Annotated in this window: 61 protein-coding genes and 2 pseudogenes (1 of these 63 cut by a window edge); 45 read left to right on the forward strand and 18 right to left on the reverse strand. The window is 51.7% G+C overall.

Annotation, left to right across the window (positions count from 1 at the left end; genetic code table 11):
• From H9644_RS18630 to H9644_RS18675, 10 genes and pseudogenes are all read left to right on the forward strand, one after another.
• On the forward strand, positions 1-636 hold a 636-nt coding region (locus tag H9644_RS18630), incomplete at its 5' end, for an HNH/endonuclease VII fold toxin-2 domain-containing protein (RefSeq protein ID WP_318240975.1).
• A gap of 21 nt (positions 637-657) precedes the next feature.
• Positions 658-1,668 (forward strand): beta propeller repeat protein, encoded by a 1,011-nt coding sequence (locus H9644_RS18635; protein WP_225221460.1) that lies wholly within the window; start codon positions 658-660, stop codon positions 1,666-1,668.
• A gap of 137 nt (positions 1,669-1,805) precedes the next feature.
• The gene (locus H9644_RS18640) at positions 1,806-2,081 is read left to right on the forward strand and encodes a hypothetical protein (protein ID WP_225221461.1); all 276 of its coding nucleotides are present in this window, start codon (positions 1,806-1,808) and stop codon (positions 2,079-2,081) included.
• A 21-nt stretch (positions 2,082-2,102) separates the two neighbouring features.
• A complete protein-coding gene (locus tag H9644_RS18645; protein WP_191775899.1) occupies positions 2,103-2,417 on the forward strand; it encodes a hypothetical protein in 315 nt (104 codons plus the stop codon).
• Positions 2,418-2,463: 46 nt separating this feature from the next.
• Entirely contained in the window at positions 2,464-3,708 is a 1,245-nt protein-coding gene (locus tag H9644_RS18650) for a hypothetical protein (protein WP_191775901.1), read from the forward strand.
• Between the two features lie 11 nt (positions 3,709-3,719).
• A complete protein-coding gene (locus H9644_RS18655) occupies positions 3,720-4,139 on the forward strand; it encodes a thioredoxin domain-containing protein (RefSeq protein ID WP_191775906.1) in 420 nt (139 codons plus the stop codon).
• Between the two features lie 382 nt (positions 4,140-4,521).
• A pseudogene (locus H9644_RS18660) lies at positions 4,522-5,595 on the forward strand (ISAs1 family transposase); the annotation flags it as partial.
• 231 nt (positions 5,596-5,826) lie between these two features.
• Entirely contained in the window at positions 5,827-6,330 is a 504-nt protein-coding gene (locus H9644_RS18665; RefSeq protein ID WP_064530430.1) for a hypothetical protein, read from the forward strand.
• Between the two features lie 117 nt (positions 6,331-6,447).
• On the forward strand, positions 6,448-6,936 hold the full coding sequence (locus H9644_RS18670) for an integrating conjugative element protein (protein ID WP_064530431.1): 489 nt from the start codon (positions 6,448-6,450) through the stop codon (positions 6,934-6,936).
• A 25-nt stretch (positions 6,937-6,961) separates the two neighbouring features.
• Positions 6,962-7,156, forward strand: a pseudogene (locus H9644_RS18675) (ISAs1 family transposase); the annotation flags it as partial.
• A 50-nt stretch (positions 7,157-7,206) separates the two neighbouring features.
• On the opposite strand, the gene yafV reads toward H9644_RS18675, so the two are convergent.
• Complete coding sequence (gene yafV, locus H9644_RS18680) at positions 7,207-7,977, reverse strand: 2-oxoglutaramate amidase (protein WP_064530432.1); 771 nt, start codon at positions 7,975-7,977, stop codon at positions 7,207-7,209.
• 180 nt (positions 7,978-8,157) lie between these two features.
• Here yafV and ivy point away from each other — a divergent pair, with 180 nt between their 5' ends.
• A complete protein-coding gene (ivy, locus tag H9644_RS18685) occupies positions 8,158-8,604 on the forward strand; it encodes an Ivy family C-type lysozyme inhibitor (RefSeq protein ID WP_016159303.1) in 447 nt (148 codons plus the stop codon).
• A gap of 42 nt (positions 8,605-8,646) precedes the next feature.
• Here the strand turns inward: ivy and fadE are convergent, their stop codons facing one another.
• Entirely contained in the window at positions 8,647-11,091 is a 2,445-nt protein-coding gene (gene fadE / locus H9644_RS18690) for an acyl-CoA dehydrogenase FadE (protein ID WP_191775909.1), read from the reverse strand.
• A gap of 239 nt (positions 11,092-11,330) precedes the next feature.
• Between fadE and lpcA the strand changes: the two genes are divergently transcribed.
• A complete protein-coding gene (gene lpcA / locus H9644_RS18695) occupies positions 11,331-11,909 on the forward strand; it encodes a D-sedoheptulose 7-phosphate isomerase (RefSeq protein WP_016159301.1) in 579 nt (192 codons plus the stop codon).
• 104 nt (positions 11,910-12,013) lie between these two features.
• Positions 12,014-12,781 carry a class II glutamine amidotransferase gene (locus H9644_RS18700; protein ID WP_064530434.1) on the forward strand — a complete coding sequence of 256 codons (768 nt, stop codon included), beginning with the start codon at positions 12,014-12,016 and terminating at the stop codon, positions 12,779-12,781.
• On the opposite strand, the gene dpaA is transcribed toward H9644_RS18700, so the two are convergent.
• Entirely contained in the window at positions 12,752-13,492 is a 741-nt protein-coding gene (gene dpaA, locus H9644_RS18705; protein WP_064530435.1) for a peptidoglycan meso-diaminopimelic acid protein amidase, read from the reverse strand. The genes H9644_RS18700 and dpaA overlap by 30 nt on opposite strands.
• A gap of 312 nt (positions 13,493-13,804) precedes the next feature.
• Between dpaA and H9644_RS18710 the strand changes: the two genes are divergently transcribed.
• The 3 genes from H9644_RS18710 (at position 13,805) to H9644_RS18720 (ending at position 16,441) form a co-directional block, all read left to right on the forward strand.
• Positions 13,805-14,554, forward strand: a complete 750-nt coding sequence (locus H9644_RS18710) for a C40 family peptidase (RefSeq protein WP_064530436.1) — start codon at positions 13,805-13,807, stop codon at positions 14,552-14,554.
• A 175-nt stretch (positions 14,555-14,729) separates the two neighbouring features.
• On the forward strand, positions 14,730-15,227 hold the full coding sequence (locus H9644_RS18715) for an REP-associated tyrosine transposase (RefSeq protein WP_064530437.1): 498 nt from the start codon (positions 14,730-14,732) through the stop codon (positions 15,225-15,227).
• A 233-nt stretch (positions 15,228-15,460) separates the two neighbouring features.
• Positions 15,461-16,441 carry an IS110-like element IS621 family transposase gene (locus H9644_RS18720; protein ID WP_064530438.1) on the forward strand — a complete coding sequence of 327 codons (981 nt, stop codon included), beginning with the start codon at positions 15,461-15,463 and terminating at the stop codon, positions 16,439-16,441.
• A gap of 174 nt (positions 16,442-16,615) precedes the next feature.
• On the opposite strand, the gene flhA is transcribed toward H9644_RS18720, so the two are convergent.
• Genes flhA through H9644_RS18755 form a run of 7 tightly spaced genes read right to left on the reverse strand, consistent with a single transcriptional unit; the run spans position 16,616 to position 22,845 of the window.
• On the reverse strand, positions 16,616-18,709 hold the full coding sequence (gene flhA / locus H9644_RS18725; RefSeq protein ID WP_191775912.1) for a flagellar biosynthesis protein FlhA: 2,094 nt from the start codon (positions 18,707-18,709) through the stop codon (positions 16,616-16,618).
• Positions 18,693-19,832 carry a flagellar type III secretion system protein FlhB gene (gene flhB / locus H9644_RS18730; RefSeq protein ID WP_191775915.1) on the reverse strand — a complete coding sequence of 380 codons (1,140 nt, stop codon included), beginning with the start codon at positions 19,830-19,832 and terminating at the stop codon, positions 18,693-18,695. Before flhB ends, flhA begins: the two co-directional genes overlap by 17 nt.
• The gene (fliR, locus tag H9644_RS18735) at positions 19,822-20,604 is read right to left on the reverse strand and encodes a flagellar biosynthetic protein FliR (protein WP_191775920.1); all 783 of its coding nucleotides are present in this window, start codon (positions 20,602-20,604) and stop codon (positions 19,822-19,824) included. The genes flhB and fliR overlap by 11 nt, the downstream gene beginning before the upstream one ends.
• Before the next feature lies 1 nt (position 20,605).
• A complete protein-coding gene (locus H9644_RS18740) occupies positions 20,606-20,878 on the reverse strand; it encodes a flagellar biosynthetic protein FliQ (protein ID WP_000958542.1) in 273 nt (90 codons plus the stop codon).
• A 2-nt stretch (positions 20,879-20,880) separates the two neighbouring features.
• A complete protein-coding gene (gene fliP, locus H9644_RS18745) occupies positions 20,881-21,633 on the reverse strand; it encodes a flagellar type III secretion system pore protein FliP (protein ID WP_191775923.1) in 753 nt (250 codons plus the stop codon).
• Positions 21,630-22,001 (reverse strand): FliM/FliN family flagellar motor switch protein, encoded by a 372-nt coding sequence (locus H9644_RS18750; protein WP_191775926.1) that lies wholly within the window; start codon positions 21,999-22,001, stop codon positions 21,630-21,632. The genes fliP and H9644_RS18750 overlap by 4 nt, the downstream gene beginning before the upstream one ends.
• Positions 21,994-22,845 (reverse strand): FliM/FliN family flagellar motor C-terminal domain-containing protein, encoded by an 852-nt coding sequence (locus H9644_RS18755; protein WP_191775929.1) that lies wholly within the window; start codon positions 22,843-22,845, stop codon positions 21,994-21,996. The genes H9644_RS18750 and H9644_RS18755 overlap by 8 nt, the downstream gene beginning before the upstream one ends.
• Before the next feature lie 386 nt (positions 22,846-23,231).
• Between H9644_RS18755 and H9644_RS18760 the strand changes: the two genes are divergently transcribed.
• The 8 genes from H9644_RS18760 to H9644_RS18795 are packed head-to-tail and all read left to right on the forward strand — an operon-like array spanning position 23,232 to position 30,098.
• On the forward strand, positions 23,232-24,218 hold the full coding sequence (locus tag H9644_RS18760; RefSeq protein WP_191775932.1) for a sigma-54 interaction domain-containing protein: 987 nt from the start codon (positions 23,232-23,234) through the stop codon (positions 24,216-24,218).
• 14 nt (positions 24,219-24,232) lie between these two features.
• Entirely contained in the window at positions 24,233-24,574 is a 342-nt protein-coding gene (locus H9644_RS18765) for a flagellar hook-basal body complex protein FliE (protein WP_191775935.1), read from the forward strand.
• 4 nt (positions 24,575-24,578) lie between these two features.
• Positions 24,579-26,234 (forward strand): flagellar basal-body MS-ring/collar protein FliF, encoded by a 1,656-nt coding sequence (gene fliF, locus H9644_RS18770; protein ID WP_191775938.1) that lies wholly within the window; start codon positions 24,579-24,581, stop codon positions 26,232-26,234.
• Positions 26,212-27,222 (forward strand): flagellar motor switch protein FliG, encoded by a 1,011-nt coding sequence (locus H9644_RS18775; protein WP_135491965.1) that lies wholly within the window; start codon positions 26,212-26,214, stop codon positions 27,220-27,222. Before fliF ends, H9644_RS18775 begins: the two co-directional genes overlap by 23 nt.
• Before the next feature lie 3 nt (positions 27,223-27,225).
• Positions 27,226-27,936 (forward strand): flagellar assembly protein FliH, encoded by a 711-nt coding sequence (gene fliH, locus H9644_RS18780; RefSeq protein WP_191775941.1) that lies wholly within the window; start codon positions 27,226-27,228, stop codon positions 27,934-27,936.
• Entirely contained in the window at positions 27,929-29,266 is a 1,338-nt protein-coding gene (gene fliI / locus H9644_RS18785) for a flagellar protein export ATPase FliI (protein WP_064530449.1), read from the forward strand. Before fliH ends, fliI begins: the two co-directional genes overlap by 8 nt.
• A gap of 2 nt (positions 29,267-29,268) precedes the next feature.
• On the forward strand, positions 29,269-29,703 hold the full coding sequence (fliJ, locus tag H9644_RS18790; RefSeq protein WP_064530450.1) for a flagellar export protein FliJ: 435 nt from the start codon (positions 29,269-29,271) through the stop codon (positions 29,701-29,703).
• A 2-nt stretch (positions 29,704-29,705) separates the two neighbouring features.
• Entirely contained in the window at positions 29,706-30,098 is a 393-nt protein-coding gene (locus tag H9644_RS18795) for an adenylyltransferase/cytidyltransferase family protein (protein ID WP_191775944.1), read from the forward strand.
• A 1,539-nt stretch (positions 30,099-31,637) separates the two neighbouring features.
• Here H9644_RS18795 and H9644_RS18800 read toward each other — a convergent pair.
• From H9644_RS18800 to flgA, 7 genes are all read right to left on the reverse strand, one after another.
• Positions 31,638-32,111, reverse strand: coding sequence for an adhesin (locus H9644_RS18800; RefSeq protein WP_225221463.1), 474 nt, complete (start codon positions 32,109-32,111; stop codon positions 31,638-31,640).
• A gap of 26 nt (positions 32,112-32,137) precedes the next feature.
• Positions 32,138-32,533, reverse strand: a complete 396-nt coding sequence (locus tag H9644_RS18805; RefSeq protein ID WP_191775947.1) for a lysozyme inhibitor LprI family protein — start codon at positions 32,531-32,533, stop codon at positions 32,138-32,140.
• 444 nt (positions 32,534-32,977) lie between these two features.
• Positions 32,978-35,422, reverse strand: coding sequence for a glycosyltransferase (locus H9644_RS18810; protein ID WP_191775950.1), 2,445 nt, complete (start codon positions 35,420-35,422; stop codon positions 32,978-32,980).
• Between the two features lie 112 nt (positions 35,423-35,534).
• A complete protein-coding gene (locus H9644_RS18815) occupies positions 35,535-36,464 on the reverse strand; it encodes a lysine-N-methylase (protein WP_191775953.1) in 930 nt (309 codons plus the stop codon).
• 127 nt (positions 36,465-36,591) lie between these two features.
• Entirely contained in the window at positions 36,592-37,020 is a 429-nt protein-coding gene (gene flgN, locus H9644_RS18820) for a flagellar protein FlgN (RefSeq protein ID WP_064530456.1), read from the reverse strand.
• Between the two features lie 12 nt (positions 37,021-37,032).
• Entirely contained in the window at positions 37,033-37,311 is a 279-nt protein-coding gene (gene flgM, locus H9644_RS18825) for a flagellar biosynthesis anti-sigma factor FlgM (protein ID WP_064530457.1), read from the reverse strand.
• Between the two features lie 80 nt (positions 37,312-37,391).
• Positions 37,392-38,129, reverse strand: a complete 738-nt coding sequence (gene flgA, locus H9644_RS18830; RefSeq protein WP_191775956.1) for a flagellar basal body P-ring formation chaperone FlgA — start codon at positions 38,127-38,129, stop codon at positions 37,392-37,394.
• A gap of 81 nt (positions 38,130-38,210) precedes the next feature.
• Here flgA and H9644_RS18835 point away from each other — a divergent pair, with 81 nt between their 5' ends.
• The 12 genes from H9644_RS18835 (at position 38,211) to H9644_RS18890 (ending at position 48,325) form a co-directional block, all read left to right on the forward strand.
• On the forward strand, positions 38,211-38,546 hold the full coding sequence (locus tag H9644_RS18835) for a flagellar basal body protein (protein ID WP_000512950.1): 336 nt from the start codon (positions 38,211-38,213) through the stop codon (positions 38,544-38,546).
• A 2-nt stretch (positions 38,547-38,548) separates the two neighbouring features.
• A complete protein-coding gene (gene flgC / locus H9644_RS18840) occupies positions 38,549-38,980 on the forward strand; it encodes a flagellar basal body rod protein FlgC (RefSeq protein ID WP_000010949.1) in 432 nt (143 codons plus the stop codon).
• On the forward strand, positions 38,980-39,693 hold the full coding sequence (locus tag H9644_RS18845) for a flagellar hook capping FlgD N-terminal domain-containing protein (protein WP_001093672.1): 714 nt from the start codon (positions 38,980-38,982) through the stop codon (positions 39,691-39,693). The genes flgC and H9644_RS18845 overlap by 1 nt, the downstream gene beginning before the upstream one ends.
• Positions 39,694-39,837: 144 nt before the next feature.
• A complete protein-coding gene (gene flgE / locus H9644_RS18850) occupies positions 39,838-41,040 on the forward strand; it encodes a flagellar hook protein FlgE (RefSeq protein WP_191775959.1) in 1,203 nt (400 codons plus the stop codon).
• A complete protein-coding gene (locus H9644_RS18855; RefSeq protein WP_191775963.1) occupies positions 41,040-41,777 on the forward strand; it encodes a flagellar basal body rod protein FlgF in 738 nt (245 codons plus the stop codon). Before flgE ends, H9644_RS18855 begins: the two co-directional genes overlap by 1 nt.
• A 78-nt stretch (positions 41,778-41,855) precedes the next feature.
• Positions 41,856-42,641, forward strand: coding sequence for a flagellar basal-body rod protein FlgG (gene flgG, locus H9644_RS18860; protein ID WP_000990541.1), 786 nt, complete (start codon positions 41,856-41,858; stop codon positions 42,639-42,641).
• 204 nt (positions 42,642-42,845) lie between these two features.
• Positions 42,846-43,511, forward strand: a complete 666-nt coding sequence (gene flgH / locus H9644_RS18865; protein ID WP_191775966.1) for a flagellar basal body L-ring protein FlgH — start codon at positions 42,846-42,848, stop codon at positions 43,509-43,511.
• A gap of 14 nt (positions 43,512-43,525) precedes the next feature.
• Entirely contained in the window at positions 43,526-44,626 is a 1,101-nt protein-coding gene (locus H9644_RS18870) for a flagellar basal body P-ring protein FlgI (protein WP_059224973.1), read from the forward strand.
• Positions 44,626-44,925, forward strand: a complete 300-nt coding sequence (locus H9644_RS18875) for a rod-binding protein (RefSeq protein WP_000867178.1) — start codon at positions 44,626-44,628, stop codon at positions 44,923-44,925. Before H9644_RS18870 ends, H9644_RS18875 begins: the two co-directional genes overlap by 1 nt.
• Positions 44,926-45,010: 85 nt before the next feature.
• The gene (flgK, locus tag H9644_RS18880; RefSeq protein ID WP_191775969.1) at positions 45,011-46,387 is read left to right on the forward strand and encodes a flagellar hook-associated protein FlgK; all 1,377 of its coding nucleotides are present in this window, start codon (positions 45,011-45,013) and stop codon (positions 46,385-46,387) included.
• Positions 46,388-46,401: 14 nt separating this feature from the next.
• Positions 46,402-47,331, forward strand: a complete 930-nt coding sequence (gene flgL / locus H9644_RS18885) for a flagellar hook-associated protein FlgL (protein WP_191775972.1) — start codon at positions 46,402-46,404, stop codon at positions 47,329-47,331.
• 16 nt (positions 47,332-47,347) lie between these two features.
• Positions 47,348-48,325 carry a flagellar biosynthesis protein FlhF gene (locus H9644_RS18890; RefSeq protein ID WP_191775975.1) on the forward strand — a complete coding sequence of 326 codons (978 nt, stop codon included), beginning with the start codon at positions 47,348-47,350 and terminating at the stop codon, positions 48,323-48,325.
• Positions 48,326-48,377: 52 nt separating this feature from the next.
• On the opposite strand, the gene H9644_RS18895 is transcribed toward H9644_RS18890, so the two are convergent.
• Positions 48,378-49,220 (reverse strand): transcriptional regulator, encoded by an 843-nt coding sequence (locus H9644_RS18895; RefSeq protein ID WP_191775978.1) that lies wholly within the window; start codon positions 49,218-49,220, stop codon positions 48,378-48,380.
• Between the two features lie 485 nt (positions 49,221-49,705).
• Between H9644_RS18895 and lafA the strand changes: the two genes are divergently transcribed.
• The 9 genes from lafA to lafU form a co-directional block, all read left to right on the forward strand.
• Positions 49,706-50,620, forward strand: coding sequence for a lateral flagellin LafA (gene lafA / locus H9644_RS18900; RefSeq protein ID WP_064530467.1), 915 nt, complete (start codon positions 49,706-49,708; stop codon positions 50,618-50,620).
• A 286-nt stretch (positions 50,621-50,906) separates the two neighbouring features.
• On the forward strand, positions 50,907-52,223 hold the full coding sequence (gene fliD / locus H9644_RS18905; protein WP_191775981.1) for a flagellar filament capping protein FliD: 1,317 nt from the start codon (positions 50,907-50,909) through the stop codon (positions 52,221-52,223).
• Positions 52,224-52,245: 22 nt separating this feature from the next.
• A complete protein-coding gene (fliS, locus tag H9644_RS18910) occupies positions 52,246-52,638 on the forward strand; it encodes a flagellar export chaperone FliS (RefSeq protein ID WP_040100479.1) in 393 nt (130 codons plus the stop codon).
• Positions 52,639-52,642: 4 nt separating this feature from the next.
• Positions 52,643-52,954: a flagellar protein FliT gene (locus H9644_RS18915; RefSeq protein ID WP_191775984.1), complete on the forward strand. Its 312-nt coding sequence runs from the start codon at positions 52,643-52,645 to the stop codon at positions 52,952-52,954.
• Entirely contained in the window at positions 52,951-54,012 is a 1,062-nt protein-coding gene (locus H9644_RS18920; protein ID WP_191775987.1) for a flagellar hook-length control protein FliK, read from the forward strand. Before H9644_RS18915 ends, H9644_RS18920 begins: the two co-directional genes overlap by 4 nt.
• Before the next feature lie 7 nt (positions 54,013-54,019).
• Complete coding sequence (locus H9644_RS18925) at positions 54,020-54,487, forward strand: flagellar basal body-associated FliL family protein (protein ID WP_191775991.1); 468 nt, start codon at positions 54,020-54,022, stop codon at positions 54,485-54,487.
• A 20-nt stretch (positions 54,488-54,507) separates the two neighbouring features.
• Positions 54,508-55,224, forward strand: coding sequence for a FliA/WhiG family RNA polymerase sigma factor (locus H9644_RS18930; RefSeq protein ID WP_191775994.1), 717 nt, complete (start codon positions 54,508-54,510; stop codon positions 55,222-55,224).
• A gap of 12 nt (positions 55,225-55,236) precedes the next feature.
• Entirely contained in the window at positions 55,237-56,100 is an 864-nt protein-coding gene (gene motA / locus H9644_RS18935) for a flagellar motor stator protein MotA (RefSeq protein WP_001169519.1), read from the forward strand.
• 2 nt (positions 56,101-56,102) lie between these two features.
• Positions 56,103-56,869, forward strand: the 5' portion of a protein-coding gene (lafU, locus tag H9644_RS18940; protein ID WP_191775997.1) for a putative lateral flagellar export/assembly protein LafU. The gene runs 157 nt beyond the window's last position; only the first 767 of its 924 coding nucleotides appear in the window; the start codon lies at positions 56,103-56,105; the stop codon falls past the right edge of the window.

Below are 56,869 nucleotides of genomic sequence, written 5' to 3' on the forward strand. Positions count from 1 at the left end.
GATGCGAAAAGCAGCCATGGACAGAGACTACCTCGCGTCAGTCCTTGCGGGGGGCGGGCTTTCGTAATCTTGCCCTGTCCTGTAAAAGCAATAACCGATATGATGTCACTGCTCAGCCGACTCAATCCCTGTACCAGGGCCAAGAAATGCATTTTTGTTCCATATGATATGGCAGAAGACTTACAAGGGCATGGATGCTGCCCTGGACAAACCGGACATCATGTGTTACCCGGCGCTATGTTTTATAACAACACAAATTGTCCGAAGTATCGAGATGGTAAAACTCAATCACATAAAAATGCACCAACAATTTGTGTTGAAGGTACAACAAATAGTCCTGAGTGGGGTAGTCATGGTCAATTGCATGGTAAAATGAGGGATAAAATAAACGAATACAAAAAAACGGGTATTTTTAAGTTCGGTGATCATAATAAGATTGATTATGATGATGCCAGGGATATGGCGATTGATGCTGTCATGGAAACTTTTCCTGAATCTCTATGTAAGCGTAAATGTCTTGAGAAACAATTAGATGAACATTATAAAGAAATGTGCAAGCCTAATATATTAAATGCAAGTAGTGGTATGGGAGGAAAACAATCCCGTCCATACTCTTCCTCCAGTAAAAACAAATAAAAATAACGCGAGATTAAAAATATGCTTATTACTCAAGATGAGTACAATGAAATATTCAACGGGTTTTATATTAATGGTGTTGCAGTAAGAGACACTGGTTATATTTATATAACCATACGAGAAAAGCGAGACGATATAGACCCTGTAATGGAAGAACATCTGGCAAGAAAAAAATTTGTTTCCTTTTTTTTTGATGAACCATTAGGAGAGCAATGGGGATACAGCGGTTATGAAGGAATGGACAAGATATTTTCGGCTACAACCAGTATTCCATTCAGTCAGTACGTGGGCGTTACAATGGAAAATGAGGTTTTTGCTATAGGTAGTGGTTTTGAAGGACTTGAAGAGCCGATCCCATATGAATTTGCCATTAGGAATACCCGAACTATTGGTGGACGAGTGTATGTTGTAGGATGCGCACGTAGTGTTGTTCGCAGGATAGACAGAAATAATTGGGAGAAACTAAATAAAGGTATCAATCTACCTGCGCAAGATGAAATTAAAACAATCCGTGAACAGATGCTATTCCTGGGCGCTGCTGGATTTAGTTGTGTGGATGGCTTCTCTGAAAATGATATCTATGCCGCAGGCGGTAAGGGGGATGTCTGGAATTTCGATGGTGATGAATGGAGGCAAATTCATTTTCCCAGCAACATGCTCATTGAATCTATCTGTTGTGGTCAGGATGGCTATGTCTATATTGGTGCGCAAAGCGGTACTATATTTAAAGGTCGAAAAGATCAATGGAAAATGATTCATCGGGGAGAGTTAACCTTACCGTTCAGGCAAATGGTATGGTATGAAAATTGTGTCTGGGCAACGTCTGATTATGGTGTGTGGCAAATAATTGGGGATGATGTTGTTCAGCCAGATTTACCCAGCGAGGTAAAAATGTGCGCTGGTTATATCAGTTGTACAGAAAAAACCCTAGTTCTGGCCGGGTATTATGGTGTAGCACGCTTAGAAAACGGTCACTGGGATATATTGATTAATTGTGTTCAGGCAGAGAAAGGTGATTTCTGTTCTGAGTAGTGATTGTCGCACTGCCATTACAGTCCAGAGACAGGATGTCAACTTTCATTATTAATCAGAAAATATCATAGATAAAAACGTTTAAGAATGCAGTTGGATATTTATTATGCATAAATTATACGCCCCTAATAAATTGAATGCAAATAGTGGTATTGGTGGGCATCAGTCTTGACTATTCTCTAATAAAGAAAAATCAAAATAAAATACAGATTAAATTTATGCTGATCACTCAAAATGAATACGATGAAGTTTTTAAATATTACCATATAAATGGTGTGGCTGTAAGGGATACTGGTTATATATATTTAACTTTGCGTGAGGCCAGAGATGATATTGTTCCAGTGATGGAAGAGCATAAAGCAAAAAAGAAATTCGTCTCTTTTTATCATAATGAACCATTAGGTGAACAATAGGGATATTGTAGGTATGAATGAATGGATAAGATTTTCTCAGCTACAACCATTACTCCATTTAGTCAATATGTCGGTGTTACAATGGTCGGTGAGGTTTATGCTATTGGCAGCGTATCAGGATCGTGTATGGGGACGTCTGACTATGGTATATGGCAGATTATGGGAGACGAAGTTATTCAACCAGTTTTACCGCCGGAGGTAAAAATGTGCTCTGGTTATATTAGTTGTACAGAATCAATTCTGGTAGTGGCTGGATACTACAGCGCTGCTCGCCTGGAAGACAATAACTGGGATATACTGATTAATCGTCTTCAGGCAGAAGGGGGAAATAGTTAGTAATTGCACAATACTTTCATCACAACTAATTATCATGGAAATTTAAATGGGCATTAATATAATAAAACCACTAATACAACAACATGCCAGAGATGCTGTATTTTACTGGCAACAGATTGTTTCAGGATGTTATTCACCACTTATTACCACACAGAAACGCTATCATTTTCATCGTCAGTTAAACGCGCATCTGGATGGTTTACGGGCAGCAGGTAACCATGGCTGGGACGCAGCATTTAAAAATTACTCACGCTGGAAATCTGAAGGTGAAGCCTTTGTTTGCTGGTTGCTGGCACTGGAACAGAATGACAAATCGTATATTGCGCAGTTGCATAAAATAGCTACTAGAAATATTGAACCATCATTACGAGGTATGACAGAAGCTCTAGCCTGGCTACCTGAGTCGCAAGCCCGATTAATTCTTGCACACTGGCGTCAGGATTCAGCATCAGATGATTTTATGCTTGAGGCCTGGCTACGCGCTTCAGCAATTGCCGGAATAATTCCACTGGAGGATCTGTCTCCATTATTCGCGCATAAAAACCCACGAATACGCGCCAGTTGCTGTTATCTGGCAGGGAAACTGCGTCTGCATAACTGGCAGCAGGCCATAATCAATATTCTGTCAGACTATGAACCCGACGTAAGAGAAGAAGCTATACTGGCACTGGCCTGGCTGTCACCTTGTACTGATATCGTGTATGAACTACATGATCTCCTGCTTTTCCATTTGCAGAACGCGCCTCAACGAGGGCTTGCTGCGGTTATTTTGCTCAGGAAACAGGAATATATTGCACGTATGACAGGACTATGCCTGCCACAGGGTGATCCACGTTTAGACAATATTATCAGTTCCATACCAGAGCGTTTACGTCTGCTGACTCTTGCTTATCACGGTGATCCAGCACAACTTCCCGTTCTTTATGATGCTATTAAAACAGAACATACCGCTCGTCTGGCATTCTGGTCAATTGGGTTCATTTCCGGGCTGGATATGACCACACCAGAACACTGTATACAGGAAACTGCAACAACAAATAATGATGAAGAACCACTGAGTTTTAAATCTGATGACACAGATATCGGACTTGTGAGACCAAATGCTCCCGCAGTAATTGCTGACTCCAGTGCATTAAATATCCCCTCTGGTCCACTTATTTATGGAAAAAAACCATCAATTGAATGGTGTCATGAGTTGTTGTCAACAGCGACTCAGGCAGCACGTTTCGCAGCATCATGGCATCTTGCCACTGGTGATTTGACAGTCCCTAAAGTTGATATCCGTAACTGAAGGATTACATTATGAATAGTAAGAGGAATTACTGGCTTCCAGGTGATAATGCAGTTCAGATAAGCAAGATGCTCCATGAGGGGCGCCGCCTGATTGTATGCCTGTGTGCCAGTTGGTGTTCATCCTGCCAGACATGGGAGAATCATTTCTCCCAATTGGCACAAGAATATACCGCTGATTGCTTCGTATGGCTGGATATTGATAAGCATCCTGACATGGTTGCAGATGTCGATCTTGACACATTGCCCGTTATTTTAATCCAGGATAACAAAACTGTATATTTTCTCGGTACGATAAAGCCAGAAATATCAATATTAAAAAAATTGCTCGGCACAGATAATTTGAAGATGAAAGTGCAAGACCCCGGAATCAGAAGTTTCCTATTAGAAGATGGAGAGGCTGAATACAATACTGGGGAAATATATTATTGATTAGAGCCGATTTTCAACGATGATTATTATACTCAAAAAACATCGATTCGTCTGGGTGACAAATCTTAATTAATTTATTTTTAATGATTTTATAGCAAAAAACTAAGCATTTTGATGTTTATTGGGAACATGTACATTAATTAAGTTGATGGATTTTTTTTTTGCTTGTTAATAAATAAGCCTTCCCAGCCCTGAATGCACGATAAGATTATCGGTTTGCATTTAATTACTTATCAGGCAGGGAAAGATCACGTAACGCTGCTTTTTTGTACTAAATGATTCGCATTTTATGTTCAATAATTGAGATATTCCTTATTACCTAAAACTGTTTTTCATAGCTTATATATGATCAAATACTCCTTACATAAATAAGGAGAGCAAAATGGAACTTAAAAAATTGATGGAACATATTTCTATTATCCCCGATTACAGACAAGCCTGGAAAGTGGAACATAAATTGTCTGATATTCTACTGTTGACTATTTGCGCCGTCATTTCTGGTGCAGAGGGATGGGAAGATATAGAGGATTTTGGGGAAACACATCTCGATTTTTTAAAACAATATGGTGATTTTGAAAATGGTATTCCTGTTCACGATACCATTGCCAGAGTTGTATCCTGTATCAGTCCTGCAAAATTTCACGAGTGCTTTATTAACTGGATGCGTGACTGCCATTCATCAAATGATAAAGACGTCATTGCAATTGATGGAAAAACACTCCGGCATTCTTATGACAAGAGTCGCCGTAAGGGAGCGATTCATGTCATTAGCGCGTTCTCAACTATGCACAGTCTGGTCCTCGGACAGATCAAGACGTATGAGAAATCTAATGAGATTACAGCTATCCCTGAACTTCTTAACATGTTGGATATTAAAGGAAAAATTATCACAACTGATGCGATGGGTTGCCAGAAAGATATTGCAGATAAGATACAAAAACAGGGAGGTGATTATTTATTCGCTGTAAAAGGAAATCAGGGGCGGTTTAATAAAGCCTTTGAGGAAAAATTTCCACTGAAAGAATTAAATAATCCAAAGCATGACAGTTACGCAATTAGTGAAAAGAGTCACGGCAGAGAAGAAATCCGTCTTCACATTGTTTGCGATGTCCCTGATGAACTTATTGATTTCACGTTTGAATGGAAAGGACTGAAGAAATTATGCGTGGCAGCCTCCTTTCGATCAATAATAGCAGAACAAAAGAAAGAACTCGAAATGACGGTCAGATATTATATCAGTTATGCTGATTTAACCGCAGAGAAGTTTGCCACAGCGATCCGAAATCACTGGCACGTGGAGAATAAGCTGCACTGGCGTCTGGACGTGGTAATGAATGAAGACGACTGCAAAATAAGAAGAGGAAACGCAGCAGAATTATTTTCAGGGATATGGAAGATCGCTATTAATATTTTAACGAAAGATAAGATACTCAAGGCAGGGGCAAGATGTAAGGTGTGAAAAGCAGCTGCGGACAGAGACTACCTCGCGTCAGTCCTTGCGGGGGCGGGCTTTCGTAATCTTGCTCTGCAAGGGATGATAAAAAGTGCAACTTTATTCCACGCAGCTATTTAGACAGCGTACAGTAAACAAACGAAAGTTGTTATTTCAATGGTCAGGACAAGAGCATGAAGTGTTTACTACACACTATGCTCTTGTCCTGGAGTCAGGTCTTGTTTGGAGGGATAAATGGTAGATATTGTCGAGGCCGATAAAACGGATATTTATTTCATTCAGGAGAGTGTTTATGGCAAAATCGGGTTGCCAGCTTTTGGTAATACAATAGGACCATCTGCACAGCAGATTGTTAAAAAGGTATTCGTTGTCGTTAAAGAACGAGATAAAACACATGCAAAACAGAGATTATTGTTGGAATATAATGGTAATAAACTCTGGATGAATGCTATAGATGGCAGTGAAGCTATCCTGCCAACAGAATTTTCTAAGCGATACGAACTTTCATTATTCAATACTACTAATTTTGGAGAAGATCCTTTTCCTGATGTTAATTTATATAATAATGTGAAATCGAGTTTTTTTGTAAGGTTTGGTGGAACATCCCATCCCGAGGCTTGGGCTATTTATAATGCAAGGACGAAAGAGGTAAAATATATAGAAACTGCAAGGGAGATTGATAAAATATTCAGTGATTTTAATTTGAATGATATATTGCCAATTCACATTGGTCAATGACTTTTTATATTGTGTGATTAAACGATTAAACGATTAAACGATTAAACGATTAAACATTAATGATGATTTATAATATCATCATTATTCTATAACATGAATAAATGGGTTGAATGTGTTATGTTAAAAATGAGTTTATACGTAATAATATTGTTGTTTTCCTTTCAGATTAGTACAGCCATTGCTGGCAAGGAAAGTGAGGTTGTTTCGCCATTATCCATGGGTGTTAATTCTTCACTAGCAATGGAAAATATTTCTGAATATTCCACATCATCGGAACCACAGCAACAGGGAGTATTTCCTGTAATATGTACTCGACTTCATCCAGGCACTGTAATGAAACGCCAGTTATTTTCAGGCTGGGGGCCTGTTTTTATAATTGGTGATGATCCTTTTTCTCTGCGCTGGATGAGTGAACATCTGGCGATGCTTAAATCGCTAAATGCCCTTGGTTTGGTTGTTAATGTTGAATCAGTAGATCGAATGGATGTATTACAGCAGCGGGCTGATGGGTTATTGTTATTGCCTGTTATCTGCGATAATTTTGTGCAAGCTCTGCAATTAAATGCGTATCCGGTATTAATCACAGAGATGGAAATATCACAATGATTAATAACGTAATTACTGCTAATGATATGGTTATTTTGAAAATGGTATTCCTGTTCACTACACCATTGCCAGAGTTGTATCCTGTATCAGTCCAGTAAAATTTCACGAATGCTTTATTAACTGGATGCGTGACTGCCATTCTTCAGATGGCAAAGACGTCATCGCGATTGATGGAAAAGCACTTCCACACTCCTATGTTAAAAGTGGTCGCAGGAGAGCGGGCTTTCGTAGTCTTCACCGACTCTCCCCGTCCTTAAACACAACGCCCACTCACAGCAACCTAAACTCATCCGCATCCCGCCATGCCGGAAACTTTTCTCTATATTCCCGTAACGCCACCATCGAAAGTTCCGCATCTATGCGCGTGGCCTGGTGCGGTTCGGCGGTGGCGATAATCTCGCCTTGTGGGTTAATTACCCGACTGTCACCGCGATAATGGCAGCCGTTGCCATCGCTGCCGACGCGATTACATCCCACCACATACGCCTGATTCTCAATCGCGCGGGCTGTCAACAACGCCTGCCAGTGCAGAGAGCGTGGAGCAGGCCAGTTGGCAACGTAGATTGCCAGGTCATAATCATTGAGATTGCGTGACCACACCGGAAAACGCAGGTCGTAGCACACCAGCGGCAAAATACGCCAGCCGCGCCATTCCACAATCACTCGCTCATTGCCCGCTTTATAATGCAGATGTTCATCCGCCATTCGAAACAGATGACGCTTGTCATAAAAATGCACCGTGCCGCCCGGCTCAACCAGCAAAAAGCGATTAACCGCACCAGAGTCCGTTTGCAATGCAACACTGCCTGCAATCAGCGCATTGCACTGCTGCGCTTTGGCGGTCATCCAGTTCACCACGTCGTGCTGCGCCAGAGACGTAACCGCCGCTTCCATGGCAAAGCCGCTGGTAAACATCTCCGGCAAAACGATCACATCACGCCCGGTAATACTTTCCAGTTGTCGATCAAAGTGGCGCAGGTTGGCGGGACCATCCATCCACACCAACGGTTGCTGCAAAAGCGTAATCTTCAAACCAGGCACGGTGTACAACTCCTTTATGCGAAGGGTTTTATCACTTTAACACCTTATCAGGCTATTACCTTACTGCGGAATAAATTGATAACAAATGCTGATATTGGAAATATCTGATTTGCAAACTATCGTGTTATCGCCAGGCTTTAGGGTGTTAATAACATGGGCAGGATAAGCTCGGGAGGAATGATGTTTAAGGCAATAACGACGGTCGCCGCTTTGGTCATCGCCACCAGTGCAATGGCGCAGGATGATTTAACCATTAGCAGCCTTGCAAAGGGCGAAGCCACCAAAGCTGCGTTTAATCAGATGGTGCAAGGGCATAAGCTGCCAGTCTGGGTGATGAAAGGCGGTACTTATACCCCCGCACAAACCGTAACGTTGGGAGATGAGACTTATCAGGTAATGAGTGCGTGTAAGCCGCATGACTGCGGCTCGCAACGTATTGCGGTGATGTGGTCCGAGAAATCTAATCAAATGACGGGACTGTTCTCGACCATTGATGAGAAAACTTCCCAGGAGAAACTCACCTGGCTGAATGTGAACGATGCGCTCTCGATTGATGGTAAAACGGTGCTGTTCGCGGCGTTGACAGGCAGCCTGGAAAACCATCCGGATGGCTTTAATTTTAAATAATTAGCAGATAAAGAAACGGAGCCTTTCGGCTCCGTTATTCAATTACGCGGCTTCAACTTTCCGCACTTTCTCTGGCAACTTTACCGACTTCGTCGCCAGCTCTTCCGGCTCAAAGTCATCAACGTTAATACTGCGCAGACGGCTCTCTTCCGCTTTCACCAGAATGGCGGCTTCATCTTTATCAATCAGCCCCTTCGCCAGCGCGTTGTGCGCCAGTTCATCTAGTCGGGTAAACGGCAGGTTTTTACCCAGCTCTTTACAGATCCGCTGATGAATCGGGTCGGCGGTAATCACATCCACCAGCGCTTCTTCCAGCAGGCCAACCGGATTATGCTCGCTCGGCGTCAGGTACTGACCGCGACCAATGCGTGAACGGGTGGCGCTCGGCACTTGTAAAATCTTCGCCACTTTATGATCCAGCTTGTCAGACGGTGCCAGATAGTGACGTCCGGTCGGGAAGATCACCACATTCAGCAACCCGGCAACCACGCGGTTCGGGAAGTTTTGCAGTAAATCATCCATCGCCTGTTCAGCCTGATACAGCGCATCCTGAACGCCCCAGTGTACCAGCGGCAGATCGGCTTCATTACGGCCTTCATCGTCATAACGCTTCAGAACGGCAGAGGCGAGGTAAAGCTGGCTTAAAATATCCCCCAGACGTGCCGAGATGCGCTCGCGACGTTTCAGGCTGCCGCCCAGCACCGCCATTGAGACATCAGAAAGCAGGGCGAGGTTGGCGCTCAGGCGGTTCAGATGCTGATAATAACGTTTAGTGGCATCGCCGGTTGGCGTGCTGCTGGTTAAACCGCGCGTCAGGCCCAGCCAGAAGCTGCGAACCTTGTTGCTACCTACGTGACCGATATGTTTGAACAACAGTTTATCGAACGCGTTGACGTCATTGTTCTTCGCCGCTTCCATCTCTTCCAGCACGTACGGATGGCAACGAATCGCCCCCTGGCCGAAGATCATCATGCTGCGGGTCAGAATATTCGCCCCTTCAACAGTGATGGCAATCGGTGCGCCCTGGTAAGCACGCGCCAGGAAGTTGCTCTGCCCGAGCATAATACCTTTACCGCCAGTGATATCCATCGCATCAATAATCGACTGCTGCCCGCGGTGGGTACAGTGATACTTAACGATAGCCGACAGCACGGCAGGTTTTTCACCGAGCATAATGCCGTAGGTAATCAGCGATGCCGCAGCATCCATCACATAAGCGTTCCCGGCAATACGCGCCAGCGGTTCTTCAATCCCTTCCATCTTGCCGATAGAGATTTTGAACTGACGACGAATGTGAGCATACGCGCCGGTTGCCAGTGCTACCGACTTCACGCCGCCGGTTGAGTTGGAAGGCAGGGTAATGCCGCGGCCCACTGAGAGGCACTCCACCAGCATCCGCCAGCCTTGTCCGGCCATTTTTGGTCCGCCGATAATGTAATCGATCGGTACGAAGACATCTTTACCGCGCGTCGGTCCGTTCTGGAATGGCACGTTCAGCGGGAAGTGGCGACGACCAATCTCCACGCCCGGCGTGGTGGTCGGGATCAGCGCACAGGTAATGCCTAAATCTTCTGCACCACCGAGTAATTTCTCCGGATCGGAGAGTTTAAACGCCAGACCAAGCACGGTCGCAATTGGCGCGAGCGTAATGTAGCGTTTGTTCCAGGTCAGACGCATGCCCAGCACCTGCTGGCCCTGCCATTCACCCATGCAGACAATCCCGGTGTCAGGAATCGCACCCGCATCGGAACCCGCTTCCGGGCTGGTCAGCGCAAAGCAAGGGATCTCCTGACCACGCGCCAGACGCGGCAGATAGTGATCTTTCTGCTCGTCAGTGCCGTAATGTTGTAGCAGTTCGCCCGGGCCTAGTGAGTTCGGCACGCCGACGGTAATCGCCAGGATCCCGCTCACGCCAGAGAGTTTTTGCAGCACGCGAGACTGGGCATAAGCCGAGAACTCCAGCCCGCCGTACTCTTTTTTGATGATCATCGCGAAGAAGCGATGCTCTTTCAGATACGCCCACAGCTCCGGCGGCAGGTCTGCCAGTTCATGGGTGATCTGGAAATCATTCGCCATCCGGCAGGCTTCTTCTACCGGGCCGTCGAGAAACGCTTGCTCTTCAGCGGTCAGGCGCGGCTGCGGATAGTTATGCAGCTTTTTCCAGTCCGGTTTGCCCTGGAACAAGTCGCCTTCCCACCAGGTGGTGCCGGCATCAATCGCTTCTTTCTCGGTGCGCGACATCGGTGGCATCACCTTACGGAATCCACGGAATACCGGCGCAGAAATCATCGACTTACGCATAGGCGCAAAGTTAAACGGTACGAGGATAATGGCCAGAGGCACCAGTACCCACGCCGACCACAGACCAGCAACGCCGAGGGCGGCTGTCCAGGCGAGCAAAATCAGACTGCTGATAAATAAGCTCACGCGGTGATAGAACAGCGCGCCGAGCAGGACAACCGTAGCGAGAATACTCAAAATCATCATAACGAAAAGCCCCTTACTTGTAGGAGGTCCGACCACTTGTGATGATATGGTTGTAGTGGATGTGAAAACATTTAGCAATGTGTTTACAATATAATTACTACAAAGCTCACATTGTTGCTGTTTTTATCCGCACTTCAGGTCAAAAAGTCCTGGTCATTGCACCTGCCTGTACTTCTCGCTTTTGGCGGTATCCGGTACACTGCATTTTGTCTATTACATTTATGCTGAAGGATATCCTCATGTACCAGGATCTTATTCGTAACGAACTGAACGAAGCGGCGGAAACGCTGGCTAACTTTTTAAAAGATGACGCCAATATTCACGCCATTCAGCGCGCGGCGGTCCTGTTAGCAGACAGCTTTAAAGCCGGTGGCAAGGTGCTTTCCTGTGGCAACGGCGGCTCCCATTGCGACGCCATGCACTTTGCTGAAGAACTGACCGGTCGCTACCGTGAAAACCGTCCGGGCTATCCGGCGATTGCCATTTCAGATGTCAGCCACATCACCTGTGTTGGCAATGATTTTGGCTTTAACGATATTTTCTCCCGCTACGTTGAAGCGGTAGGTCGCGAAGGCGATGTGCTGCTGGGGATCTCCACTTCCGGCAACTCAGCGAACGTGATCAAAGCGATTGCGGCGGCGCGTGAGAAGGGCATGAAAGTGATCACCCTGACTGGTAAAGACGGCGGTAAAATGGCAGGCACGGCGGATATCGAAATTCGCGTTCCGCATTTTGGTTATGCCGACCGCATTCAGGAAATTCACATTAAAGTGATCCATATCCTGATCCAGTTAATTGAAAAAGAGATGGTTAAGTAAGTCTGGCGTAGGCCGAATAAGGCGTTCACGCCGCATCCGGCCTGAAAATTCTTAAATCAATCTTCGCCGGGGGCCATGCGCTCCCGCTGTTGTGGAGGTTACCGATGTGCGAATTGCTCGGGATGAGCGCCAACGTCCCTACCGATATCTGCTTTAGTTTCACCGGGCTTGTACAGCGTGGTGGTGGAACCGGGCCACATAAAGATGGTTGGGGCATTACCTTTTACGAAGGTAAAGGCTGTCGCACATTTAAAGATCCACAACCCAGCTTTAATTCCCCCATCGCCAAACTTGTCCAGGACTACCCGATAAAATCCTGTTCGGTTGTGGCTCATATTCGCCAGGCAAATCGGGGCGAGGTGGCGCTGGAAAATACTCACCCGTTTACCCGCGAGTTATGGGGACGCAACTGGACTTATGCCCATAACGGGCAACTGACGGGCTATAAATCACTGGAAACCGGCAACTTTCGCCCGGTCGGTGAAACTGACAGCGAAAAAGCCTTTTGCTGGCTGCTGCATAAATTAACGCAGCGTTACCCGCGCACGCCGGGCAACATGGCTGCGGTGTTTAAATATATCGCTTCACTGGCGGATGAGCTGCGGCAGAAGGGCGTTTTCAACATGCTGCTCTCGGACGGGCGCTATGTAATGGCGTATTGTTCGACCAATCTGCACTGGATCACCCGCCGCGCACCGTTTGGCGTAGCAACGTTGCTGGACAGGGATGTGGAGATCGACTTCAGTTCGCAGACCACACCGGATGATGTGGTCACGGTAATAGCGACACAGCCGCTGACGGGCAATGAAACCTGGCAAAAGATTATGCCAGGCGAATGGCGCTTATTTTGCCTCGGGGAGCGTGTAGTTTGATGCCAGTTGTGGCTGCACAACTTCGTGGCTCAACGGTTTGCTGACCACGTAACGGCCATTGACCACAGAAACGGTCGGTGGCTTACGGGTCTGTTCAAAGTAGTCGTAGCCTGGCTTCAGCTGCTCCCAGAAGTCTTTAAAGTTGGAATACTTATGACGTTGCATGTTGGCGTCGGTCATACGGAACGGGTAAATGCTCACCTGCACACTTGACTGACCAAACACCAGCGCACCAGTAACGAACTGGAAGATCTCATCAATGCCCTGATTGGTCATCGCGTAGCAGCCGATGGAAACACAATCGCCGTGGATCATCAGGTATTTCCCTTCATAACCATGCGCACGGTCATAGGCGTTAGGAAAACCAATATTAATCGCTTTGTAGTAACGGCTATCTGGTTTTAACTGATTACGCTGGACACTATAAAACCCTTCCGGACTTTTGAAATCGCCCTGACGCTGTTTTGGTCCTAACCCGCCGGAATATTTACAGATTTTATAGCTGTCGAGTAGCTGATATTGCTCGCCCATTTTGACGTAGAGATCGAGCGTACGTTCTTCCTTGAAGATTTGGATGTAGACAGGGGATCCCATCAACTGCTGCTTATACTCTTTGCTCACTGGCGTGGTAGAGCTACTGCTGCCCAGCAAACCGGCAAACGAAACGCACGGGACCAACAACATCGCAAGAATTAATGCGATTTTACGCATACTGCTTATTCCTTGATAAAACGGTTACACACGCCAGGACGGCAAAATAGATCCCAAATCGGAATAGTCTGGATTTGGAAGGCTCACATTATCACCAAAAGAGTTTTACGCAAGTCTGTCGGCGCTGGGTTTACAAATTTAGCATAAGTGGTGATTTTCAAAAGTCCGAAAAGCGCATGTAAAACGGATTTATTTCTTATTTCCTAAGATTATGAAACCTCGATAGTAATATGCAAATAAGCAATTAATAATCCCGCTTCTCCTTCCTGTCCTCTAATATTCTCATCTTCATTCAGCCGGTTTATATCCTCCATGTATTTGTTCTCACACGGCAGATTTCTGCATCCAGGCGTGCTTTCGTTATGCGTTTTGCTTCCTTTATTCGCCAGCGCCACCACATCACATATCTCTTTTAGCTACGCCGCCCGCCAGCGGATGCAAAACCGTACGCGGTTGCTAAAACGGTACCAGGCACATCTGAAAACACAGGCCAGCTACATTGTGGAAGGCGATGCACAAAGCAGAAGGGCGCTGCGGCAACATAACCGCGAACAGATAAAACAGCATCCGGAGTGGTTTCCTGCGCCGCTCAAGGCAAGTGACAGACGCTGGCAGTCGCTGGCGGAAAACAACCACTTCTTAAGCAGCGACCACCTGCACAATATTACCGAAGTGGCGATCCACCGTCTGGAGCAGCAGCTTGGCAAGCCTTACGTCTGGGGCGGCACGCGGCCCGACAAAGGCTTCGACTGTAGCGGGTTGGTTTTTTATGCCTACAACAAGATCCTCGAGGCGAAGCTCCCGCGTACGGCGAATGAGATGTATCACTACCATCGGGCGACGATTGTGGCGAACAACGACCTGCGCCGGGGAGATTTGCTGTTTTTCCATATCCACAGCCGCGAAATTGCCGACCATATGGGCGTGTATCTGGGCGATGGGCAATTTATCGAGTCGCCACGTACCGGCGAAACCATTCGGATAAGTCGGTTAGCCGAACCTTTCTGGCAGGATCATTTTTTGGGCGCGCGACGGATTTTGACGGAAGAGACGATTTTGTAGGACGGATAAGGCGTTCACGCCGCATCCGGCAGTTGTGCGCGGATGCCTGATGCGACGCTTTGCGTCTTATCATGCCTACGAGTCTGCGAATTTTTTGCGAGCCGCTTTCCCGATATAAAACAACCTTATTGTCGACTTTTCCTTTTCTTCTTACCGTTGAGAAAAAGGAGTCGCTATGTCTGAATATCGTCGTTATTACATCAAGGGGGGAACCTGGTTTTTCACGGTAAATTTACGGAATCGTCGAAGCCAGCTTTTGACCACCCAGTTTCACGCGCTTCGAAATTCCATTATAAAAGTTAAGCGAGACCGCCCCTTTGAAATCAATGCCTGGGTTGTTTTGCCGGAGCATATGCACTGTATCTGGACATTACCGGAAAATGATGATGATTTTTCTTCTCGCTGGCGGGAAATTAAAAAGCAATTCACCCATGCCTGTGGAATGAAAAATATCTGGCAACCGCGTTTTTGGGAGCACGCCATCCGTAATACCAAAGATTATCGCCATCATGTTGATTATATTTACATAAATCCAGTGAAACATGGCTGGGTAAAGCAAGTGAGTGATTGGCCATTTTCAACGTTTCATCGCGATGTCGCGAAAGGGTTATATCCCATCGATTGGGCGGGTGATGTAACGGATTTGAATGCCGGGGAGCGTATCATTTTATAACTGTGCGCCGGTGCCGGATGCGCTTACGCTTATCCGGCCTTGTATTATCCCTCCTGTGCAGAGAAAATCGGCCAGTTTTCTCTGACCTGCAGTCCGCATGCCGTATCCGGCCTTGGGTTTCTAACCTGCGTTGTAGATTTATGCAGCGGACTGCCTTTCTCCCAGAGTGATAAACCGGACAGTATCATGGACCGGTTTTCCCGGTAATCCGTATTTGCAAGGTTGGTTTCACTATGGAACATGAACTTCATTATATTGGTATCGACACTGCTAAAGAGAAACTGGATGTCGATGTGTTGCGCCCTGATGGCCGTCATCGCACCAAAAAATTCGCTAACACCACTAAAGGGCACGATGAGCTGGTGAGCTGGCTGAAGGGCCACAAGATTGACCATGCGCATATCTGCATCGAAGCGACCGGCACCTATATGGAACCTGTCGCAGAGTGCCTTTACGATGCTGGCTACATCGTGTCAGTCATTAATCCTGCACTGGGTAAAGCTTTCGCTCAGAGTGAAGGACTGCGTAACAAGACTGATACCGTGGATGCGCGCATGCTGGCAGAGTTCTGTCGTCAGAAGCGTCCTGCAGCCTGGGAAGCGCCTCACCCGCTTGAACGCGCGTTGCGTGCCCTGGTAGTACGCCACCAGGCGCTGACAGATATGCACACGCAGGAGCTGAACCGCACTGAGACGGCGCGGGAAGTCCAGAAGCCGAGCATTGATGCCCACCTTCTGTGGCTTGAAGCAGAGCTGAAGCGCCTTGAGAAGCAGATAAAAGACCTGACAGACGATGATCCGGATATGAAACACCGCAGGAAGCTGCTGGAAAGTATCCCGGGTATCGGAGAGAAAACATCCGCGGTATTACTGGCTTATATCGGTCTGAAGGACCGCTTCGCCCATGCCAGACAGTTCGCCGCTTTTGCGGGTCTGATAGCACGGCGTTATGAATCAGGGAGCAGTGTGAGAGGGGCAAGCCGGTTGAGTAAAGCCGGACATGTGTCGCTTCGCAGGGCGTTGTATATGCCTGCAATGGTAGCCACCAGCAAGACAGAGTGGGGACGAGCGTTCCGCGAGCGTCTGACGGCTAATGGCAAGAAAGGAAAAGTGATTCTTGGCGCGATGATGCGCAAACTGGCCCAGGTGGCGTATGGAGTGCTGAAGTCAGGCGTGCCGTTCGATGCGTCGCGGCATAATCCGGTAGCTGCATAAAAATCGCGGAAGGGATGAAAAAAACAGCGCCTGACGGCGCTGTGTCTGGCATGCCGGGATACCGGAGTATAAAAAAACTTGCAGGTCATAACAGTATCTACAAATCGTGCCTGAACCGTAGGCCGGATAAGGCGTTCACGCCGCATCCGGCAGTTGTGCACCGATGCCGGATACCTACATCAACGCCCCCATAATCTTCAACTCCAGCTCGTCCGGCACTTCGTTATACGACAGCACATGCAGCCCCGGCGCAAACAACCTTGCATAGCGCGCCAGCAAAGGGCGCAGCTGCGGCGGCACCAGCAGCACCGGATCTTTCCCCGCCGCTTTCATCTGCTCTTTTACCTGCGGCATCGTGCTCTGGAACTGGTTGAGCATATTCGGGTCCACCGGCACGCTGTCGAGCATCACTTTCCCGGCCTGTTGCGCCTGATTCACCACATTGGTCAGCAGATTTTCCAGCTCATTATTCAGCGTATATACCGTCAGCTCCTGCTTGCGAACGAACGGATGGGTGATACTGCGCCGCAGTGCCAGGCGCACATCGGCCGCCAGCAGAATATGATCTTTGGTGACGGTGCTACTGGCTACCAGCACGGTGGCGATGGTGACGATATCGCGCAGGGAAACGCCTTCGGTCAGCAGCGCCCGGTACACTTTCAGCAACTGGCTGTAATTCAGCGCCGCGCTCAAATCTTCCGCCAGCCGTGGTGCCATCGACGACAAACGGTTATGCAACTGCGTGATGTCGTCATAGTTAAATAAATCAGGAATATAGCTGCGCACAATCTTATTCACATGGGTAGCAATCACGCTGGCGCTGTCGATCACCTGATACCCCATATTTAGCGCCTTCGCCTTCTGCGCGGGCTGAATCCAGGTGACCGGCATCCCGTACGCCGGGTCGTTCCCCAGCACGCCGTCAATCTCGCCGTAGGTTTCGCTGGAGGGCAGGGCCATCAGTTTATCCGCCGGAATATCCGCTTCATCAGCCTTAATGCCGTTGATGAAAATGGCGTACTGGCTGGGCTTGAGGCGGAAGTTTTCCCGAATGCGTATCTCCGGTAGCAGAACGCCGTTGCTGTCGGAAATCACCTGCCGCACGCCGCGAATACGCTGGGTGAGCGGGTTGCCCTGCGCTTTATCGACCAGCGCCACCAGCTTGTAGCCGAGGCTTAAACTGATGGGTTCGATCAGCGGAATGGTTTCCCAACTGACCTGTTGCTCGCTGGTTTCGGTGATAGTGCGGGTCAGCGTTTCGAGGCTTTTCTCTTCCGCCTCCGCCGCCTGCGGCTGTTTGCTCATCCGCCAGCCGGTAAAGCCCAGCAGGGCGCTGAACATCAGGAACGGCAGGTGCGGCATTCCCGGCACCACCGCCAGCACGAACATGATCCCGGTGGCGGTGTAGAGCACCGACGGGCTTGCCAGCAGCTGGTGGCGCACGTCATGGGCGATATCGCCGTTATCGCTGACGCGGGTGACAATAATCGCCGCCGCGGTGGAGAGCAGCAGGGAAGGGATCTGCGCCACCAGCCCGTCGCCGATGGTCATCAGCACATATTGCTGGAAGGCGGCGTCGGCGCTCAGGTTGTATTTGAAGATCCCGATACAGACGCCGCCGATCAGGTTGATCGCCAGAATCATCATCCCGGCGATGGCGTCCCCGCGTACAAACTTCGATGCCCCGTCCATCGCGCCGTAGAAATCGGCCTCGCTGGCAACATCTTTACGCCGGGTTTGCGCCTGCGCCTGGTTGATCAACCCGGCGTTAAGATCGGCGTCAATCGCCATCTGTTTACCGGGCATCGCGTCTAAGGTAAAGCGGGCAGAAACCTCGGAAATACGCTCGGCCCCTTTGGTGACGACGATAAAGTTGATGATCATCAGGATGATAAACACCACGAAACCGACGACAAAGTTGCCGCCAATCACCACCTGACCAAACGACTCAATCACCTTACCCGCCGCGCCCGCGCCGAGATGCCCGTGCAGCAGCACCACGCGCGTGGAGGCGACGTTGAGCGTCAGGCGCATTAAGGTGGTGATCAGCAAAATGGTCGGGAACAGGCTGAATTCCAGCGGTCGTTTCGCCGACACCGCTACCAGCAGCACCATCACCGCCAGCACAATGTTGAAGGTGAACAGAATATCCAGCAGCGCAGGCGGCAGCGGCAGAATAACCATCGCCAGAATACACAGGATCACCAGCGGCACGCCGAGATTGCCGCCGCGCAGCAGCGCAAGGAACGATTTAGTTGTTTTCGCCATCCAGTTTAAGCACCTCTTTGGGAATGGAAATATGTCTGTTCAGGGCCGGGCGCGGCTGTGCGCCGTCGCGCCAGTGTTTCATTTGCAGGACGTAAGTCAGAACGTGGGCGATGGCCCGGTAAAGCTGAAACGGAATTTGCTGGTTCACCTGAGTGGTGTAGTAAACCGAGCGCGCCAGTCGCGGAAACTCCACCACTTCAACCTGATTTTCAGCGGCGACCTGGCGAATATAGAGGGCGATTTCATCAGTGCCTTTCGCCACCACAAACGGCGCGGCGGCGCGCGACTGGTCATACTGCAACGCCACGGCGTAGTGGGTCGGGTTGGTGATCACCACGTTGGCTTTCGGCACCACTTTGCGGATTTGCCCCATCGCCAGTTGCCGTTGCAGCCGCCGCACGCGCGCTTTCACTTCCGGCTGACCTTCCTGATTTTTGTATTCTTCTTTCAGCTCCTGTTTGGTCATCTTCAGCCCTTTGGTGAACAGAGCTTTCGCCAGCGGCACGTCGAGAAGCGCGAAGAAAATAAACAGAATGACAAAGTTGCGCATCACGCTGGCGTAGAGCGACAAACCATCGCCAATCGCCAGTTTGAACGGCAGCGCCTGCAGGCCGAGAAAGGTGGCAAAGTTATTGCGCAGGCTAATCCACAGCATCACCAGCACCACCGCCGATTTCACCGTCATCTTCCCCGTTTCCGCCAGATGTTCGCTGGAAAACAGCCGACCAATGCCTTTTAACGGACTGATTTTGCTGAAGTCCGGGAGGATTTTTTTCGGCAGAAACAGCCAGCCGCCAGGCACCAGCGAAGAGAGTAGCGCGGCGGCGGGCATCGGCAGCAGCGTGAGAATAAACTTGCCGAGAATTAACAGGTGATGGCGCAGAAACTGGCCGATCACTTCCGGGTTACTAATCTCCTGCGCATACTGATGCACGCTGATAAAACTCTCGCGCACAAAATCGGCATACCACGGGAAGCTGCTGGAGATCACCACAAACGCCGCAAACAGGCTCGCCGCCAGCCCCATATCCTTCGAGCGCGGCAGTTGCCCCTCTTCGCGCGCTTTACGCAGCTTTTGCGCCGAGGGTTTCTCTGTTTTTTCTTCGCTGCTGCTATCCGCCATAGTGACCTTTCAGCGCGTCGAGTTGCTGCAACACAAAATTCGCCAGATGCAGATAGTGATCCGGCAGGTTGTAGAGCAGGGTGGCAAAACAGACCAGCCCCGCCAGCATGTTGATCGGAAAGCCCAGTGAAAAGAGGTTTAGCGGCGGCGCAATGCGGTTAAGCAGGCCAAAGCAGCCCTGCACAATCAGCATGATAAAAGTGGTCGGCAGCGCCAGCAGCGATGCCGACGCCAGCACCCAGCTAAAGGCCAGCGCGATGGTGCGCAGGGTTTGCGGATGCAGCGCGTTGCCAATCGGCCAGTAGGTGAAGCCTTTGTACAGCACGCTTACCAGCAGCAGATGCCCGTCCATGGCAAAAAACAGCAGGATCGCATAGACGTTGATAAGCTCCGCCAGCACGGTGGTCGATGCGCCGCTGCTCGGGTCGTTCATCACCGCCATGCTCATCCCCATATTGAACGAGAGAATTTGCCCGGCCAGTTGCAGTGCAAGAAACAGAAACTGAAACATCAGACCGAACAACATGCCCCATAAAATTTGCTCCATCGTCAGGATCAGGCTGTTGAGCGATAGCAGATCGTGGGGAATGGGATGGGGGATCAACGGCGTGATGATGATTGCCAGCGCCAGCGACAAAATAATCCGCACGCGCACGGTCAGAGCACTGTTATCCAGCACCGGCACATAGCGCAGAAACGCCATAATGCGCACGAAGGGAAACCACAGCCCCAGCGCCATATCAGTTAGTTGCGTAACGTCGCTTGTGCGCATCTTAATGCACCAGCAACGCGGCCTGGGTAAACAGATGAATGCACAGGTCATGCAACTGGATAATCATCCATTTGCCGCACACCCCCAGCACCACCAGCGTGACAATCAGCCTTGGCAAAAAGCTCAGGGTCTGTTCGTTAATCTGCGTCACCGCCTGGAACACGCTCACCAGCAGGCCGACGAGAAGGCTTGGTACTACCAGCACCGAAACCAGCAGGATCACCACTTTTATGCCGCTGGCGACAATGTCGGCGGCGACGTCTACGGTTAACATAATCAGCCCAGCCCCAGCCCGCGAATGCTGGTGGTGAGCGTGCCGATGGTCAGCGACCAGCCGTCGATCAGCACAAACAGCATCAGCTTAAAGGGCAGCGAAACAATCAGCGGCGACAGCATCATCATCCCCATCGCCATCAGTACGCTGGCGACAATCAGGTCGATAACCAGAAACGGGATGTAAATCATAAAGCCAATCTGGAACGCGGTTTTCAGCTCGCTCAACACATAGGCGGGTACCACAATTGTGAGATCCTGGTCGGCGGCATTGCCCTTCGCGCCGCCGATGGTCATGATTTGTGCCATCGCTTTTTTGTCGGTCTGCGCCAGCATAAAGCGTTTCAGCGGCGTAGCGGCGGTACTTAGCGCATCGGTCAGGGTAATCTGATCGTTTTCAAACGGCACCACCGCGTGGTCGTAAATATTGAGCCAGATAGGGCGCATCACCAACATGGTGAGGGAGAGCGCAATGCCAATCAGAATGCGGTTTGGCGGCGTTTGTTGCAGCCCCAGCGCCTGGCGCAGCAGCGACAGCACGATAATAAAGCGCGTAAAGCAGGTCATCATCAGCACCATCGTCGGCAGCAAACCGACGAGGGTCATCAGAATAAGTACCTGAATTTTGACACTGTACTCCTGAGTGTTGCCGTGGGTCACCACATTAAGCAGCGCAATATTGCCGCCCTGTGCCAACGCCAGCGGCGCGAGCGCCAGCAATGCCAGGCCCAGCGTCAGTTGAGTGCGGCGTTTCATGGTGCCAGATCGTTGATGTCGCGGGTGTTAAATTCCAGCACGCGCAGGCCGTACTTCTCGTTGACCACCACCACTTCCGCTTTGCCCAGCAGGATATTGTTCACTTTAATATCCAGCGGCTCCCCGGCGAGTTTATCCAGCTCAATCACCGTGTCGTCGTCGATATTAAGCAGGTCGGCTAACATGATTTCCACCGACGACACTTCCAGCGTTAAGGTCACCGGAATGCGTTTCAGCAGCGTCATCGAGTCAGAAAAGCGGTCCTCCAGGCGGGTGACCAGCGTTGCGGCGTCGGCGGATTTCGTGACAGGCGCAACTTCATCGGCGAGCCCAAAATCCCCGGCTAAAATATCTTCTTGCTTACTCATGGCTATTCTCATTCTTGCCCGTCAGCTCCGACAAAAACAGTTTGTCTTTGTCTTCCACAATCAGGGCGCTAAATAATTCAGATTGCCCAATCGCCACCGGGAACGTTTCTCCCAGCGAAATGGGTAAAATATCCCCGGCTTTTATCTGCGAGAGATCGGCGACATTCATCGACATTTCGGCGATTTTGACGTTCAGGGTCAGCGGCAGGGAGCGGATGATCTCTTTAATCAGTGCTGGCTTATTTACCGATCTCGCCATCTGCTGCGGTTTACTGTGCTCGCTGTGGCGAATCAGATTTAAAATAAAATCGGTGTGGGCGTCGTCGAGCAAAATACGAAAACTGCACTCTTCATCGCCCGCGAGGGTAAAGGTTAATTGATACGCCCAGTGGGTAATCACCGTGCTGCTGTCCAGTTTTAATTTCAGCGCAATGCCGGAGGTTTGCAGATTAAAAATCAGCGTGCAAATATCCAGTGCGAGGCGGTTCTTTAATCGCGTTTCAGTTTTTGTCGGTAATCCATGATGGGATTTCGCTTCTTCAAGAGATGACTCCAGACCATAAAAATTGCCCAGCAGCATTAACAGCAAGGAGCGATCAATATCAAACGCCAGATGCCCGACCTGGGAAACCATTAGCTCGGCGTTTTTATTAATAATATCCATTTCGCAGCCAATCTTTTTTAAGGTGATATTGCTGCGATGCTTTTTGAGAAAATAGCTGCCCAGATGTGAATCAATAACATCAAAATTCCCTGTAAACAGGGTCGGCAGGCGATGGTAGGGGCGTCCGAGCCGATTACCTTCTAATTTAAAGATGCCTGGCGTTTTACTGTACTTCAGCATGGCTTACTTTCTCTGCTGTAATGGTATGGGCGTTTTTGTGCACGCAAATCCGGCAGTGACACAAGGTGAGGTATTAAATAGAGGAGGCGTGAAAGGGGCAAATTATTAATAGGATGAAAAAATAATTAAATTATTAATGGACGATATATCGGGCATCGTCATAAAACATTGCACGAACGGTAGGCCTGATAATACGCGCAGCGTCGCATCAGGCATCGGTGCACGATTGCCGGATGCGGCGTAAACGCCTTATCCGGCCTACGGTTCTAACTCATTGTTCATCAACAAATAATATTTTTATTATCGTTTAATTCAAACTTGTTAATCCCGCCGGTGATACGCTTCAGAACATCCTGTTTTCTGTCGCTACTTATATCGTTCACCCTATGTCTGAACTTATTGCAACTGCCGCTTCCAGCATTAACGCTTTTACTCTGGCAAAGCGTGTCGCCGCCTTTAACGTGCCGGTGCTCATTCAGGGCGAAACCGGCGCGGGCAAAGAATGCGTGGCGAAATATATTCACACCGTAGCCTTTGGTAAAAATGATAACGCGCCCTATATCGGTGTGAACTGTGCGGCGATCCCGGAAAATATGCTGGAAGCTACCTTATTTGGCTACGACAAAGGCGCATTTACCGGCGCGATTGCCAGCGTCCCAGGTAAAATGGAACTGGCGAATAACGGCACCTTATTGCTTGATGAAATTGGTGAAATGCCGCTGGCGCTACAGGCCAAAATATTACGCGTATTGCAGGAACAGCAGGTTGAGCGATTAGGCAGCAACCGACAAATTAAACTTAATTTTCGCCTGATTGCCTGCACCAATAAAAACCTTGAACAGGAAGTCGCTGCCGGGCATTTTCGTGAAGATCTCTATTATCGCCTGGCGGTTATTCCTATTACCATGCCGCCGCTGCGTGAACGCCTGAACGATATTATTCCGCTGGCCGAATCATTTATTAAAAAATACGCTACGGTGCTGGTGAAAAATATCACCCTGTCAGAATCTACCCGCCGGGCGCTGCTCAATTACCGTTGGCCCGGTAACGTTCGTCAACTGGAAAACGCTATTCAGCGGGGAATGATTTTAAATCGCGACGGCGTGATTTTTCCGGACGCACTAGGTCTGCCAGAAACAGACGTAACCGAAAATACCGAATTGCAATGGTCTGTTCAGCCCACCGTACACATTGCCGAATCCAGCGATTTAGGCCAGCACGGACGAAGCGCGCAATATCAATATATCGCCGACCTGATGCGTAAATATCAGGGCAATCGCAGCAAAATCGCCGATCTGTTAGGCATTACCCCGCGCGCATTACGTTATCGACTGGCCTCTATGCGTAAGCACGGTATCGAAGTTTTCTCCTGACCCGGAAGTGAAAAATGAGCATTACTACTATCAACAGCACCATGCAGGCACAAATCATGCAGGACGTGCAGCGGATGCAGGCTAACGCCCAGGCACCGGTGCTGCCCGCCATGACCTCCAGTTCCACTGACCCGGATGTTTCGTTTAACCGCATTATGTCCGGTGCACTCGGTCACGTTGACCAGTTCCAGCAGGTGGCGGAGCAGCAGCAAACGGCTGTCGACACGGGCAAAAGCGATGACCTCGCCGGGGCGATGATCGCCAGCCAGCAGGCGTCGCTCTCTTTTTCCGCGCTGGTGCAGGTACGCAACAAAATCGCCACCGGATTTAACGATCTGATGAGTATGTCGATTTAACCCTATGAATGCACAAATAAAGAAGTTAACCCAGGCGTTTCCGGCGTTTCCGGCGTTTCGACTGCGCCTCGCAGATAATAAACGCTGGGCGTTGATGGCGGGAGTGGGGCTTGCCGTTGCGGCGACGGCGATTATCGTCAGCGTGCTGTGGACCGGCAATCGCGGCTATGTCTCGCTCTACGGACGCCAGGAAAATCTGCCCGTGTCGCAGATTGTCACCGTGTTGGACGGCGAAAAGCTCACCTACCGCATTGACCCGCAAAGCGGGCAGATTCTGGTACCAGAATCTGCACTGTCGAAAACGCGCATGACGCTTGCCGCGAAAGGCGTGCAGGCGATTTTACCCAGCGGCTACGAGCTGATGGACAAAGACGAAGTGCTCGGTAGCAGCCAGTTCGTGCAGAACGTGCGCTACAAACGCAGCCTCGAAGGGGAGCTGGCGCAGAGCATCATGTCGCTGGACGCGGTGGAGAGCGCGCGGGTGCATCTGGCGCTCAACGAAGAAAGCTCGTTTGTGGTCAGTGATGAGCCGCAAAACAGCGCCTCGGTGGTGGTGCGTCTGCACTACGGCGCGAAGCTGAATATGGACCAGGTTAACGCCATTGTGCATCTGGTTTCCGGCAGTATTCCGGCGCTACAGGCCAGTAAAGTCAGTGTGGTTGATCAGGCGGGTAACTTGCTGACAGACGGCATTGGCGCGGGCGAGGCGGTTTCTGCCGCTACACGTAAACGCGATCAGATCCTCAAAGACATCCAGGAAAAAACCCGCGCCAGTGTGGCGAACGTGCTGGATTCGCTGGTCGGTACGGGGAATTACCGCGTCAGCGTGATGCCGGACCTCGACCTCAGCACCATCGATGAAACCCAGGAACACTACGGCGACGCACCGAAAATCAATCGCGAAGAGAGCGTGCTGGACAGCGACACCAATCAGGTGGCGATGGGCGTGCCCGGTTCGCTCAGTAACCGCCCTCCGGTTGCGGCGAATCAGATGACCAACGGCACGGAAGAAAATCGCTCGCCGGAAGCCTTATCCAAACACAGCGAAAGCAAGCGCGACTACTCCTGGGACCGCAGCGTCCAGCATATTCAGCATCCCGGCTTTGCGGTGAAGCGCCTCAACGTTGCGGTGGTGCTCAATCAAAACGCCCCGGCGCTGAAAAGCTGGAAGCCTGAACAGACCGCGCAGCTGACCGCGCTGCTGAACAATGCCGCCGGAATCAATGCGCAGCGTGGCGACAACCTCACGCTATCGCTGCTGAATTTCGTGCCGCAGGCGGTTCCGGTCGAACCGGTCATTCCGTTGTGGAAAGATGACAGCGTGCTGGCATGGGTACGCCTGATAGGTTGCGGCCTGCTGGCGCTACTGCTGCTGATGTTCGTGGTACGCCCGCTGATGAAACGCATCACGTCCGTGCGAGTGCCTGCCGCTATCGCGGAACCGGAAGCTGTGAGCGAACCGTGGATCGCCACGCCGGAAGAAGATCGTAAAAACGTCGATCTGCCGTCACTGCCCGGCGATGACAGCCTGCCGTCCCAGAGTTCTGGCCTCGAAGTGAAACTCGAGTTCCTGCAAAAACTGGCCATGAGCGACACCGATCGCGTTGCCGAAGTTCTCAGACAATGGATTACCAGCAATGAGCGAATTGACAATAAATAAGAGCAACAGCTACCTGGAACAGGCGGCGATCCTGCTGCTGTGTCTGGGCGAAGAGGCGGCGGCGACGGTGATGCAAAAACTCAGCCGCGAAGAAGTGGTACGCCTGAGCGAAAACATGGCGCGGCTTTCCGGCGTCAAAACCAGCATGGCGCGCAAAGTGATCAATAACTTTTTCGATGAGTTCCGCGAACAGAGTGGGATCAACGGCGCATCGCGCTCCATGTTGCAGGGCATTCTCAACAAAGCCCTTGGCACCGAGATCGCCAGCAGCGTGATCAACGGCATCTACGGCGATGAGATCCGCTCGCGGATGGCGCGCCTGCAATGGGTGGAACCGCGCCAGCTGGCGATGCTGATCTCCGAAGAGCATCTGCAATTACAGGCGGTGTTCCTCGCATTTCTGACGCCGGAAATCTCGGCGGCGGTGCTTTCGTATCTCAACGAATCGGTACAAAACGAAATTCTCTACCGGGTAGCGAAACTCAATGACGTCAACCGCGACGTGGTGGATGAACTGGACCGCCTGATCGAACGCGGCCTGTCGGTGCTTTCGGAACACGGCTCGAAGGTGAAAGGCATCAAACAGGCGGCGGATATCGTCAACCGCTTCCAGGGTAACCAGCAGGTGATCCTCGACCAGATGCGCGAGCGCGACGAAGACGTGCTGGAGCAGTTGCAGGATGAGATGTACGACTTCTTTATCCTCAGTCGCCAGAACGAAGAGGTGCGTAGGCGTCTGCTCGACGAAGTACCGATGGAAGACTGGGCGGTGGCGCTGAAAGGCACCGAAGCTCTGCTGCGCCGTTCCATTTATGCGGTGATGCCAAAACGTCAGGCGCAGCAACTGGAAGCGATCACTGCGCGCCTGGGGCCGGTGCCGGTCAGCCGTATCGAACAGATCCGCCGCGAAATCATGGGTATCGCCCGTGAACTGGAAGAGGCAGGAGAGTTTCAGTTACAGCTCTTTGCGGAACAGACGGCGGAGTAACCCATGACCTTTGAAACACTGCGCGGGCGTTATCGCCTGCACCGTTTTCCGCCGCGTCAGCGTGCGGTGACCGGAGAACCGCTCACCGCCAGCATCAGCGCCGTCGATTACCAGCGCCAGTTGATGGACGGTTTCCAGGAAGGGCTGCAAAAAGGGTTTGCGCAGGGAATGACCGAAGGCCAGGAGCAGGGCTTTAGCGAAGGCCATCAGCAAGGTTTTGCTGAGGGGCGACGCCAGGGCTACACCGAAGGCAGCCTCGCCGGACAGCAGGAAGGGCGCAAACAGTTTGTTGAGGCGGCGCAGCCGCTGGAAGCCATCAGCGGAAAAGTGAACGACTTCCTCGCCCATATTGAACGCAAACAGCGGGAAGATTTGCTGCAACTGGTGGAAAAAGTCACCCGTCAGGTGATCCGCTGTGAACTGGCGCTGCAACCGACGCAGTTACTGGCGCTGGTGGAAGAGGCGCTGGCGGCCTTCCCGGCGATGCCGGAAACCCTGCAAGTGATGCTGAGTACGGAAGAATTTAACCGCCTGCGCGACGCGGTGCCGGAAAAAGTCAGCGAATGGGGGCTGACGCCTACGCCGGATCTGCCGCCGGGCGAATGCCGGGTGATTACCGATAAATCTGAACTGGATATCGGCTGCGAGCACCGCCTTGAACAGTGCATGACCGCGCTGCAAGAAACGCTAACGCCGGAGTCGCAGGGTGAGTGATTTTTCTGCTTTCGATAACGCCCTGCGCTCACTGGAGTCGATCCCGCTGGCCCGCGTCGCCGGGCGGCTGGTGCGCCTTAACGGCATTCTGCTGGAGAGCGTCGGTTGCCCGCTAATGACCGGGCAACTGTGCCGCATCGAAAGCGCCAATCACACGCTTATCGACGCGCAGGCCGTGGGATTTAATCGCGACATCACCTATTTAATGCCATTTAAACAGCCGGTCGGCCTGATGGCGGGGGCGCGCGTCTTCCCGGAAGAAAAAGCCCACGATATTCTGATTGGCGAAAGCTGGTTAGGCCGCGTGGTGAACGGGCTCGGCGAACCGCTGGATGGTAAAGGCCGCCTGAACGGCAACGACCTTCTGCCGCCGCTGCCGCCCTCGGTCAACCCCTTAACCCGCCGTTCGGTGGACGAACCATTAGACGTGGGCGTGAAGGCGATCAACGGCCTGCTGACCATTGGTAAAGGCCAGCGCGTTGGGCTGATGGCGGGCAGCGGCGTCGGGAAAAGCGTGCTGCTGGGGATGATCACTCGCCAGACCAAAGCCGACATCGTGGTGGTTGGGCTGATTGGCGAACGCGGGCGCGAAGTGAAAGAGTTTATCGACCACTCGCTGGGCGCGGAAGGACTGGCAAAATCGATTGTTGTCGTTGCGCCCGCCGATGAATCGCCGCTGATGCGCCTGAAAGCCACCGAACTGTGCCACTCCATCGCCGCCTGGTTTCGTGACCGTGGGCATCACGTTTTACTGCTGGTGGATTCCCTCACGCGCTACGCGATGGCGCAGCGGGAAATCGCCCTCTCGCTCGGCGAACCACCTGCCACCAAAGGCTATCCGCCATCGGCATTCGGCATGATCCCCAAACTGGTAGAAAGCGCAGGCAACAGCGAAAGCGCGGGATCGATGACCGCCATTTACACCGTGCTGGCGGAAGGCGACGACCAGCAAGATCCGATTGTCGACTGCGCCCGCGCGGTGCTGGACGGGCATATCGTGTTAACCCGCAAACTGGCGGAAGCGGGGCATTATCCGGCCATTGATATCGGTCAGTCGATAAGCCGCTGCATGAATCAGGTCACCAGCCTGGAACATCAGCAATCCGCCCGCGCGTTAAAGCAAAACTACGCCGCCTATATGGAGATCAAACCGCTGATCCCACTCGGTGGCTACGTGGCAGGCGCGGACGCCAGCGTCGACAAAGCGGTGAAAATGTTCCCTGCAATCGAGCGATTTTTGCGCCAGGAGATGCGCGAACCCGCCTCCCTTGAACTGGTGCAAAGCCGCCTGCAAATTCTCTTTCCTGGTGCTAAAAAGGCAGAACAGTAACTATGCGACAAATCATTGACACCCTGGCGCAATTGCAGCGCCTGCGAGATAAATCGGTCAAAGACAAAACAGTCGAGCTGGCAAAGCAAAAACAGATTTGCGCGGGCTATGACAACAATATCAAGGCGTTAGGCTACCTGGTGGAGAAAACGGCTGCGGGCGCGGCGGCGTCGGTGGAATCGCTGAAAAACGTCAGCGGCTACAAAGGCACCCTGCGCAAGGTAATCGCCTGGCAGGAGCAGGAAAAAACGCTGGCCAACATCAAAGCCACGCGAATGCAGAAAAACCTGACGGCGGCGGCATGCGAAGAGAAAGTGGTGGCCCTGACGCTGGACGACAAACGCCGCGAGCAGCAGGAAAGCGCCACGGCGAAAGCGCAAAAAGCGGTGGACGATATCGCCGTTCAATGCTGGCTGCGGCACAAATTGGCGGAGTAGCCATGAAAACGGTTATCACCTTCGGTACCTTCGATGTGTTTCATGTCGGTCATCTGCGCCTTTTGCAACGCGCCCGCACGCTGGGCGAGCAACTGCTGGTCGGCGTATCGTCCGACGCCTTAAATATCGCTAAAAAGGGCAGGGCGCCGGTTTACCCTCAGGATGACCGCATGGCGATCATCGCCGGGCTGGCGTGCGTGGATGGCGTATTTCTGGAGGAATCGCTGGAAAAAAAAGCGGAGTATCTGCGGGGGTACGGTGCAGATATTTTAGTGATGGGCGATGACTGGGCAGGGAAGTTCGATAGCTTCGCGTATATTTGTGAGGTGGTGTATTTCCCCCGCACGCCGTCGGTGTCGACGACGGGGATTATTGAGGTGATTCGGGGGAGGTAGCAGACTAAATATTCAGTGTGTTTTATATTCTTTCCTGAGTGTTAGCTCAAAGTGTCCTTTCACTATTTTATAGTTTGCTTGCACATATAGTTCAGGTTTTGGGTTCTTCTTCCGTGCAGTCGTCCCATACTCACCGGGTTCGTAAGGATGAATAACATAGTTATTTATCGTTATCGTATAGTCTGGGTTAATTTTAAAATGTGAAAAGCGGATGATATCTTCGTAGCCAAAGAAAGTACTGAGCAATAGGGCGTCTAAAAGAATTCCCTTTCTGTTATAGCTATTCAGTTGGACATTGAGCAATAGGGTGTCACTTTCACCGATGGTGTTATACATAATAAGTTTGAAGATATTATCTTTATCTTTAAACTGTCCCAGCTCGTAATAACGAGTATCTTTATCTATCCAGGGAGAGAGGAAATTCTCACCTTTGACAGGAATGGTGATTTCTTGCGGATTGAAAAGAGTTGTTTGGGATTTTTGGGTTTCAGATAAGGAGAGTTCTGTAATTTCGTTGGCGATGTTTTTATAATAAATCGCAAGTGGTGTTATTTATGTGGAATCTAATGGTAGCGTTAGGGCTTTGGCATGAGCAATTGTACTGATAGTGGTAATAAAAAGGATAATAGATAATAATGCTTGTGCTGTTTTATTCATGTTTTACGATTTTAATAAAATAAATGACTTATCAGAAGTGTTTCGAAAGTGGCATTTGTTTTTTTATGCAAACTGTTAAAGCTGAATAAGAGAGTCACCCTATCATAGGGGCTATCTCCTCTGAACGTGATCTTTTACTTTAAGTGATGCATATATATTCTTATAAACCATAAAAAATGTTGAATCTCCAGTGCCAGTAAAAATAATATAATGATTTTCTGGCAAGGTTATCTCTGCCTGAAAGCATTGATCTACATGATATCCCGAATCATCATTGAACCGACATGAAACAATTGCATTCATGCCAACAAATTTTTTCCATAATATTTATGTCGGCTAATATGGGAATGCCTTCACTTACTGCCTCCCATCTCCCTTCATTGTTCATTGTGAAAAAGTCGCTTCCCGTACTTGATATGTATTCACATACTTTAAGATATGCAGTTGTATTCTTATATTCTTTGCTAATAAATAAGCAATCTTTGTTTTTAGTAATGGACCAATCAACAGGAACTTTAAATGTAACTTTATTCAAAGAGATAATCTTAAGATGGTCACTACCATAACTATTTCCGATGAAAAAATAAAAGAATATTATAAAAATTGTTCTCACTTATTTTATCTCTAAAAGGATGTATTAATCATGTTGAAAGTAGAGTCAGGGTAAGGTAACGAAAGCCTGCAAGGACTGATGCCAGTAATTTTCTGTCGCATAAGCTATGCAAAAAACAGTTATTAATTGACAAGGATGGTCTTAGTTATTGAACATGTAATGCGAATTATTGGGTAGAGACATAGCTTTATATGGAATTCCTTGATATAGATGTAAATCGTGATGATATATGTTAATCATAAGTGTCTGACTATGGATTTCCACCTGTTTTAAATACCACAGTACCCAAACATATTCTGTGTACTTTCGCTGCCTTTTGTCTTTATGGTAATGCTGTAATTAACATCTTCACCTTCATCATCCATGATTTCTGAGTTAATTGACATTTTTTTTGTGATGATAGTTACATCTTTGTTCTTGTAGATTGCCGTATCTTTACCTGATGATACTTGCTTTGCGATAATAATCTTATGATTTAATTCGATGATCGCAGAATACGCGCAGGTTTCTTTTCCAGTAGGTTTGACTGCGGGACAAATTCCACCTTCAACATAGTTATAACTGTCTTTATCCTTATTAGTTTCCAGACTCAACGTACAAACAGGATGCGCTAGATTGGTAACTTCCTCAACATGAAAACTGGACATGACAACATAGTCTGATGAAAGCCAGTTTGATTTGGTTGCTGCACAAACAGTAACGCAGCTAGATACTAGTGTGAGTATAAGTATTATTTTTTTCATGATAATGTTCCTGAGAGGCATATTCATTATTGTGCAAGTATATTTTTAAGTCCTTCAATTCTTTTACGTGTCATGTCATTTTTACAAGAATACATTGCTGTATCATACGCTTGAGATTTTTCATCGTTCTGGAATGAATAAACTGCACAATTTGTGTCTCGAAAATTAAGCCATGCTCTTTGGGATGATTTTATTTTTGCAATATACTCAACGGCTAAATCTGGCTGTGTACTGTATTCCTTACGGACCGTGGATAAAAGATTTTTGTAGATATTATTCAGTTCGCTATCGCTGTGTTCAAATGTCACTTTAGAACAGAGAAAAACTTGTGCGGATAATTTTATGTCGGAGCATGGATCGCTTGCATGTAGTACGAAAGGAATGAAAACAAAGAGAGAGGGCACTATTTTTGTATGATTCATGTATCAATTTTCTTGAGTGATTTTGTGTTTGTTGACAAGGGGAGCCTGAACTCGCTATTAGCCCAGCAATATTGAAACATCCCATATCAGAAATGCTACCGCCCTCCCGTTTCATATTACCCGGACCTGTAGCCTGTAGCCCGCGAAGTGCAACGCCCATTTCGCGGGTGAGGTATGTTGCTGCCAATACAGGTGAAAAAGAATGGTTATAGTGGCAAGACGGGCGCTTTTCGGAATTCATAAAGACAACTATTCCCAAGCTCTAAAATGTGCAACTTTTACCGACTCAGCACTCAAGAAGTGGTATGTTTGAAATCAGAGGGTAGATAAGTGCGCTGTTTATGCCGGATGCGGTGTAAACGCCTTATCCGGCCTGGAAATCCTCACAAATTCAATATATTGCAGGGGCCACGTAGGCCTGATAAGCGAAGCGCATCAGGCAGTTTAACTCAGTGCCTTAACAATCACCATCGCCGCCCGTTCTCCGGCCTTGCCATCCATAAACGCATCGCAATAGTGATGGCGAATCTCCGTAAGCCCCGCCTGCACCGCATCCCAGTCAAACGCCTCTGACAACAAGTAACGCAACTCTGCCATATCATGAGCAACCGGCAATATTTCGCGGATTTGCTGATCGGCGCTCTCAGGCGTGGAGTAACTTTTCTCGCCGTCGAGCAATTCATTCATGCCAGGAAAGTCGAGCAGGATCACCCGCTTATCAACGTGGATAGCATCGAAAATAAAACCGCTGTTATCAGTGAGTACGTAATCGGCTTTTGCCAGTAGCGCCAGCGTGTGCTGCGCGGAGTCGGTACGTTGCTTTAAATGCCTGCGGGCCAGTGCCAGTGAGACCGCTTCTTCCGGGCGCGAGCAGGTGCCATGGTGCAGTTTGCAAATCAGGTTCACATCGCGGCTTAAGCGGCCCAGTTTTTCTGCCCAATGGGGCAGGGAGCTTAATGCGCCAAACGTGGGGGCGTAGAGCACCGTAGGTTTACGGTAATCGGGTTGGATATTTTCCGGCAGAGTGCGGTCGAATGTGCCGTTATGCCAGGCATCGAAGCGCGGGTTACCGACCACCTTCGGGCTGCCGAAATGTGCCAGCGCCCTCTGGCTGTAATGGCTGTAACACAAAATGCGCTGATAAAAGCGGTTCCACTCGGCGTGGTTCCACGTTTCTTTGGCTAAACCGTACATGGCGCGGACGTTCACAGGTGCAAGGCCATTGAGCGCGGGCGTGTGGTAGGGGCTGACCAGGCATTTCACTCGCTGACCGTGCGCCTGCATTTCTGACAGACGCATACCTTTAAGCTGTGGATCGTCGATGCTTTTTAGCGTTGCCAGCATCTCATCAAGAAACGGTTTAAACACGCGGTCGTTAATCACCAGCGTGCAGCTTTGTCCCTGCGCCTGTAAAGCGGTGATGATTGGGCGGTACAGCGCGTAGTGGAATGATGTTTCCATAAAAAAGCCGATGATGTCGGCGATGGGTAACGCGGATGGTTTTGTCGTTACAGGTAACTTATTGAAATAGTGACCAATGTTATCAGTCGTTTTTTTCTCGATATCACTAAAACCCGGTCGCTGGTAACAAAGACTCGGGTAACAGGCCAGCCATTTGTCGGCGCGTAGTAGCGGCTGCCAGCAGGCTTCCAGCGAGTGCTTACCGTTGCTCATCTGTTGCGCCAGTTGCGGGTAGTAGCGGCTGTTCACCAGATAAGCACACACTTTACGGCAGTCCCGCGCGTGCACCAGCCCCGGCAAACTTTTTAGCATCGTTCCCTGGGTAATTTCGCCGCCGAGGAGTATCACTTGCCACGGAATTTTCGCCATGCTGGCAAGCAGCGTGTTCAGTACCCGAATATGTTTTTCCTGTTTGAGGATGAGCGCATCATCTTCCAGTAGCAGATAGTTTTGCCAGCCATGCTGTTGTGCCAGGCGCAGCGCCTGTAAGTGCGACTGATGGCGGCCCCGCTGGCCGTCTTCATTTTCGCAGGCGCTAAGGCGGGTGATCTTCCCGGCAGGAATGCGCAACTGTGCCAGTTCATCGCGGATTTGTTGCAGGCGATCGGCGCGTTTATCGAGGTTAATGATCACCACCTGATCGATAGCCTGATGGTTTATCGGTTGTTGATGCGTGGCGTTATGCAAACTCAGATACTGATTTCTCAACAGCGGATCGGTGACTTTCTCCGTGAGCGGCGTGCTGACTGGCGCACAGGTTCTCAGCACAAAATCTTTATCGAACGTGTTCTGGCTGTGCGAGATACAAAGGATAGTGCGTTCTCCGGGCAGTTGTAGTGGATTCACGCGGAAGTTATCTGTGAAGCTTTTCTCTTCGCCGAGATTACAATTATCGTCGTAACGGTGCTTTTTCAGGTAGTTACGGTGATAGCAAAAGGTGCCGTTGAGGATGTTGCGCGGGCCAAAACTGCGGCTTTGAAAGATGCGGTTGATATGGCTGTACCAGATGGGGATCTGATCGGAACCGGAGATGAGCGCCCGGTGCTTTTGCATCATGGCGATGGTGTACGAGATTTTATCTGCCGGGTAGTAGTCATCATCGTCCATACACAGAATGTATTCGCCTGTCGCCAGTTCGTTGAGCATATTGCGTTTTTTGCCCAGCGGCAGTTTTTCCGGATGGTGAAAATAGCGGATGTTAAAGGCTTCCGGCGTGCCATTGGTCAGGCGGTCGATGATGTGCTGGTGGCTTTGCGGGGAGTCATCAAGGATGACCAGTTCGCGGCGTTCTGCCGGGTAATCCTGATAGCGGTACATATAAAGCAGGTACGGCAGAAATGCGCTGCGGTTCCAGGTTGGCGTGACGACGCTGACAAACGGTTTTTCGCGGTGAGTGGCGAGTGTTTTGATGATGGTTGGTGTTGGCATGGTGTCTGGGTGAGTTAATGAGTGAATGTGGTGGGTAAGGAGGGCTGCGCGCGCTTTGCCCCTCACCCTAACCCTCTCCCCAAAGGGGCGAGGGGACCGATCGAGCGCGGCTTCACGTCAGCAGCGAAAACGCTGATAGCAGCGGGTCGGCGGCACATAACGACTGAATTCGCTGGCGAATCAGCTGTGCATTTTCGCTGGCCCGCCAGCGTTCAAACACCGCAAAGAGAGCAAAAATATCCTCCTGCCGCAGCGGCGAACCATCCAGCGTCCACAAACTGATTAACGTGCGGATGAGATAAAAATCGCACACCAGCGGGCAATAGTCCGCGCCGTCTGCCTGCCCAATCACATCGTGGTAAACCCGGTAGATCAGGTAATTACGCAAAATCCAGGGGGAGGCTGTGAAATGTTGCTGCCAGGTCGTTTGCCACTGCGCCTGAAGCTGCTGTTGTAACAAGGCTTCACTGTTGGCGTCATGCAGCGTCAGCAAGGTAACCTGCAACGGCAGCGAGGCTTTGCGTGGGCTTTCCGGCAGAAGCGACCAGTCAAACGCAAAACTCCCGAGCAGCGTCACCAGTTGGCGCGCCAGCTGTGGCACGGGGGGGAGCTGGGCGAACTGTGCCTGTAGCGTGCCTTTTTGCGCATGGTCGGCCAGCGCCTGTGGCAGCGTCGTCAAACGGGCAAGAATGTCGCCGTCTCTGCCTGGCATTTTGCTGGCGCGAGAAAGCAGGATCCCGACGGCATACAGTGAAAGCTCTGGTGTTAAACCGGGTAGCGTAAAGGTGCTCAAAATTATCTGGTTTACTATTGCATCGCGCGCGGAAAGCTCTGCGGCATTTTCTTCTACAGGGCGATAGGTAAGCTGTAAATCAAAGGCTCTGGCATCGTTGAGCACCGCTTTGCAACTGGCAATATCGGTCAATGCCAGGCTCTGGCGAATCTCGTTTTTCCACACCTTGCGGACGTATAAAGGCGAACCGGGATGTTGCGTCATAAAATTGCGCACATATTCCGGTTCGTAACATTCAATAAAACTCATAGGTGGCTTCCAGTCTTTATTACTAAGCAGGATTTGCAATAAGCGTGCCGGGATTTTTGTTAATCAAAAACAAAGAATTAGGAATGAGGCGGAAAATCCGTTTCCGCTATGGGGGAAGGTATTGCTGTTATTCCTGATACAGAAAATCCGCTTCGCCGCCTAAAAAAGACTGAATAAATTCATACTGGCGAATCAACAGCTCGCCGTTTTTGTCGTTATAGGCTTTGCAGCGTTCCGCTTTTTGCTCAAGGCGTTGCCACAACTGCTGTGCAGCCGCTTTTTGAACCGCCGGAAGCCAGGCAAACACCTGCGCCAGACCGTCACGATTTACGCTGACACCCAGCAGTTGCAGCAGGCTGTGTCGCTGATGGCTATGGCTGTGTAAGTGCTCATAGTGATGCGTTATCTCATCATTTACCGACAGCAGCTCTTCGCTTGCGCGGCGAATCATGCAGATCCGCTGACGCTGAAGCAGTTCGCGCAGGGAATCATACCGCGCGTCGTCGTCGCGAATGCCATTCAGCAGCGCCTTCACCTGTTGTAACCGGATACTCACTTCATCGGCCTCTTAGTTCTGGAAAAAACTCAGCATATCGCTGGCTAACTGTTCGGTGTCTACTTGCAGACTGCCGGAGGCCAGCATCGCCTGCATTTGCGCCACTTTGTCGCTGTCGATATCGCTCTCTTGCTGGTCGTTCAGCGTTTGCTGGGCAGACTGTAATCCCGCCTGGGTAATGTCGTCGGCGCTTAGGGGCGTGGTGGTAGTCGCCGTGCTTTTGCGCGGCTGGCTGGAGCCTGCCGCAGTTGCTGTCGGGCGATTGCCAGGCATAGTCGGGGTGATTTTCATCGCAACCTCGTCTCTGTTTGAAGGTGTGTTACTCCTGTAAAGCGGTGAATGTGGGGCAAAACTTTAATCGCCTGCACAAATTACTCCGCACTTACTGTCGTCACCACGCCGCTTTCCGCCACCCTCGCGCTGATAACCCGCTGGCTGCTGGCGTTACGCACTTTCACCATTTCCCCTTTGCGTCCATTTTTCAGCGCCACGCCGGGCATCGAGGCGGTGATCCCCGCGTTCTGGTAAACAATCATCACTGGCTGCTCGCGCTCGACCAGCACAGGCGAAACCAGTTCTTCTTTAGTAAGCGGTCTGCCCGGTTGCAGCGCGTGTTTACTGCTTAAACCAATCGCTTCATCAAGATCCATCAACACATCACGACGCTGGGCGCTAACGTTGTAAGGCTTCAGTTCCACATCATTCGCCGTGAGCGGCGTATCGCGGGCAATCAGTGACTTCGCCATCACCACCGGCACTCGCACATCCGGGCGCACCGCCACGTTCATCTGCCAGCTTTGCGGGCAACTGACGGTGAAGTTCATTCGGTTGAGGGCGATGTCCGCAGGCGAAGTCAGCGTGACGGCGGGTGTCGTCGCACAGGGTGCAGCGGTCGCAATCTGCGACGGAATGTAGACCTTAAAGGTGTAGCGATAATCATGCCACTGCCGCTGTTGCGCCAGCGATTCAATTTTTTGGCTCGCGGCATTCAGCACCTGGGCGTTGATTTGTTCCCGCGCGCTATGTTGCACGGGATGGACGGCGGCGTAGCCCGGTAAGGCCAGCGCGAGGAGGAAGAACATCTTCCGCCTGCAAAATTGAAAACTCATAAACCCTTTCTCATCAGTCACTTAAAAAATGGCACGGTAATTGCCTAGCGTATGCGGATTGAAGCAGGAGTGACGCAAGAAATGGGGATCAGTTTTCAGCAGGCATTGGGAGTGCATCCGCAGGCAGTGAAGTTACGTCTTGAGAGGACCGAGCTACTGACTGCGAATCTGGCGAATGTCGATACGCCAAATTTCAAGGCTAAAGATATTGATTTTGCCAGGGAGATGCAACGGGCAAATAACGCTGCGGTGGATGTCCAGTACCGCGTGCCGATGCAGCCTTCGGAAGATGGCAACACCGTGGAACTGAACAGCGAACAGGCGCGGTTTTCACAAAATAGTATGGATTATCAAAGCAGTCTGACCTTTCTGAATCTGCAAATCAGCGGTATCAGAGAGGCCATTGAAGGGAAATAAGCATGTCATTTACTGATATCTATCAGATTTCTGGCTCGGCGATGACGGCGCAAACGCTGCGTCTGAATACCGTTGCCAGTAACCTGGCGAATGCCAATGCGCCCGCCAGCAGCGAGGCGCAGGCGTATAAAGCGCGCAGTCCGGTTTTTGCCGCGGTGTATCACCACAGTTTGTTGGCGGGTACACATCGTCATGCCATTGACGGCGCCAGCGTACAGGTGCAGGACGTGCTGCAAACCGGCGGGGCGGTGAAACGCTATGAACCGCATTCGCCGCTCGCCGATGCCAACGGTGATGTCTGGTATCCCGACGTCAACGTGGTGGAACAGATGGCGGACATGATGTCGGCCTCGCGCGATTTTGAAACCAACGTCGATGTGCTCAACAACGTGAAAAGTATGCAGCAAAGCCTGCTGAAACTGGGAGAAGCCTGATGAATACCCTGGCGCTGAATGCGCAATCGCCGCAGCCGACCGCTACGGCGGAAAGCAATAATGTGGCGGCCAGCGACACGCAAAGCAGCAGCGATAGCTCGCCCGTCGATACTTTCCTGACGCTGTTTGTCGCTGAGATCCAAAACCAGGACCCGACTGACCCGACCGACGCCACCGAATATATCGATCAGCTTTCGTCGATGGCGCAGGTGGCGATGATGGAAGAGATGAGCGTGCAGGCCAACACCAACGCGGTGCTGATGAGCAACATTCAGGTGATGGCGCTCGGCAACCTGGTGGGAGACGACATTATGGTGCAGACCACCGCCTTGCAGGTAAGCGACCAGACCATTAACGGTCGCGCCACGCTTGACGACGCCTGCACCACCGCCGATCTCCACTTTACCGATGCCGCAGGCGATGACTATACGGTCTCGCTGATCCCGGAAGGCAGTTCGTCCGTCGGGCCAGGGCAGGTGGATTTCTCGATTAATCCTGCCGATTACGGTATCCCGCCCGGCGATTACGACGTCTCGGTGGTGACCAACACCGGGGAAGAAGAGGTGCCGATTGAAGTCTCCGGCGAAGTGGAGGATGTGCGTATTCCGCTCGACGGCAGCTCTCCGGTGCTCAACGTTGCAGGTGTGGGCGAAGTGCCGTTCACCATGATTAGCCAGTTTGGCGTACCCGATGCCGACAGTGATGTGGCGTGATGACCGGTGCCAAATTGCCTGATGCGCTTCGCTTATCAGGCCTACATGAATCTGCATGGTTTTGTAGGCCGGATAAGGCGTTTACGCCGCATCCGGCAAAACAACGGACACGCTGTCAAAAATTTGAATCAACAGGATGAAACAATGAGTTATGAAATTGCCGCGACGGGGCTGAATGCCGTTAACGAACAGCTGGACGGGATCAGTAACAACATCGCCAACGCCGGAACGGTGGGCTATAAGTCGATGACCACCCAGTTTTCAGCCATGTATGCCGGAAGCCAGGCGATGGGCGTCAGCGTGGCGGGCACCGCGCAAAGTATTTCGCGCGGCGGTTCGCTGGTCTCTACCGGAAACGCCCTTGATTTGGCGATTAATGACGACGGTTTTTTTGTGATGTGCGACAGCGCGGGCAATATTTCTTACACCCGCGCAGGCTCGTTTGAAACTGACAAAAACGGCTATATCGTCAATGCGTCGGGCGCCTATTTGCAGGGTTATCCGGTGGATGACAGCGGCACCCTGCAAACCGGTACCGTCACGGACATTCAGATCAAAACTGGCAATATTCCGGCGCAGGCCAGCAGCGACCTGACCTTTACCGCTAACTTTGATGCCAGCGATACGGCTATCGATCGTACCACCGTACCGTTCGACCCGACCAACAGCAGCTCCTATACCGATAGCTACACCACCACGGTGTATGACGCGTTAGGTAACGAGCACTCGGTTTGCCAGTATTTTACTAAAACCAGCGATAACACCTGGGAAGTGCAGTACACCTTTGATGGTCAGCAGCAGGCAGGCGTTCCGGCAACTACCTTAAGCTTCGATCCGAACACCGGGAAACTGACCTCGCCCACCTCGCCGCAGACCATTGAGTTTCAGACCAGCGGCAGTGCGCCTATCGATCTCACCGTCGATTACACGACCTGTACGCAATACGGTTCTGAATTTTCGGTCACCACCAACGCCGCCAACGGTTATGCCTCCGCCACTCAGAACGGCGTGCAGGTCGATGACGATGGCAAAGTGTACGCCACCTACAGCAACGGCGAGCGCATGTTGCAGGGGCAAGTGGTGCTGGCGACCTTCCCGAATGAAAACGGCCTTGAGGCGGTGAGCGGCACCGCGTGGGTACAAACCGGGGAATCCGGCACCCCGCTGATTGGCGTCCCTGGCTCCGGCACCTGCGGCACGCTGTCGTCGGGCGTGCTCGAAAGTTCCAACGTCGATATCACCAGCGAACTGGTGGAGTTAATGACCGCCCAGCGTAACTACCAGGCCAATACCAAAGTTATCGCCACCAGTACGCAGCTCGATGACGCGCTGTTCCAGGCAATGTAATGGACCGCTTGATTTATACCGCCCTGAGCGGTGCATCTCAGACCTTGTACGAGCAGCAAATTAGCGCCAACAACCTGGCGAACGTCAACACCAACGGTTTTCGTGCAGATATGGCGATGGCGACCAACGACAAGGTGAAAGGCGGTGGCTTCGACACACGCTACATGGCGCAGGAAGGGGCCAGCGGCGTGAACGACAGCACAGGTGTTGCGGAGAAAACCGAACGCCCGCTGGACGTGGCGATTCAGGGCGCGGGGTATATTGCGGTGCAGGATAAAAACGGCAACGAAGTCTATACCCGCAATGGCAACATCCAGCAGGACGATCAGGGGCAACTGACCATCGACGGCAATCTGGTGCTGGGGGATAACGGGCCGATCATTCTGCCGCCGAACGCCATTGCTTCGTTTGGCAGCGACGGCACGCTCTCGGTAACGCCCGATGACGGCGACGTGACCGCGACGATGGATATCGACCGCCTGAAGCTGGTGGATATTCCGGTTGCTGACCTGGCGAAAAACGCTGAAGGGATGCTGGTGACTGCTGACGGCGTGCCAGCCCAGCGCGATGAAAACATCAAAGTTAGCGGCGGTTTTCTGGAGGGCAGCAATGTCTCAGCGGTGAGCGAGATGATGTCGTCCATCGCCATGAACCGCCAGTTTGAAGCGCAGATCAAAATGATGAAAACCGCCGAAGATATCAGCGACGCGGGCAACCGCTTATTGCGCGGCTCGTAACCGCACTTCGTAGGCCGGATAAGGCGCTCACGCCGCATCCGGCAACCGCGGCCCAAAAACAACACGGAATTTACCACCATGAACGCAGCATTATGGATCAGCAAAACCGGCCTCTCGGCGCAGGATGCTGAAATGAGCGCGATTGCCAACAACATCGCCAACGTTAACACCACTGGCTTCAAGCGCGACCGGGTGATGTTTCAGGATCTGTTCTACCAGACCCAGGAAGCGCCGGGTGCGATGCTTGACCAGAACAACATCATGCCGACCGGGCTGCAATTCGGTAGCGGCGTGCGCATTGTCGGTACACAGAAAACCTTCACTGAAGGCAACGTCGAAACCACCGACAACGCCATGAATGTTGCCATTATGGGGCAGGGATTTTTGCAGGTGCAAAAGGCCAACGGCGATATCGCCTATACCCGCGACGGCAACTTACAGGTGAACGCCGACGGAGTGTTAACCAACTCGCAGGGCTTGCCGCTGCAGCCGGAAATCGACGTTCCGGCAGGGGCGACCAGCGTCGCGTTTGGTGAGGATGGCACGGTGACGGCGATCTTACCCGGCGACAGCGATGCGACCGAGTTGGGGCAACTGACGCTGGTTAACTTCGCCAACCCGGCGGGGCTTTCCGCCGAGGGCGATAACCTCTATCTGGAAACCGCCGCTAGCGGTCAACCGACCGAGGGCGTGCCGGGCGAAGATGGGCTGGGCACTTTGCAGGACAACGCGCTGGAAGGCTCAAACGTGGATATCGTCAACGAAATGGTGGCGATGATTACGGTGCAACGCGCGTACGAGATGAACGCCAAAATGGTGTCGGCGGCGGACGATATGTTGCAGTACATCAGTCAGACGCTGTAAGGCGAAATGTCGGATGCGACGCTGACGCCCTTCCAGGCACGATAAACGAGTGGACGGCGCATATGAGTTTGGTTGATTAACTGTTAATAAACCGTCCACACGCGCATCAGGCAATGTGCGCACGCTTGTTGTCGGATGCGACGCTGACGCGTCTTATCCGACCTACAAGAGCAGATAACTCATTGTATTTTAAACAGGCAGAACGTGAAAAATTATCTCTGGCTGGTGGCGCTGCTTCCACTCCTTAGCGGGTGTGAATCGCAGGCTATTCTGGTCAAAAAAGACGACGCATACTTTGCGCCACCTACCACCGAAGCGCCGCCTCCGGCAGACGGGCGTGCCGGAGGCGTATTTGAAACGGGCTACAACTGGTCGCTAACCGCCGATCGGCGGGCTTATCGTGTGGGCGATATCCTGACGGTGATCCTCGAAGAATCGACCCAGTCGAGCAAACAGGCGAAAACCAACTTCGGCAAAAGCAACACCGTCGATATCGGTGCGCCGACCATTTTTGGTCACACCAAAGATAAGCTTTCTGGCTCCATCGACGCCAATCGCGACTTTGACGGCAGCGCCACTTCCCAGCAGCAGAACAGCCTGCGCGGGGAGATCACGGTTTCCGTCCATGCGGTGCAGCCCAACGGCATTCTGCAAATTCGCGGCGAGAAATGGCTCACCCTCAACCAGGGCGATGAATACATCCGCTTAAGCGGCCTGGTGCGTGCCGACGATATCCAGAACGACAACTCGGTTTCCTCTCAGCGGATCGCCGACGCCCGCATTTCCTATGCCGGACGCGGCGCGTTAAGCGACGCCAACGCCGCAGGCTGGCTGACGCGGTTGTTTAACCATCCTCTGTTCCCGATTTAATGCCGGAGAGTGCAATGCAAAACTGGATAAAGACGGTGGTAGTAGCCGTAAGCCTGGCGCTGCCCGGCGTGGCGCTGGCGCAATCGCTGGAGTCGCTGGTCAACGTACAGGGCGTGCGCGAAAACCAACTGGTCGGCTACAGCCTGGTGGTCGGCCTCGATGGTACCGGCGATAAAAACCAGGTCAAATTCACCAATCAGACCATCACTAATATGCTGCGCCAGTTTGGCGTGCAGTTGCCAAATAAAATCGATCCGAAGGTGAAAAACGTCGCCGCGGTGGCGGTGAGCGCCACATTGCCGCCGATGTACTCGCGCGGGCAGACCATCGACGTCACCGTTTCGTCGATTGGCGATGCGAAAAGTATTCGTGGCGGCACTTTGTTGCTGACGCAGTTGCACGGTGCAGATGGCGAAGTGTATGCCCTGGCGCAGGGAAGCGTGGTGGTGGGCGGGATGAATGCCACCGGGGCCAGTGGCTCGAGCGTAACGGTTAATACGCCGACCGCCGGGTTAATTCCCAACGGCGCGACGGTGGAGCGCGAGATCCCCAGCGATTTTCAGATGGGCGACACCATCACGCTCAACCTGAAACGCCCATCGTTTAAAGATGCCAACAATATTGCGGCGGCGATCAATGCCTCGTTTGGCGGCATTGCCACCGCGCAGAGTTCCACCAACGTTACCGTGCGCGCGCCCACCAGCCCCGGCGCGCGGGTGGCGTTTATGTCGCAACTGGACGATGTACAAGTGCAGGCGGAGAAAATCCGCGCCCGCGTGGTGTTTAACTCGCGCACCGGTACGGTGGTAATGGGCGATGGTATCGCGCTACACGCGGCGGCGGTGTCGCACGGCAGCCTGACCGTTTCGATTAACGAAACCAGCAACGTCAGCCAGCCGAATGCCTTTGCGGGCGGGCGCACGGCGGTGACGCCGCAAAGCAATATCGCGGTGAATCATGCCCGTCCGGGCGTGGTGAGTTTGCCGGAGTCGAGCAGCCTGAAAACGCTGGTGAATGCGTTGAACAGTTTAGGCGCAACGCCGGACGACATTATGTCGATTTTGCAGGCGCTGCATGAGGCGGGCGCGCTGGATGCCGACCTGGAGGTGATCTGATGAAAGTGAACGCCAGCGGTGGGATTGACGGCAGCGACGCGTTAATGGGGCCGAAAGTTCAGGCCAATGATATCAAGCAGGCCGCGGAGCAGTTTGAGGCGATTTTTTTACGCAACATGTTGAAAGAGATGCGAAAAACCAACGAGTTGTTCGATTCGAAAGATAACCCGTTTAACAGCGATTCGGTGCGCATGATGCAGGGGTTTTATGACGATGAGTTGTGTAACACCCTGGCGCAGCAACACGGGATTGGGATCGCGGCGATGATTGTGAAGCAGTTGTCGCCCAAGGGGAAATGAGGTGCGCGCTTTGCCCCTCACCCATTTAAGAATCCCCAACCTAACGCCGCTTTTAACCGGCACGATTTACCGGTAAGGACCCAACATGGACATGATTAACATCGGCTACAGCGGCGCATCAACCGCGCAGGTGGAGCTGAACGTCACGGCGCAAAATACCGCGAACGCCATGACCACAGGCTACACTCGCCAGGTAGCAGAGATCAGCACCATCGGCGCCAGCGGCGGTTCGCCGAACAGCGCCGGTAACGGCGTGCAGGTGGACAGCATTCGCCGCGTCTCCAACCAGTATCAGGTGAATCAGGTGTGGTATGCCGCCAGCGATTACGGCTATTACAGCACCCAGCAGGGGTATCTTAGCCAACTGGAAGCAGTACTGAGCGACGACAACAGCAGCCTGAGCGGCGGCTTCGATAACTTCTTCGCCGCCCTTAACGAAGCGACCACCAGCCCTGACGATTCCGCCCTGCGCCAGCAGGTGATCAGCGAAGCCGGGGCGCTGTCGTTGCGTATCGACAACACGCTGGATTACATCGACTCGCAAAGTACGGAAATCATCAGCCAGCAGCAGGCGATGGTGTCGCAAATCAACACGCTCACCAGCGGCATCGCCAGCTATAACCAGCAAATCGCCCAGGCCGAAGCTAACGGCGATAACGCCTCCGCGCTGTATGACGCGCGCGATCAGATGGTGGAAGAACTGAGCGGAATGATGGATGTGCAGGTCAATATCGACGACCAGGGCAACTACAACGTTACCCTGCAAAACGGCCAGCCGCTGGTGAGCGGGCAGCAGAGTTCGACCATCGCGCTGGAAACCAACGCCGATGGCACGCCGTCCATGTCGCTGACCTTTGCCGGAACTACCTCGACCATGACCACCGATACAGGCGGTTCATTAGGCGCATTGTTCGACTATCAAAACGACGTGCTGACGCCGCTGACCGACACCATCAACAGCATGGCGTCGCAGTTTGCCGATGCGGTCAACAATCAACTGGCGCAGGGTTACGATCTCAACGGCAATCCCGGTGAGCCGCTGTTTATTTACGACGCCAGCAACGCCGATGGCCCGCTGACCGTTAACCCGGATATCACTGCCGATGAGCTGGCGTTCTCCAGTTCGCCGGACGAAAGCGGCAACAGCGACAACCTGCAGGCGCTGATCAATATCTCCAGCGAACCGCTGGACATCGCCAATCTCGGCAGCGTGACGGTCGGGCAGGCGTGCTCGTCAATCATCAGCAATATCGGCATCTACAGTCAGCAAAACCAGACCGAAGTGACCGCCGCGTCTAATGTCTATTCTGAAGCGCAAAACCAGCAGAGCAGCGTCAGCGGCGTCAGCATGGATGAAGAGGCGGTGAACCTGATCACCTATCAACAAATTTATGAAGCCAATCTGAAAGTCATTTCCGCCGGCGCCGAGATTTTCGATTCGGTGCTGGAAATGTGCAGTTAAGCGGGAGCGCGAGAATGCGAGTAACTACCCAACAAACCTACGTCTCGATGACGCAAAGTTTCAACGATCTCTCCGGCTCTCTGGCGCATGTGGTCGAGCAGATGGCAACTGGCAAGCAGATTTTGCAGCCGTCGGACGACCCAATCGCCGCCACGCGCATCACCCAGTTGAACCGCCAGCAGTCGGCGATTGAGCAGTATCAAAGCAATATCGACTCCGCATCGGCGGGGTTAAGTCAGCAAGAGTCGATTCTCGATGGCGTCAACAACAGCCTGCTGGCGGTGCGCGACGACCTGCTGGAAGCGGCGAACGGCACCAATACCGCTGATTCGCTCGCCAGCCTCGGTCAGGATATTCAGTCGCTCACCGAATCAATGGTCGCGGCGCTCAATTACCAGGACGAAGACGGTCACTACGTGTTTGGCGGCACCATCAACGATCAGCCTCCGATCGTGGCAGTGGACGATGACGGCGATGGCGTCACCGACAGCTACAGCTATCAGGGCAACAGCGACCATCGGCAGACCACCGTGTCGAACGGCGTGGAAGTGGATACCAACGTGGCGGCGAGCGATTTCTTCGGCAGCAATTTAGACGTGCTGAACACGCTTAATTCGCTCTCTCAGGAGTTGCAAAACCCGGACGTCGATCCGGCAGATCCGCAGGTGCAAAGCGATATTCAGAACGCCGTCGATGTGGTAGATACCGCCTCGGACGACCTCAACGCATCAATTGCCTCGCTCGGCGAGACGCAGAACACCATGTCGATGTTGAGTGATGCGCAGACCGATATCTCCACCTCCAATGATCAGTTGATTGGCTCTTTACAGGATCTCGATTACGGCCCGGCGTCGATTACCTTTACCGGACTGGAAGTGGCAATGGAAGCTACCCTCAAGACTTACTCGAAAGTGAGTGAGTTGAATTTGTTCAGCGTTCTCTAACTCTTTCAGGAACAGTATGCAGGTCGGACTTACTTCTTCGTCACTCGCTACCGGCGGCGCGCATAGTGCTGCGGTATCGTCGTCAACCGTTGCGCCCACTCAGGCGGTGCGGCAAAAACTCCCGGCGACGGCGAGTGAATATCCGGCCTCGCCGCTGATTGCCACTCGCCCGCAGCGTTACAGTGTGCAGCTTAACGATCAGCTCACCACCTTGCAGCAGGCGGTGAGCTATCTCGGGCAACTGGAGCAGCAGTTGCTCGATTATCGTCATAGCCAGCGCAAAGGCGGGCAGGCGCAGAGTTCGGCGCTCACGCAGATGCTGGACAAACGCACCGCGCTTTCCGGCGGCGCGGTGGACCGCCAGCTGCAGCCAGTGTTGCAGGGGGAAGCGCGGGTGACCTTTCACTCGCCGGATCTGGTGAATCTCGTACACAATCCCACGCCAGGAACGCGGATGTTCAGCGTCTCTGACGGGCGGCAGACCCAGCTTTCGGCGGTGATGGTATCTGATGATGATAGCGCCGGGCAGTACCAGACACGGCTGAATAACGCCCTGCGCCGCGTGGGGGTGCAGTTGCATCAGCACGCGGACGGCATCAGTTTCTCCACCACCGAAAAACAGTGGCCCAACATCGAACGTACCTTAAGCGTGCGCACCGATGGCGATAAGTCGGCGTTTACACCACTAAAAACGTTTGCCGAACCGTCGCAGGTCGACCGTTTAGTACAAAGTTTGCAACAGGGTGGGGCGGGGATTTCTCAGACATTAGAAGGGATTAATCAGCAGCGTGCGAAGATGGCGGTGCAGCAGGAAAAAGCACGGCAGTTAATTGACGGCATGTCCCGCTTCCCGCAAACGGAAAACGCGGTGCAGGCGTCGGAAAACCTCGGCGGTGTGCTCAATAGCGCCAATCATAATTATCAGGTGTTATTACAGGCGGTGAACGGTCAGGCGCGAATTTCCAGCCAGACGGTGAGGAGTTTATTGGGCTAATTATATGAATGCCGGATAAGAAAACGTCGCATCCGGCATATATTGGCACGCATCAGCATTTCTGCACGGTATTTAACAACTTTTGCAGATTCTGATACATCGCGCTATTAATATCGCTATTCTGCCAGTCTTCCACGTTAAATGTTAATTGCCAGCTACCGTTGCACTGGTTGCGCAAAACAATATCACTCTCCAGTCGATTACGAACATATTTATAATAGGTTGTCATTGTCATATTATGCGCTGACAATAAATTATCTAATTTGTCTTTTCCTGGAGCGAGAGCTTGTGAAAGTAACGGTGCGGAATTATTTTCTCCAGCAGAACTTAGATGAAATATTTTTATTCTTGGACTATTAACGGATTCTTTTACCAGTTGCGGGGCGTCAGGTGTACTTTTCAAGTGTGAATAACCCATGGTCGAGCCAATAAATATAACAGCCGCGATCAACGCTAACCCCATCAGTCCTTTATGTTTTTTTCTACCAGCCACAGGCGGTGTTGTAGAAGATATCTCTTGTGGCACTGTTTCCTGTGCCTGGTCGGTAATAATCAACTCTTCTGCAGACGATGACTCCGGTAAAGATACATATACTTTATTGCACAGGTAACCTTTCTTCGGGATGGTTTTGATAACGTTCTGTTGTTTGCCATCATCATCGATGGCGACGCGCAACGCATGGATCGCAGTCGGCAGGCTGTTACCGCCGACAATGCGGTTCTTCCATACTTCGGCACATAAATAAGATCGCGATAAAACAGCATCGGCATTTTTTGCTAATGTTTCCAGCAAAATAAAATGGTATTCGCCGAGGCGACGTGTTTCACCCGTTTCGCAATGTATTAAGGCATTAAGCGACGGGTCCATCCGCCAGTTGTTGATAATAATACTCATAGTCGAGTTTACCTTAGCAAGGGATAAATGTTTCCTGATAGTGCTTTGTATAAAGCACAGTCTTATACGTCCCTGAGAAGATGATTTTTCTGCGTGATAATTAATATTTTATGGTAATAGGATTAATCTTAATCGCTATATGGCATGGAAATGTAACGAAATGACAGGACAGGTACAATAGCCAAATGTGTACTATTTGCAACGCAATGTAAATTTTGGCATCAGTCCATTGATAAGAAAACGAGTTAATTGATGGTAATCTTAACTATATCAAGCAATTGATAAAGACATATTTTGATACCTGGCCATGTGGCAGATATTGCTAATAATCTTTTTATCTGAATTTAAATTCGGCTTTTTTTAGCTAAAAGTGGCATCAGATAAAGTGCAGCGAAAATTTTTTAACGGCGATTTTAAGTTTGCTCCTTAGGTGTCGTTTTTACAGGGTATCGAAACGAAAACGATTAATCCCAAGGAGCAGTATCATGTTATCTATTAACACCAATAACGCCTCAATGGCCGCAGTAAATGCAATCAGCAAAAGCAGCTCTTCTCTGTCTACATCTATGGAACGCCTGGCGACAGGTAACCGGATTAACTCTTCTGCCGATGATGCCGCAGGCAAACAGATTGCTAACCGCCTGACAGCACAGTCCAGCGGTATGGGCGTGGCGCTGAGTAACATCAACGACGCCACCGCGATGCTGCAAACCGCCGACAGCATGTTCGATGAAATGTCTGATGTGCTGGGCCGTATGAAAGACCTGTCAACTCAGGCAGCGAACGGCACCTACAGCGACGACGACCTGCAGGCGATGCAGGATGAATACGACGAACTGGGCCAGCAGATGTCTGACATGCTGCAAAACACCACCTACGGCGGCACCAACCTGTTCGGTGTTTCCAGTACCAGCAACACCGGTACTGACGGTCTGTTCCAGAGCGCAGTGACTTTCCAGGTGGGCGCGGAATCTTCCGACACCATGACCGTGAATATTTCAAGCCAACTGAACACGCTGGTGACCGATCTTTCTGCTATTAGCAACTCCTTTAGTGCAGATCAGGCTGACACCACTGGCACCGCAGGCGTTTCTGGCGGTACTGAACTGACCGCGTCTGGCTCGGCTAACCAGATGATCACCAGCATTTCTACCGCGATGGATGACGTTTCTCAGATCCAGTCCAAGCTGGGTGCGTCTATCAACCGTCTGAACGACACCGCCAACAACCTGACCAGCATGCAGGACAACACTGAAGTCGCTATCGGCAACATTATGGATACCGACTACGCGACGGAAGCGTCCAACATGACCAAACAGCAGGTGCTGATGCAAACCGGCATCACCATGCTGAAACAGTCCAACAGCATGTCCAGCATGGTATCCAGCCTGCTGCAGTAGTGCGGGATTGCCGGATGCGGCATAAACGCCTTATCCGGCCTACAAAATATTGCAAATTCAATATATTGCAGAAACCTTGTAGGCCTGATAAGCGCAGCGCATCAGGCAATGTTGCGTTTGTCAGTCTCAACACCGCCTGTGGGCGGTGTTGTCCTTTCTGCGGCAGGCACTCTTCCGCCAGACCGGAAACGCCATTTCCGCCTGTTTTTCAATTAATTGATTATTCACATAAAAATTATTGGCACGCCTTTTGCCAATAACCATACATCGTTACCCGGAGTCATCAATGATTAACCCAAGAACCATTGCGCAAGAAATTGCTTATGCGGATGTCGCCACTCAGGCAGCAAATTTGCAGGAGAAGCAGAGCGAGCTGGATGCCGAGAGCAGCGGCCTGGAAACCCTTAGCTCGGCGTTGAGTGATTTCCAGAGCGCCGTCGATGCGCTGAACAGCGATACCGACGGCCCGGTGACTTTTGCCGCCACCAGCAATAATGACTCAGCGACCGTTTCCGCTAACTCACAGGCGCAGGCGGGGAGCTACTCATTTTTCGTTGAGCAACTGGCGCAGGGGCAGCAGACCACGTTTAGCATGGGCGATGACACCTTTTCTGCGACGGGGACGTTTGAAATGACCATGGGTGACAGCACCATGGATATCGACCTGGCGTCGGCAGATCAGAACGGCGATGGCGACGGTTTTATCGACGCCAGCGAGCTGGTGAATGCGATTAACGACTCCGACGATAACCCAGGCGTGTCGGCGGCACTGGTAAAAACCGACGGCACCACCACCATAATGCTCACCTCCGAAAGTACCGGGGCGCAGAGCGCGTTTTCGGTGAGCGTAACGGGGCATGACGCCAGCAACGATAGCGCCAGCGCGCCCGTTCCCACGGATGTTTCCTCCGCCCAGGACGCGATTATTCATCTCGGCAGCGCCACGGGGCCTGAGATCACCAACAGCAGCAATACATTTGATGATGTGATCCCCGGGGTCACCATGACTTTCACCGAAGTCAGCGATTCTGACAGCGATCTCACCACCTTTAACATCAGCGAAGATTCCAGCGCCAGCCAGGAGAAAGTACAGACCTTTGTCGATGCCTATAACACCTTGATTGATACGGTTGATTCGCTGACCACCCACGGTGATGACAGTACCAGCGCCGGGGTATTTGCAGGCGACGCAGGACTCAGTTCACTGGCGAACCAGCTCGATGACATCGCCCATGCCAGCTACAACGGCGTGTCGATTGTGGATTATGGCATCACCCTCGATTCTCACGGCCACTTACAAATTGACTCCGATCAGTTCAGCGACGAAATGGCGAAAAATCCTGACGGCCTGACCTCTATTTTCGTCGGTGACAACAGCATGGTGGCGCAGATGGACGACCTGATTAACACCTACACGGACTCCAGCAACGGCATCATCACCCTGCGCCAGCAGAACATTGACGATCAGATGAGCAAAATTCAGGACGAAGGCGATCAACTGACCGATACCTATAACGCCAACTACGACCGTTATCTGGAGGAGTACACCAACACGCTGGTTGAGGTGTACACCATGAAAGCCAGCATGGCGGCATTCGCGTAATTCATAAGGAATATCCCTAAAGATGTATGAAGTACAGGATGGTTATTCGCAATACAAAGAGGTCGATCTCGCGGCGCGTACCGCGGCGGCCTCTCCGCTTGAACTGGTGCTGGTGCTGTTCGCCGGGCTTCTCGACGAACTGGAGCGCGCCAAAAGCCATATTGAAGGGCGACGTTTCGAGAAGAAAGCCCAGAGCATCAACAAATGCATCGACATTCTCAATGCGCTCACCAGTTCGCTGGAGTTTGAAACCGGCGGCGAGCTGGTGGTGAATCTTTCGCGCCTCTATGACCACTGCGTGTATCGCTTGTATGAGGCCAGCGGCGAGCTGTCGGCGGAGAAAATCGATGAAGTGATGCTGATTTTAAGCAACCTGCGCGAAGGCTGGGAAGGGCTTTCGGGCAAGCTGGGTTAAGACGATGGAAAAACAACGCAGGCAACTTTTCGCGCTGGTTGAGGCGATGAATGAAGCACTGGATAAACAGCGCTGGCGACGCCTTCCGGCGCTGCATCAGCAGTTGATGCGCCAGTTTAATGACTACGCGGCGATAGAAACCGATGCGCGACAGCTTGGTACGGTGAAATCGCAACTTCATGCCGCGTTTAGCGCATTAATCGCCCGCCGTGAGCAGCGAGCGCAAGTGCTGAAAGTGCGCATGGAGTTGCATCAGCAACATCAGGAAGGCGTGCTGGCCTATTCAATAGTTAATTTATTTTCGGAGAAGTCATGAATCCGGCATTGCTTGCCACGCTCGGAACGCTTGCGGAAACGGCGTCGCTGAAAACGGATATTTTACCGCCGGTGAGCGGGGAAAACGCGCCCGCGTTTACGCTGCCGAAAATGGCGGTGGCCGCGGTGGCGGAACGCGTTCATAGCGCCAGAACCAGTCAACAACAGGCGACGCGCCCGCAGGAGAGCGATCCGGCTGCGATGCAGGCCTTGATGACACTGTTACTGCCGCAACCGGTCGCGCCGCATGAGGCGAAGCAGCCGCCGCGAAACGTGGCGACATCGCCGGTTATCCAGCAACTGACAAAAGCGGTGGTGCAAAACGTGCCGCAACGCCCGACGCAGCAGCAGGATCCCACGGCTTTGCCGCCGCAGTTGCAGGCGCTGGTCAGTCAGTTGCCGCAGGCGAAACCTGAGCAGCAGGCAAAACTGGCGACTTTTGCCAGTGAAGATTTACATGCTATTGCACCTTCACAGCCGCGTGCGCCTGCGAAACCTGAACGCACGAAGCCCGAGCCAACCCGCGTGACCACGCGCCCGCAGGTGGAGCGTAAAGCAGAAAAAGTACCGGACAGCGAGCCGGTGATGCCGCGCGCGGTGTTACAGGTTAAGACGCCGGAGCGGGTCAGCGATCATCACGAGATTGCCGCCAAACCCGTCACGCTCTCGATGGACGAACTGGGCGAAAAACTGACGACCCTGCTGAAAGATCAGATCCATTTTCAGCTCAATAAACAGCAGCAAATCTCCACTATTCGTCTCGATCCGCCGTCGCTCGGCAAACTCGAGATCGCCGTGCAGCTGGATAACGGAAAACTGACGGTGCATATCGGCGCGAACCAAAGCGAAGTCTGCCGCGCGTTACAGCAGTTTAGCGACGATCTCCGGCAACATCTGACGGCGCAAAATTTTATGGAGGTGAACGTGCAGGTTTCCTCCGAAGGGCAGTCGCAGCAGCAACAACAGTCGGGCCATCAGCAGGAGGAGGTGAGTGCCGCCTTACAGCTTGATGATGCGCCTCAATTTCAACAGAACGAATCCGTTTTGATCAAAGTGTAAAGGCAATATGAAGAAAATCGTGGTGGCAGGCGTGGTCAGCGCCGTTCTGGCGTTAGTGGTCGGTGCCGGAGCAGGATGGGGAGTCTGGCATCATTATGCTGGAAAAGGAAAACCGACTCATGTCGCGCAGGCGGAATCGGTGGAAACGATGGATGAAAGCAAAAGTGTGTTTGTGACGTTGCCAGAAACCATCGTCACGCTTCATGACAAGAACGGCGCTGACCATTATTTGTCGGCAGAATTAGTCATGGTCGTCGCCAGTGATAAAGAGGCTGAAAAAATAAAACATCAGGAACCGCTGTATCAAAGTATTGCGGTGGAATGCCTGACGGAAATGAAATTTGAAGATTTGCGCGGCATGAAAATTTCTGCCATCCGCAAACTGATTTCTGAGGCGCTGAAACACGATCTTCAGCGTCGCAAGATGAGCGCACCGTATAAGGATTTACTGGTGAAAAAAGTGGTCTTCCAGTAATCGGTCGGGCGGATAAAAACATGCTACAGGACGTATTCGAGTCAGAAGAGTTTGCTGCCGCGCCGGTATTAACCCCGCAGCAGGAGAGTCATTATTTGCAGGCCTATTTGCCGCTGGTACGTAAAGTGGTGCGGCAACTTGCGCCGCAGTGCAACTGCATTATTGACCGTCAGGATATGGAACAAACGGCGTTAATGGGGCTGCTTAACGCCATTCGCCGTTACGGGCTGCCGGATGAAGGTTTTGCGGGCTATGCCGTGCACCGTATTCGCGGCGCGATCCTGGATGAATTGCGCGCTCTCGACTGGCGACCGCGCCAGCTGCGACAGAAATATCATCAGATGAAAGACCTGATTCGGGAGACGCGTAAAAAACTGGGGCATGAACCAGAATGGCAGGAGCTGGTCGGGGAGGGGATTTCGCATGACGATTATCTCGAATACCAGCAACTGGAAGGGGCGGAAACGATCGCCAGCCTGGATGAACTGCTGAATGGTGAAGGACCTGGCATCCCGCTCGTTGGCCGGGAACTGGAAGAGCAAATTGTAACTCAGGACGTCTTGCAACACGCGCTTTCGCAGTTGAGCGAAAAAGAGCAACTGATCCTTTCGATGTATTACCAGCATGAGATGAATCTAAAAGAGATTGCGCTGGTATTAGGCCTCACCGAGGCCCGAATTTGTCAACTGAATAAACAGATCGCGCAGAAAATTCGTGATTTTGTCTATCCGAATTAAAGTGAAGAAATTATGCAAAAAATTTTAGGTTTACTGGTGGTGCTCGGCTGTGTATTTGGCGGTTATTTTGAAGCGGGCGGGCAATTAGTGGCTATCTGGCAACCGGCGGAAATGATCATTATTTTGGGCGCCGGTTTCGGGGCAATGATTATTGGTAACCCGAAACATGTGCTGAAAGAGATTGCCCATCAAATTAAAGGTGTGATCAGTAAAAAACAGCTCGGGCCGGAGTTTCAGCGCCAGCTATTAATGTGCCTGTATGAGTTGCTCGAAATGGTGCAAAACGGTGGTCTGCGCATGTTGGATCAACATATTGAACAGCCGGAAGAGAGCACCGTTTTCCAGAAATACCCGCTGGTGTTAACCCAGAAACGGCTGGTGACCTTTATTGCCGATAACTTTCGCCTGATGGCGATGGGCAAAATCGACGCCCATGAACTGGAAGGTATTCTCGATCAGGAACTGGACACCGCTGAAGAGTCGTTGCTCACGCCGTCGCGCTCGCTGCAACGTACCGCTGAAGCGATGCCGGGATTTGGCATTTGTGCGGCGGTGCTGGGCATCATTATCACCATGCAGTCGATTGACGGTTCTATCGCCCTGATTGGCCTGAAAGTGGCGGCGGCGCTGGTGGGTACGTTTTTAGGCGTGTTTATTTGCTACTGCCTGATGGATCCGCTCGCCAACGCCATGGAACAGCAGGCGCGCGCCGAGCACTCGCTGCTGGAGTGCGTGCGTACCGTGCTGGTGGCCCAGGCGGGCGGCAAACCGACCCTGCTGGCGGTGGATGCCGGGCGTAAGCTGCTGCATCTGGCGTCCAAACCGACCTTCGCCAATCTCGACGCGTGGGTGAACGCGATGCTGGAGCAAGAATAAGCATGAGAAAGACGGGCAACCGCCGCGAGCGTGGGGCAAAAACCACCATCGTCCGGCGGCAGATCAAAAAGAATCATGCCGGGCATCACGGCGGAGCGTGGAAGGTGGCGTTCGCCGACTTTACCCTGGCGATGATGGCGCTGTTTATGACGCTGTGGATTGTGAACAGCGTCAGCAAAAGCGAGCGCGAAAGCATTATGGCGGCGCTGCATGGGCAGTCGATTTTCAATGGTGGCGGGCTGTCGCCGTTAAATAAAATCAGCCCGTCTCATCCGCCGAAACTTGCTACCGTGGCGGTGCCGGAAGAGACAGAGAAAAAAGTGCGCGACGTCAACGAGAAAACGGCGCTTTTGAAGAAGAAATCTGCCACCGAGTTGGGTGAGCTGGCAACCAGTATCAACACCATCGCCCGCGATGCGCATATGGAAGCGAATCTGGAGATGGAGATTGTCCCGCAGGGATTACGCGTGCTGATTAAAGACGACCAGAACCGCAATATGTTTGAGCGCGGCAGCGCGAAGATTATGCCGTTCTTTAAAACGCTGCTGGTGGAGTTAGCGCCGGTTTTTGATTCGCTCGACAATAAGATCATCATCACCGGGCATACCGATGCGATGGCCTACAAAAACAATATCTACAACAACTGGAACCTTTCGGGCGATCGCGCGCTTTCGGCCCGTCGCGTGCTGGAAGAAGCGGGAATGCCGGAAGATAAAGTGATGCAGGTAAGCGCGATGGCGGACCAGATGTTGCTGGATGCGAAAAATCC

It is taken from the genome of Escherichia whittamii (assembly GCF_014836715.1).
Taxonomy (GTDB): domain Bacteria; phylum Pseudomonadota; class Gammaproteobacteria; order Enterobacterales; family Enterobacteriaceae; genus Escherichia; species Escherichia whittamii.

Bases quoted from the DNA above. Each gene is read 5' to 3' on its own strand.
- fliF (WP_191775938.1), top strand. From the start codon at position 24,579: ATGAATGCACAAATAAAGAAGTTAACCCAGGCGTTTCCGGCGTTTCCG.
- ivy (WP_016159303.1), top strand. From the start codon at position 8,158: ATGTTTAAGGCAATAACGACGGTCGCCGCTTTGGTCATCGCCACCAGT.
- H9644_RS18925 (WP_191775991.1), top strand. From the start codon at position 54,020: ATGAAGAAAATCGTGGTGGCAGGCGTGGTCAGCGCCGTTCTGGCGTTA.
- H9644_RS18800 (WP_225221463.1), bottom strand. From the start codon at position 32,111: ATGAAAAAAATAATACTTATACTCACACTAGTATCTAGCTGCGTTACT.
- H9644_RS18635 (WP_225221460.1), top strand. From the start codon at position 658: ATGCTTATTACTCAAGATGAGTACAATGAAATATTCAACGGGTTTTAT.
- H9644_RS18665 (WP_064530430.1), top strand. From the start codon at position 5,827: ATGGTAGATATTGTCGAGGCCGATAAAACGGATATTTATTTCATTCAG.
- H9644_RS18915 (WP_191775984.1), top strand. From the start codon at position 52,643: ATGGAAAAACAACGCAGGCAACTTTTCGCGCTGGTTGAGGCGATGAAT.
- H9644_RS18750 (WP_191775926.1), bottom strand. From the start codon at position 22,001: ATGAGTAAGCAAGAAGATATTTTAGCCGGGGATTTTGGGCTCGCCGAT.
- H9644_RS18845 (WP_001093672.1), top strand. From the start codon at position 38,980: ATGAATACCCTGGCGCTGAATGCGCAATCGCCGCAGCCGACCGCTACG.
- fliP (WP_191775923.1), bottom strand. From the start codon at position 21,633: ATGAAACGCCGCACTCAACTGACGCTGGGCCTGGCATTGCTGGCGCTC.
- motA (WP_001169519.1), top strand. From the start codon at position 55,237: ATGCAAAAAATTTTAGGTTTACTGGTGGTGCTCGGCTGTGTATTTGGC.
- H9644_RS18765 (WP_191775935.1), top strand. From the start codon at position 24,233: ATGAGCATTACTACTATCAACAGCACCATGCAGGCACAAATCATGCAG.
- flgA (WP_191775956.1), bottom strand. From the start codon at position 38,129: ATGAGTTTTCAATTTTGCAGGCGGAAGATGTTCTTCCTCCTCGCGCTG.
- flgE (WP_191775959.1), top strand. From the start codon at position 39,838: ATGAGTTATGAAATTGCCGCGACGGGGCTGAATGCCGTTAACGAACAG.
- fliS (WP_040100479.1), top strand. From the start codon at position 52,246: ATGTATGAAGTACAGGATGGTTATTCGCAATACAAAGAGGTCGATCTC.
- H9644_RS18760 (WP_191775932.1), top strand. From the start codon at position 23,232: ATGTCTGAACTTATTGCAACTGCCGCTTCCAGCATTAACGCTTTTACT.
- fliD (WP_191775981.1), top strand. From the start codon at position 50,907: ATGATTAACCCAAGAACCATTGCGCAAGAAATTGCTTATGCGGATGTC.
- flhA (WP_191775912.1), bottom strand. From the start codon at position 18,709: ATGGCGAAAACAACTAAATCGTTCCTTGCGCTGCTGCGCGGCGGCAAT.
- H9644_RS18890 (WP_191775975.1), top strand. From the start codon at position 47,348: ATGCAGGTCGGACTTACTTCTTCGTCACTCGCTACCGGCGGCGCGCAT.
- lafA (WP_064530467.1), top strand. From the start codon at position 49,706: ATGTTATCTATTAACACCAATAACGCCTCAATGGCCGCAGTAAATGCA.
- H9644_RS18645 (WP_191775899.1), top strand. From the start codon at position 2,103: ATGGATAAGATTTTCTCAGCTACAACCATTACTCCATTTAGTCAATAT.
- H9644_RS18715 (WP_064530437.1), top strand. From the start codon at position 14,730: ATGTCTGAATATCGTCGTTATTACATCAAGGGGGGAACCTGGTTTTTC.
- H9644_RS18875 (WP_000867178.1), top strand. From the start codon at position 44,626: ATGAAAGTGAACGCCAGCGGTGGGATTGACGGCAGCGACGCGTTAATG.
- H9644_RS18710 (WP_064530436.1), top strand. From the start codon at position 13,805: ATGTATTTGTTCTCACACGGCAGATTTCTGCATCCAGGCGTGCTTTCG.
- H9644_RS18815 (WP_191775953.1), bottom strand. From the start codon at position 36,464: ATGAGTTTTATTGAATGTTACGAACCGGAATATGTGCGCAATTTTATG.
- H9644_RS18640 (WP_225221461.1), top strand. From the start codon at position 1,806: ATGCAAATAGTGGTATTGGTGGGCATCAGTCTTGACTATTCTCTAATA.
- H9644_RS18670 (WP_064530431.1), top strand. From the start codon at position 6,448: ATGTTAAAAATGAGTTTATACGTAATAATATTGTTGTTTTCCTTTCAG.
- fliH (WP_191775941.1), top strand. From the start codon at position 27,226: ATGACCTTTGAAACACTGCGCGGGCGTTATCGCCTGCACCGTTTTCCG.
- lpcA (WP_016159301.1), top strand. From the start codon at position 11,331: ATGTACCAGGATCTTATTCGTAACGAACTGAACGAAGCGGCGGAAACG.
- H9644_RS18920 (WP_191775987.1), top strand. From the start codon at position 52,951: ATGAATCCGGCATTGCTTGCCACGCTCGGAACGCTTGCGGAAACGGCG.
- H9644_RS18655 (WP_191775906.1), top strand. From the start codon at position 3,720: ATGAATAGTAAGAGGAATTACTGGCTTCCAGGTGATAATGCAGTTCAG.
- H9644_RS18795 (WP_191775944.1), top strand. From the start codon at position 29,706: ATGAAAACGGTTATCACCTTCGGTACCTTCGATGTGTTTCATGTCGGT.
- flgL (WP_191775972.1), top strand. From the start codon at position 46,402: ATGCGAGTAACTACCCAACAAACCTACGTCTCGATGACGCAAAGTTTC.
- flgK (WP_191775969.1), top strand. From the start codon at position 45,011: ATGGACATGATTAACATCGGCTACAGCGGCGCATCAACCGCGCAGGTG.
- H9644_RS18700 (WP_064530434.1), top strand. From the start codon at position 12,014: ATGTGCGAATTGCTCGGGATGAGCGCCAACGTCCCTACCGATATCTGC.
- H9644_RS18775 (WP_135491965.1), top strand. From the start codon at position 26,212: ATGAGCGAATTGACAATAAATAAGAGCAACAGCTACCTGGAACAGGCG.
- H9644_RS18870 (WP_059224973.1), top strand. From the start codon at position 43,526: ATGCAAAACTGGATAAAGACGGTGGTAGTAGCCGTAAGCCTGGCGCTG.
- fadE (WP_191775909.1), bottom strand. From the start codon at position 11,091: ATGATGATTTTGAGTATTCTCGCTACGGTTGTCCTGCTCGGCGCGCTG.
- fliJ (WP_064530450.1), top strand. From the start codon at position 29,269: ATGCGACAAATCATTGACACCCTGGCGCAATTGCAGCGCCTGCGAGAT.
- flgC (WP_000010949.1), top strand. From the start codon at position 38,549: ATGTCATTTACTGATATCTATCAGATTTCTGGCTCGGCGATGACGGCG.
- H9644_RS18740 (WP_000958542.1), bottom strand. From the start codon at position 20,878: ATGTTAACCGTAGACGTCGCCGCCGACATTGTCGCCAGCGGCATAAAA.
- H9644_RS18895 (WP_191775978.1), bottom strand. From the start codon at position 49,220: ATGAGTATTATTATCAACAACTGGCGGATGGACCCGTCGCTTAATGCC.
- H9644_RS18810 (WP_191775950.1), bottom strand. From the start codon at position 35,422: ATGCCAACACCAACCATCATCAAAACACTCGCCACTCACCGCGAAAAA.
- H9644_RS18805 (WP_191775947.1), bottom strand. From the start codon at position 32,533: ATGAATCATACAAAAATAGTGCCCTCTCTCTTTGTTTTCATTCCTTTC.
- H9644_RS18650 (WP_191775901.1), top strand. From the start codon at position 2,464: ATGGGCATTAATATAATAAAACCACTAATACAACAACATGCCAGAGAT.
- flhB (WP_191775915.1), bottom strand. From the start codon at position 19,832: ATGGCGGATAGCAGCAGCGAAGAAAAAACAGAGAAACCCTCGGCGCAA.
- H9644_RS18930 (WP_191775994.1), top strand. From the start codon at position 54,508: ATGCTACAGGACGTATTCGAGTCAGAAGAGTTTGCTGCCGCGCCGGTA.
- H9644_RS18755 (WP_191775929.1), bottom strand. From the start codon at position 22,845: ATGCTGAAGTACAGTAAAACGCCAGGCATCTTTAAATTAGAAGGTAAT.
- fliR (WP_191775920.1), bottom strand. From the start codon at position 20,604: ATGCGCACAAGCGACGTTACGCAACTAACTGATATGGCGCTGGGGCTG.
- flgG (WP_000990541.1), top strand. From the start codon at position 41,856: ATGAACGCAGCATTATGGATCAGCAAAACCGGCCTCTCGGCGCAGGAT.
- H9644_RS18720 (WP_064530438.1), top strand. From the start codon at position 15,461: ATGGAACATGAACTTCATTATATTGGTATCGACACTGCTAAAGAGAAA.
- H9644_RS18835 (WP_000512950.1), top strand. From the start codon at position 38,211: ATGGGGATCAGTTTTCAGCAGGCATTGGGAGTGCATCCGCAGGCAGTG.
- flgM (WP_064530457.1), bottom strand. From the start codon at position 37,311: ATGAAAATCACCCCGACTATGCCTGGCAATCGCCCGACAGCAACTGCG.
- H9644_RS18855 (WP_191775963.1), top strand. From the start codon at position 41,040: ATGGACCGCTTGATTTATACCGCCCTGAGCGGTGCATCTCAGACCTTG.
- dpaA (WP_064530435.1), bottom strand. From the start codon at position 13,492: ATGCGTAAAATCGCATTAATTCTTGCGATGTTGTTGGTCCCGTGCGTT.